This is a genomic window from Rhodohalobacter sp., assembly GCF_034521535.1.
Classification (GTDB): Bacteria; Bacteroidota; Rhodothermia; order Balneolales; family Balneolaceae; genus Rhodohalobacter.
On record NZ_JAXHMF010000010.1, the window covers coordinates 173015 to 230685 of the forward strand.

Sequence of the window (57671 nt, forward strand, 5' to 3'; positions counted from 1 at the left end):
ATACGTGCCATAAAGTCAATGTTTGGCGGATTTGTAAGCTCAATGGAAGATCCAAAGCTGATTCTTGAGCAGAACATCAGGGAATTGAATGATCAGATTCCGCAAATGAACGAGAATATTGCCACCGTAAAGGCAAATGCCGTAATGCTCAAAAAAGAGGTGGACCGGTATGAAAAGCAGATCAGCGAGGTTACTTCAAAAATCAAATCTGCGATAAATGCAGACCGCGATGATCTTGCCGAGGGTTATGCGCTTCAGCTTGAAAAGGCTCGTGAAAACCTCGAGCACTCAAGAGATCAGCTTAAATTTGCAGATCAGGCCTATGAAAAAGCCCTGAAAGTGAAGAAAGCGTTCATGCGCGAGAAAGATAAAAAAATCAAGGAAGCGCGCGAGGCGTTGCGCGCGAGTGAACGTGCAGAGTGGCAGGGACGTGTTGCCGATGCACTGGAGTCTTTCGAAACAGGCGGGCTGGATCAGACGCACAATGAAATGTTGAATCGCCTGAATGAAAATACAGCCCGGAATGAGGCGAGGATGGAAATTGCATTGGAAAGCGTTGATACGGAGACCATGGAGATTGAGGCGAATGCAGAAAAATTACGCGCTCAGGAGTTGGTTAATCAGTTTAAACAGGAGATGGGCAAATCTCCAAAAGAGGAAGAGAAGGAGAAGAAGATCGATGTTGACGAGTCAGAAAAAACTTCTACCGATTCCGGCAAAACGGTTGGCCGAGACCGGACCAAGTCGTAAACGTTTGGATTTGAGGTGAACGCTATGACATCAGACAGTGAAAAGGAACGAGAAAGGCTCAAGGAGGAGTACAAGGAGCACTATCGTAAAATTCGTGAGGCGAAAGAGAAAGTCCGGCGTTCGGGATATGTGAAAAACGTCAATGATGCGCTTCAGAAAATGAATGCGGACGAACTGCTTACTTCAGTTGACGAATTCCTGGGTAAGGTTCGCACCAAGATGGTAGGACTGGAAGCCCGGCTGGATGTAGCCATGGATCACCTGATGGACGATCAGCCTGATGAGGCCGAACTGGATGAGCAGATGAGAAAGGAGAAAGCCAGGGAAACCCTGAATCAGGTAAAGCTGGAAATGGGATTGCTCTACAGCGAAATTGAAGAGCAGGCCAACGGACTGAATGTGGATAAAACAATAGGTAAAAAATCCGATGACGAATCGGATGAGCCTTTAGATACAGACAGAGATAAAAACGATGAGTAAAGAGAAAGAAGAACATATTAATTTTTCGAAAGAGGCATTCCTATATCCCATCAACTTGGTTTGTCTGCTTGCCGGAACGGTGTCGGCGCTGGTCTTCAGCGGTGTCGGTTTTATATCGAGTACGATTTTGGCGTTCACATTTGGTGCTGAACTGATCTATTTGGGTGTGGTTCCGAATTTACCCGCCTTTCGCAAAAACATTCGTTTGAAAAAGAAAAAAGAGCGTCATGAAGTGAATGGAGACAAAACTCTTTTCCACGGTTTGGATGCACGCTCACAAAAAAGATTCCTTGTGCTGAAGCACATCACCAAAGAGGTTCGTAAAAACTTTGAAACACTGCCCTACAGCTCACAGGGAATGCTGGATCACATCCGCAACAAGATGGATGATCTGCTCTCAACCTATCTGACTCTTCTGGAGATGAACCGGAGATTTCAGGTATATATGAACTCGGAGGTGGAGGAAGAGATCCGCAGAAAAGTTGCCGAGCAGGAAGAGGAGATGGATACTACGGAGTCTGAAAAGCTGAAAAAGCCCCGTGAACGACGTCTGCAGATATTAAAGAAACGGCTCAAAAAGTTTGATGTAGCCAAAGAGAAGTACCTGATTTGCGAAACGCATCTGGAAACGATTGAAGATGCAATTCGCTATATTTATGAGCAGTCGATGACGATGCCGAATGCTGAAGATGTTGGACTGCAGCTCGATCATCTGGTTACTGAAATGGAGGAGACAACTCAAATCATCGAAGAACTTGACCAAGACCTGATGCCCGGTTTCGAAGATATCGATCACGAACTGGAGCTGGCCGAGCTTAGAAAAGAGGCGGAAGCACTTCATAAAGAGACAGAACAAAAAGTTAAAACCAAGACATGAAATCATACGAATTCGAAACCTTACTGCTTGAAACTGACGAAGACGGAATCGCGGTTTTGACGATTAATCGTCCTGATAAGTTAAACGCTCTCAACAACACGGTTCTGGAAGAGCTTGAAGAAGCTGTCAAAAGCATTGAGAAAGATGATGATATTGGTGCGGTGATTATAACCGGTGCCGGAGAAAAAGCGTTTGTTGCCGGTGCGGATATCAAAGAGTTGAATACGCTGAATAAAAAGCAGGGTGAAAAACAGTCGGCTCGCGGACAGAAAGTTTTCTTCGCCGTAGAAAATTGCTCCAAGCCGATTATAGCAGTAGTAAACGGTTATGCTTTGGGCGGTGGCTCAGAACTGGCTATGGCTTGCCATATTCGTATTGCCGAAGAAAACGCTGTTTTCGGACTACCCGAAGTAGGGCTCGGTTTGATTCCGGGATATGGAGGTACGCAGCGCTTGCCTCAATTGGTTGGAAAATCTAAAGCGATGGAGATGATTTTGACGGGCGGACAAATGAAAGCTGAAGAGGCCAAAAATACCGGTTTGGCCGGATATGTTGTGCCTCAGGGCGCTGGTGTGGAAAAAGCAAAAGATCTGGCATCAAAGATGTTGAAAAATGGCCCGGTAGCACTTTCAAAGGCTATCGAAGCAGTAAATTCAGGATTTAGAAAAAAAGGGTTTTCCGATGAAGCAGAACTTTTTGGAGAGCTGTGCGATACGGAAGACTTTAAAGAAGGAACCTCCGCTTTTCTGGAGAAAAGAAAAGCGAACTTCCAGGGTAGATAAGCAGATTTTAAAGAATGCCTGAATTTATCATTATTACGATTACAGTTCTTCTCAGCGGATTCTTCTCCGGCTCCGAAATGGCGTTTGTTTCTGCCAATCGCCTTAAGCTCGAGATTGAGTCACGCAAGAATACCCTTACCGGCCGCTCACTATCGTTTTTTAGCGAAAGACCGGAGATCTTTCTCACCACTACGCTGGTGGGTAATAACATCGTCAATGTACTCTATGCCACATTGATGGCGATCTTTTTGGTGGAACCTGTCAACCGAATCTACTATTCACTTTTCGAGGTTGATCCTTCTGTAGCTATGGTGCTGTTAATTCAAACCGTCATCGCCTCTGTGATTATACTACTGATTGGTGAAATTCTTGCTAAAGCTATATTTCGAATTCAGGCGGATTTTTTGGTCAAATTTATAGCTACGCCGCTGCGGGTCATGAATTTCATATTTCGCCCGCTGATTTCTATTTCCAATGCAAGCTCGGCACTTTTGGTCAAATGGCTCAGGGTTGGAAATGAGCGCAGCGATAAGGTTTTTCGCCGACAGGATGTAGAGATGATTTTTAAAGAGCTGCGCGATAGCGGCGGTAGCGACGATATCGATCAGGATGATTCCGAAATTCTACATAACGTACTGGAGCTCTCGAACAAAAGGGTTCGGGATACAATGGTGCCCAGAACAGAGATTATTGCGATCGACAGAAATGCACCTCTCGAGGAGCTGAAAAATCTTTTTATTACTTCCGGATACTCTAAAATCCCGGTTTACCAGGATAATATTGATGATATCATCGGAGTAGTTTTTGCGTACGACCTGTTCAGCAGTCCTGAAAATATTGGAGATATACTGCGGCCGGTGAAATTGATCCCATCCAGTAAAAAATCGAAAGATCTGTTGCAGGAGTTTCGCCAGAGTAATATCTCTGTGGCGATTGTTATTGATGAGTATGGCGGAACAGCCGGAATGGTTACCATAGAAGATTTGATCGAGGAAGTTGTCGGTGATATTCAGGATGAGTACGATAAAACGGATGAAGTAATTAAGAAAATATCGACTCATACCTATGTGATATCGGGTAATGTTGAACTTGATGAGCTGGAGGAGAAATACCCGGAAATTGAGCTTCAGGATTCCGGGGATGAGTTTGAGACTTTAGCCGGATATATTATTAGTCATATCGGCAGAATTCCTAAAGTGAATGAGGAGATTCAAATACAGGAGAATAAGTTTATTATCAGTAAGGCGACGCCAAACCGAATTGAAACCGTGAAACTTATTTACGGATCTTCCGAGTAGATGGAGTGACTCCTGAAGTCAATTCATTTCAGTACTCTTAATAAATTAAATGAATATCTATATCTATTTCTGTTAGTTTGAAGTGTTTTATAATGATTAGTCAAGGCTGTTCAAAAAGGTGTATTTGAAATATGGATGCTTTTATTATTTAAGTTTACTTCGTGAACCTTTGTGACTTTGAGTCTTCGTGGTAATAAATTGCGGTTTTAGCCACGAAGACGCGAGGACACGAAGAAGCACGAAGGATATGTTTCATAAGAATTTAAAAATAAACTGAATAATCTAAGTCGAGCTTCGATTATAAGTACTTTTTGGACAGCCTCTGAGGGGGATGACCCTTTTCAAACCGATTATGGCAAAATATTTTAACCACCTGGGTTACAATAATGATCTTAAAGAGGTCGCCGGAAAACAACGTGATGATTTCAACCCTCTGAAGGGGGAATTTAAGACCAACCGTTAAACGCGGTTCTAATTGTGAATAATTCGATTTAAAAATCAAACCTTATGCTATCCCGATATCCTCAATGGGCTCAGTTTCTGGCTAAAAAATATTTAAGCCGAACGCTCAACCAGTTTATTCTACATGGAAACGTACACGATCTTGTGTCGGTCGGAGATTCTGAGAAGAAATTCATGCGGCTGAAAACCTTTCTGGCTGAGGATTTTTTTGGTGCCCGCGACATTGTCATTTTTTATGACCGATCATCCGGGATCTATTTTCGAGACCAGGAGTCGCAAAAAGATTTTAATCTGGCTCTTTCCGGCCGTGATTCGATAGCAGGTACAGAGTACTCCAAAAAACTTCCAAAAGATCCGGTAGGGGCGTTTTCTGTATTAGAGCAGTATTTCAGAATCCGCCTGGATCAGAAAAAAAGCGTAGCCCTTATTGTTGATTACGCGGAAACAATTATTCCTGCGAATGAGGCCGGTAGCACCGGCACGGAAGATCGAAATGCGCTTGTCTATCTGATGAAGTGGGCGCACGATCCGCTCTTTCTGGCATCCGACTTTACAACAGTACTGTTGACAGAAAACGCGACTGATCTTAATCCCTCACTTGTCCAAAATCCCTATACGTCCAGCGTGCGGATAAATCTCCCGGAAGAGAATGAGAGGTTGAGCTATCTGGAAAATCAAATAGAGAAGGATGAGTACAAAAAGATTTCGAAGGTTCCAAAACCGGTAGTGGCGCAGATGACGGCCGGCCTGGGCTACTTGAAACTTAAATCCATTCTCTCCAATGCGGTAGAAAACAGTGAGGTGATTACGTTTGAATCCCTAACAGAAATCAAGAAGGAGCTGATTGAGTCGGAAGCTTACGGCCTGATTGAGTTCATCCCTTCAAAGAGTTCACTGGATGCCGTAGCCGGACACACGAACGTGAAAAAACACCTCCGAAGTGCTGTTGAGGCGCTGAAACAGGGAAGGCGGGATGTATTGCCCATGGGTTACCTGGTATGTGGCCCGGTGGGAACAGGTAAAACATTTCTCGTTACATCCTTTGCCGGTGAAATTGGGGTGCCGATGGTGAAGCTGAAAAATTTCAGAAGTCAATGGCAGGGTGTCACGGAAGGAAACCTGGAAAAAATATTAACGCTTTTAAAGGCGATGTCACCTGTTGCTGTAATGATTGACGAAGCGGATGCCTACCTTGGAGACCGATCGGCTTCGGGCGACAGTGGTGTTTCGAGCCGGGTGTTTTCTCAAATTGCAACGGCAATGAGCGACACCACTAATCGCGGACGCATCTTATGGTTTTTAATGACGGCCCGACCCGATCTGATGCCCATCGACTTGAAAAGGCAAGGCCGGGCTGAGGAGCACATCGCGCTTTTCCCGCCTGAAACTGTAGAGGAGAGAAGCGAGCTTTTTGAAGTGATGAAGAGGAAAACGAATCTGAAACTCTCGGAAGAGTATGTGCCAAAAGCGGTTAAAAAAGATAAAACCATCTACTCCGGAGCCGATATGGAGGCCGCGTTAACCCGGGCAAAATTCCGCGCGGCATCGCAGGGTAAAGATGAAGTAACACCGGATCTGCTGGAAGAGGTATTTGAAGATTTTATCCCACCCACATATCCCGAAGAGGTGGAGCTTCAGACCCTTGTTGCGGTTATAGAGTGTACATCGAAGGCGTTATTACCGGAGCGGTTCAAAAAAATGGATCGGGAAAAAATATTGGAAAGAATTGAGATCTTAAAACAAACGATTCGATAGCAAATGGCGGATAAAACACTCGAAGAGATTCGGCAGAAAATTGATCAAATTGATGAAACAATCGTCAAATCGCTTGGCGAGCGTCAGCGCATCGTGAAGAAGGTATTGTCCGACAAACTCTCGTCGGCTACGGAAGTGCGTGATCCTGAACGAGAGGAGAAGCTGATCGATAAACTAAAGCAGATTGCTGCAGAAGAGGGAGTAGACCCGTACTTTTTGGAGCAGATGTATCGGGAGATTATTCAATATTCGGTTCGATATCAGACACATGCACTGGTGGATCATCAGAATGAGAAGTCTGAGGATCAGCATATAAAAGTGGCGTATCAGGGCACTGACGGAGCCTACAGCCACCAAGCTGCAATGAGGCATTTTGAGCCGAGATACAGCAATGTGGAGTGCATTGGTTATAAAAGGTTCGACGAAGCCGCAGAAGCTGTGGAAGAGGGGCTGGCCGATGTCGCTTTTCTTCCGATTGAGAACACCACGGCAGGTTCGATCAACGACACATACGATCTTTTAGGCGAAAAAGAGCTTTATATAATTGGTGAAGAGGTATTGCAGGTAAATCACTGTTTGATGGCTCCTGAACATGTGGAGTTGTCCAACATCAGAAGAATTTTATCACACCCTCAGGCAATAGCGCAGTGCAGTAAATTCCTGGCAGGTTTATCGCGATGCCATGTAGAGTCCTATTTTGATACGGCTATGGCCGCGCGAAAAGTTCGTGATGATGCCGATCTGTCTCAGGCGGCAATAGCAGGATCATATGCGGCTGAGATCTACGGGTTGAAGATCATTCATCGTGATATGGCAAATCAGAAAGAGAACTTCACACGATTTGTGGTAGTGAGCCGCGATGAAATTACATGCGATCCACAGTTAGATTGTAAAACGTCTCTTCTTTTTGCAACAGTAGACGAAAAAGGAGCTCTGCTCAAATGCCTCAATATTCTTGGAGATTCCGGGATAAATATGACAAAGCTGGAGTCGAGGCCGCGCCTGGGACATCCCTGGCAATCACTTTTCTATCTTGATTTAGCCGGGAATAAAGAGGAGCCCCGGTTGGCTGAAGCACTTAAGAATCTGGGAAAGAAAGCCCAGTATCTGAAGGTTTTAGGAAGCTATCCCGTCCGGAAAGGGAAGTGGTAATTTTTAATGAGACAAAAATTTATTTCGATTAATAAAGTGCGAATACATCTGAATATAATCCCCCTCCTTTCCAATGAATTAGAAACATTGCCACTGAAACATGGAAATAAAACTGAAAACTCCGTGCTTTTCTGTGTTTCACTTCGCGTAAACAGATTTGCCGTGGCAACAAAGTAAAATACAATGAATCATGATTTTGTTGGCTCGACAAAATCTTACAGACTCTTTAAAGAAGGCGTGGGTGGTTGAAGAGAAGAGTAATCTTAGTATCGAGCTGAGGTGGAAAGGTTGACCATTCTTTTCCATTAATTTACTCAATATCTTGACAGCCAAGATTCATTTTGGTAAAGTGATGAAAACCGAATTACTTCGTCTATGAAATTTACCCCTCTACGTATTACGCTTATCTACTTTCTGTTTGCAGTGGTATGGATTACCACAACCGACACTTTAATAGAGTGGTTTGTAGACGATACCTCTATGATAACGGCAATGCAAACAGCCAAGGGGCTATTCTATATAACCATTACGGCTTTGGGGCTCTTTTTTATGATGAAGAGCTATGAAAAGTTTGTTACGAAAAATCAAGCTGAGCTGGAACAGAAGGATAGGAGTCTAAACCTGGCTTTGAATTCTGCCAGGATGGCTACCTGGGAATATTTTGTAGAAGAAGACCGATATAAAACTTCAACAAATCACCATTCACTTTTTGGGTACAGTGCGAGTGCTGATATAACCCTTGAGAAGATATACGATAAAATTCATCCAAATGATATTGAGCAGTTTAAGGATGAAGTAGACCTTTTATTTGAAAAAGGAACTGAATTTAATGAGAAGTACAGGGTTATTTTACCGGATGGAGAGATAAGATGGTTGTGGACCCGTGGAGAAGTGTTTCGAAAAAATGATACCGTTGATCGCGTAACAGGTGTTACTATCGATATTACCGAGAGCAAAGAACTTGAACTGGAGTTGGATAGAGAAAAAGAGAGACTTCAGAAGCTGTTTGAGCGAATTCCGGTGCTGATCAATGTCTACGATGAAGATCGAAATTTTATAACTATTAATAAATATCATGAACAGGTATTGGGTTGGACTGAGGATGATATTAAGGAAAATTCGCTTTTAGAATTGTGCTATCCCGATCCTGAATATCGCGCAGAGATACTCGACGACATCATAAATCTGAACAAAGGCTGGAAGGAGTACCGGGTTGTTACAAAAGACGGAGATGAGCGTTACCAAATGTGGACGAATATTGTACTCAGTGACAGCACCTTTGTTGGAGTAGGATATGATATTACGGAGCAGAAAATGCTGGAGGAGCAGATTAAAAAAGAGAGAAAAGAGCTGGAGGTGATTTTTGATAATATGCCCGTATTTATCAATCTCCACAAGAATGGTGCTTCTATTGGGCAGATCAATAAATATTTTGCTGAGAAGTTTGGGTACTCTAAAGAGGCTGTCAAAGAGAAAAATATTTTAAAGCTAATTACTCAGCAGAAAGATTTTGAAAAGGCTAAACAGCAAATTGCGAAGTCTGACGGCAGCTGGGTGGATTTTGATCTTGTTACAAAGAGCGGTGAAATTATCTCCACCACCTGGATTAATGTTACAATCAGCGAAAATAAATCTCTCGGGATCGGATTTGATATTACCGAAAGGAAGCAAATGGAGGAACAGCTTCGAGAAAATGAGGAGCGGCTTCAACTAACCACAACCAGTGCAAATGTCGGGCTGTGGGAGTGGCATCCGCAAAGCGGTGTTACAAAGTTTGATGAAGTGTGGGCTAATCTGGTTGGGTATACCCTTAAGGAGCTGGAACCGGTGAGTATAGAAACCTGGAATGAGCTGCTGCATCCCGATGATCACGAAGTTTTTAAAAATGCCGTCGAGGAGTATTTCAATGGTAATGCACGTAGTTATGGGTGTGAAATACGGATGAGGCATAAAGCCGGTCACTGGGTCTGGATTTTGGACCGTGGAAAAACGGTAGAGTGGGATGAAGAGGGCAACCCGACTCGTTTGGTGGGAACTCATATCGACATTACAGAAAGGGTAGAGTATGAAAAAGAGAACAAGTTGCTTGCTAATGTGTTTCGGAAATCGAATACAGCACTGGCAGTTTGCGCCCATCAGACAAATGTTGTTAAAAGAGTGAACAGGGCTTTTTCAAATCTTTTTGGCTACAATGTTACAGAAATGACCGGGATGTTGGTCGAAAAAATATATGATGAGGTAGGCTTCAAAATATTTAAAAGCAAGCAGGAGGTTCTTCAAAAGAGTAAATCGGTTTCATTTGAGGTGGACCTGCTTAAAAAGGATGGGTCTACGTTCGCGGCGTTAGTCAATATGTCTCTTGTAGAAGATGAAGGGATGTCTGAACCGTATCGTGTTACCACGGTACAGGATATCAGTGAGCTGAAGCAAATTCAGGAACAATTGGCTTCTGAGCGTCAGCGTTTTGAAATGGCTGCAAACAATGTTTCGGATGTTGTTTGGGAGTGGAATCCGGATACAGGTGCTGTTTGGTGGGGAGAGGGAATAGAAACGGTGATGGGATATCGCAAAGAGGACTATCAGGGATTGACAGATTTCTGGCAGCAGCATATGATTGAAGAGGACCGCGATCGGATATTGGGTAGTCTGCGTGAAGCTGAAAGAGATGGCTCAACTGAGTGGGAAGGCGAGTATAGATTTATCGCCGCGGATGGAAAGATTCGCGCCGTAAAAGATTCTGCCGTTCTAATCCGGGATGAAGATGGAACACTGCAGCGGATTATTGGAGCAATGGTGGATATAACTCCCGTTCAGGAGTATCAAGAGATGCTTAAAGAGGAAAGGAATCGATTTGAATTGATAGCCAGATCGTCAAATGATATTCTGTACGATCATAATTTTGATACCGGTAAAATGTGGTGGAGTGAGGGATGGGTGACTCGTTTTGGCTATCAAAAAAGCGAGATAGAGGAAAACGTAGAATGGTGGGAGTCTAAAATACACCCTGAAGATGTTGAGAGGGTATCAAAAGGCATACTACGCGCGTTGGAAAGAGGAGAAGAGTTTTGGTCTGGAACATATAGAATAATGGATGGTTCCGGTGAGTACAGAATTGTTTCTGGCAAGGGATACTTTATTCGCGGTGATGAATCGCAACCGGTGCACCTGGTAGGAACCATTTCAGATATTACAGCCGATGAAGTTGCAAAAAGAGAGCTTCAAAAATCGGAAGAGCAATACAGGCTTCTTTTTGAACGCAGTCCGATACCTATGTGGATTTATGATCCTAAAACATTGAAAATTGTCACCACAAATCAATCCGCAATTTCGAAATTTGGATACAGTGAAGAAGAATTTAAGAGCTTAAAGATTTATGAACTTCATCCTGAAGAGGATCTCAAAAAGATAATGGCTGAGATTGATCGAAGCCTACAACAAAAAAGCACAGGTTTTGATACCTGGATTCAGGAAACAAAAGCCGGACAAAAACTAATTGTTGAACTTTCAGGGTCTGAAATTTTTTATGAGAACAAAATCCATCGGCTTGTTATAGCGAATGACATCACGGAAAGAAAGGAAGCCGAACAGCAGTTAAAAGAATCTGAAGAACAGTATCGTCTTCTGTTTCAGCAAAATCCAATTCCGATGTGGATATACGATCCGGATACGTTTAATTATTCCGAGGTGAACGATGCGGCTGTTCAAAAATATGGGTACAGTCGTAAAGAGTTTAAAAAAATGACGATTCTTGATATAAGGCCTGAAGAAGATATTGAGAAAGTTCGTGAAGCTGCGGAAAGAAACAGGATGGAGGGGCCGTCATTTTTTGAAGAGTGGACACACTGCACGAAAGCCGGTGATAAGCTTAAGATTATGATTTCAGCTTCTGATATTTTTTATGAAGGAAAGCATCAGCGGCTGGTTATTGCGAATGATATTACCGAGCAGCGCAAAGCGGAGGAGCACGCTATCAGTGCTATTATTGAAGGAGAAGAGCGTGAAAGAATGAGAATTGCAAAAGAGCTACACGACGGGCTGGGTCAGTATTTATCGGCAGCTAATATGAACCTCAAATCAGTTTTTGAAGACGCGGATAAGCTTTCAGGTAAACTTTCGGATACGTTCGAAAATGGCCTGCAGCTTTTAAACCATGCGATTTCTGAAACACGCAGTATTTCTCAAAACCTGCTGCCAAAAGCGATTCAGGATTATGGGCTCGAGCTTGCTACTGAGTCTTTAGTCAGCCAATTGAAGAAATCAACAAAAATAACATTTTATCTATATCACAACGTAGACGGTGTAGAACTCCCTGAAAATGTGCAGATTAACCTGTACAGGATTACCCAGGAGGCGCTGAATAACGCCATTCGCCACGGTAAACCCAATACCATTAATGTTCAGCTGATCTACTCTATGGGGGAAATTCTGCTTACAATCGAAGATGATGGAATAGGATTTAACGTTGAGGAAAAAGAGGGGAACGGACTTGGATTGCGAAGTATGAAAACCAGAGTTGGCGCTATGTCGGCAAATTTGGATATTATTAGTAACTTAGGCAGAGGTACAATCGTATCTGTGGTAGTTCCAATAAATATGGAGTAAAAATATGGCAAATGTAAAAATACTGCTGGCTGACGATCATAAAATTGTCCGGGACGGAATAAAACTCATGCTTGAACCACAGGCCGGAATCGACGTTGTTGATGAGGCTGAAAACGGTGAGAAAGCCTTGGAAGTTCTCAAAGATCAGTTAGTAGACATCGTTGTGATGGATATTAATATGCCCATTATGGATGGAATAACTGCCACTAAAAAAATCAAAGAGGAGTATCCGGATGTAAAGGTGCTCGCTCTTACGATGAGCAATGATGATCTTCATATTCGTCAGATGATTCAGGCGGGTGCATCCGGCTACATTATGAAAAGTGCAGGTAGAAAAGAGCTGAAAGCAGCGATTGATGCCATTATGGAGGGCAAGCACTACTTCAGTGATGAAGCTACAGAGAGTATCATGATGGATCTGGTGAAAGGGAAGGGGAAATCGACCGCTCCCGATCCGATCCATATCACGGACAGGGAACTGGAGGTTCTTGAGTTGATCGTGCAAGAGCATACCAACCAGGAGATTGCTGAAAAGTTATTTATCAGTTCGAGAACTGTAGATGCTCATCGCCGAAATCTTTTGCAAAAAACCGGCGCCAGAAACACGGCGGGTTTGGTGAAGTATGCGTTTCAACACAACTTAATCTCTTCCGGTAAAGGTGATTAATCCAATTTTTCTGTAGGTGATAATACGGATGTCTCTGTCTTTATTTTAAGCTTTTGCACGAATACCGTCTTTAGATAACTCTGTATAGATTGATGTTAAATGAAGACGGGGAATAGAAATATCATCATTGTTGCAGAACACACGCCACGGGCGAGTCATTTCGAGAGTCTTATACGGGAAGAGTATAATGATTCGGTACTGGTTCATTTAGTTTCATGCAAAGAGTTGGCAAGCATGAAAAATGATGAAAACACTCTTATTGTAATAGATTTGATGGATTTTGAGCGGTCGGCGTTCAGGGTTATAGAAAATTTGAAAGAGACCCATTCATCAGCAAAAATATTAGCCCTGCACATCTATCAATCCGAAGAACTCATTTTGCCTCTGTTCAAAAAAGGAATTGACGGTTATATTTCCAGCGATCCAACTCGGCAGGAGTTTATAAAAGCAGTTAAAAAAGTAATGAACGGCGAAACATACAAACCCGACTTTTCGTCATAGGTATTCTTAACAGAATCTTGTTGTTAGTTCTACGCTTATTTACCGACTTTTAATTTAAGTGTTCGACGTCTTATTTATCTCCGAAATCGATTATATCTTGATTGAGGAAAATAAATAAGAGTGAGAAATCAATAGTTCCAAGAAATGAAGGATTTAGAAAACGCTGTTTTCAATGCGTTGCCGGGAGCGGCCGCCATTGTAGCAGAAGACGGCACAATTATCTCGACCAATTCTAACTGGGCCAATGGAAAAGAATCTTTTCATAAACTCGGTATGGCACAACCGGGGAGCAACTATTTTGATCATTGCCAAAAAGCGGTTAAAGAGGGTGACGACTACGCGCTGAAGATTGTTTTTGGAATGCGGGAAGTTTTTGATGGAGTAAAAAGCACCTTCGAACTCACCATGCCCTGTCCCGATGATAAACAATTCCCTAAAAAAAGCTGGTGTAAACTAACGGTTTCACTACTTGACAGTGAAGAAAACTGTGTGCTTGTCTTTTTTGAAGATGTGAGTAAAAATATGAGGGTTGTACGTGCCTTGAGGGAAACACAGGAAAGGTATACCCAACAGTTCAAAAACTCGCTGGCCGGAATCATTATCTCATCACCGGAAGGAGATATTTATGATGCCAATCCTGCCGCCTGCAAGATTCTTGGGTACTCCAAACGTGAACTGATTGAGGGAGGAAGGGAAATTGTGATGGATTGGAATCACCCAGTAAACCAAAAGGCGCACAAAGTAAGGGAGAAGAAATCCTTTTATGAAGGTGAAAAAATCTATAAGCATAAAGATGGAAGAGAGCTTGTCGTAGAGTCATCTTCTGTTTTATACAAAAATGAAGATGGCGAACTGCGATCGTTAAACACGTTCAGAGATATTTCTAAACAGAAAGAGACTTTAATTAATCTCAAACACGAAAAAATATTCACCGAAGCGATCATTAACAGTATTCCGGGTACCTTTTATGTATTGAACAAGGAGATGGACATTGTAAGGTACAATGATGCCTTTTTTGATGATCTTGGATATTCACCCGAAGAGATAGAGTCGAATAATGCGCTTCTCTATTTTCCGGAAGATGAACATGAAAAAATTATTAACTCTATAGAAGATGCCTTCGAAGATGGTTCTACCCACATTGTATCAAAAGTAATATCCAAGAACGACGGCATAAGAGTTTACCACTTGCTCGCCAATAGATTCACAACGGATAAAGGAGAATTTATCGTTGGCACAGGAACGGATGTGACCGATCTGGTGGATATTGAGAAAGAGAAAGATAAGAACTACGATATGCTTTCTCAGCTTTTTGAAAGCTCTCCGTTACCGATGGCAATGTTCAGCCCGGATAACAAAATTGTTAAGATCAACAACAGTTTTACCGAGCTGTATGGTTATAACAAACTGGAAGCCGTAGGAAAAGATGTCCATCGGCTATTGATTGAAGGAGACGAGCTGGGAGATGCCCAAAAGATCAGTGAACAGGTATTTTCAGGACAGTCGTATACCGACGAGGTGGAAAGGTTTACAGAAACCGGGGAGAAGCTCACTGTTTTGATGAGTGCTATTCCAATTATCCATGAAAAAGAAGTTGTGGCAGCCTACGTGATCTATGTAGACTTGACTGAACAGAAAAAAATGGAAATAGATCTTCAGAAGTCATTGGGTGAAAAAGAGATTTTACTGCAGGAAGTTCACCATAGGGTGAAGAATAATCTTGCCGTAATGGCCGGACTGATTGATTTGCAGATCATGGAGGAGGGCGATGCAAAAGTTCAAAATAAATTAAACGATATTCGCAGCCGGATTTTCTCTATTGCTAAAATCCATGAGAACCTCTACAGCAATGAAAGCATGGTTAGTATTAAGTTTGATGATTATCTCAGAACAATCATGGAGGCGTTGCCGCAAAAAGGATTAACGGAGTCTGACGAGCTGGATATCACGGTTGATGCCACACCGATTATTCTCAATTTAAATCAAGCCGTTCCGCTTGGTTTGGCTGTTAATGAATTGATGAACATCGTGTTTTCGCAGCATCCAAATGGGCGTAATCTGAAAGTTTTATTAGAAAAAGATCAGAACAACCTTGTATTGGTTTTTGAAGGCGATGCGATCAGTACAGAGTTATTTGAGCGGAACGGAGAAGTGGAATCATTCCCAAGTTTACTTATCAGCATCTTTTTATCACAAATACACGGTAAAATGAATGTTAGCAACAATGGAGTAAGCCGACTGGCCATTGAGTTTGAGCAGATGGATGTAAAAGGCTCTAGCAGCTCCCTTACAGAAGAGCAGAGTTCAATATTTAATTAAAGATTATTCATAAGCGAATAGATATGCGAGTATTAATAATAGAGGATGACATGATTCTGGCCTTGAGCCTTGAAATTATGTTAAAGAAAATTGGTTATAAGGAAGTTAAAAAAGCTCATACCGGAGAAAAGGCACTTGAAACAATTGTGGATTTTAAGCCGGATCTCATGCTTGTAGATATTTTTCTTGGTGCAGGTATTTCAGGGATAGATGTAGTGAAAAAGGTACAAGAAAACAGAGACGTGCCTGTCATTTACATTACAGGTAATTCAGACGACTACCATAGAAAGCAAGCAGACGAGACCGATTATTTAAGCTACATGGTGAAACCGATTACGTTCACGGAATTGAAAAAAGTTCTGCAGACAGAAAACGCGGAACAAACTTAATACTTAAAAATGGCTGTCAGCAAAACAGTAGACGAATCTGAGCAAAAGCGAATTGAAGCACTTCATGCCTACTCCGTTTTGGATACGGCTCCTGAAGAGAAGTTTGACGATTTGACCACACTTGCAGCAGACTTATGTGATGCACCCATTGCCAGAATTAACCTAATAGATACAAGTCGGCAGTGGGCTAAGTCTATTCACGGGATGTCTGAGGAGACACGTGAAGTTCCCAGAAATATTACCGTTTGCCAATACACTATTCAAAAAAATGAAGTTCTTGAAATTAAAAATTTGACTGAGGATTCTAGATTTAAGGATTTTTCGTATGTGAAAGAACATCCAAATCTGAGATACTATTTGGGAGCTCCACTTTTAGACCCGGATGGCTACGCTATCGGTGCTCTCTGTGTGCTGGACTATAAAGAGAGAGAAATGCCTGAAAAGCAGAAAAAACAGCTACAAATTCTGGCAGGAGAAGTGATGGCGCGCCTGGAGCTTCGTAAGCAAAACCACAAGCTTAAGGAACTGAATGAGCACAAGCTGAAATTGATGAAAATGCTTAGCCATGATATGCGCTCTCCGCTAAACGGTATTATCGGTATGAGCAATATGCTCAGTGAATTGGTTGAAGGAGATGAAGAAGCAGAGATGATCGAACTCATGGAGCAGAGCGCGATGCAGCTCAATCATATGATTGACGAAATATTGAGTTACTCCCTGATGGAGTCGAAAGGTTTTACGTTAAACTCCACTGAAGTAGATCTGAAAGCAGTCACTGAGTCAATGAAAAGGCTGTATCAACCCGTAGCAAAGTCGAAAAGTGTGGACTTGAACATAAGCTTAGATGCTGATGAAATGGTTTGTATTGACAAAGATAAATTTGAACAGATCTACGGCAACTTGCTGTCCAACGCGATTAAATTCACAAGATCAGGCGGACAGGTTCGGGGAGAAATTGAATTGAGGGATGGTGAAATAAAGCTTAAAGTTGAAGACAGCGGTGTAGGCATGGATGAAGATACGGCTTCGGATCTGTTTCAAAACGGTACTTCTGCGTCAACCGGTGGAACTTCGGGAGAGAAAAGTACAGGACTTGGTTTGGCGATCGTAAAATATTTTGTTGATCTTCATAATGGAGTAATCGATGTTAGTAGTGAGAAGGATAAGGGGACTACATTTTTGATTACTATACCATTAACCGAAGATTGTAAATAGAAATAGGACATTGACTGATAAAAACAGGGTATCAACAAAGGAAGAAGCTTTTAATAAAGCTGAGGGCATTCTCAAGAACAGTAACTTTTCGATCGTAGCATCTGATAAAAGCCGGCCTTGGGGTGGATTTTTTGTTATCGATGAGGAGCAGTCTGAAGCGTTCATCTCTGAGTTTTTCCCGGAATTAGACACGGATGATTTTTCAAAGTTTGATAAGCTGAGCCCGAAGCTCCTGATGGTGGCCCCTCAAAAGAGATTGAGCTGGCAGTATCATCACCGGCGCTCAGAAATCTGGAAAGTGATTGACGGCAAGGCAGGTGTGGTGGTCAGTAAAACCGATGAACAGACACCGGCAAAAACTTTGGAACTCGGGGATACCGTACGGCTGGCTCAAGGTGAAAGGCACCGATTGGTCGGGCTGGATAACTGGGCCATTATCGCTGAAATCTGGCAGCATACTGATCCCGAACATCCATCTGATGAGGATGATATTGTAAGGGTGGAAGATGATTTTGGCAGATAGATTCTTCTTATCGTCTGCACTTTTACAGTGAGATAATTAACGTGAGTTCGAGATATGGAAGTGACGCCAAAGTCCCCCTTCAAAAGGGGGACACTCTTTACCAAATCCAAAGTATTTACATCGAACTCAAATTAGTTAAGTGATTTTGGTATGAAGATTTGGATCTTTACTCTATCTATGGAAAAACCAAAAAACATCTTTCTAGATTTCCCCTTTTTAGATGTTGTGGGATAACGTTGCACAGACAAAATCATAGATCAATTCATTTTTCTTTACAGCCACGGAAACACGGAAAAACACGGAATAGAAGTAAGCAGAGGGATTTACACCCCTCCCTCTCCTTCGCTAAAGCTTCAGAGAGTACTCCCCTCAATGGGAGATCTTCTTTTTAAACTGAAGATCTTGCCACATACTCAGTTTATATTGGTTGGCATTCTCTCTTTATTTAATATTGTCTACTTAACTTTCCTTTAACCGGATCGCAAGATGTATCCATTCAAAATAGTTTTTTGTGCCTTTTGTTTGTCAGGGTTGAGTATCCTCTCATTACCGGAAAAAAGTTTGGCTCAGATTGGAATAGGAGGTGGACTGGATATTCGCAGTGAAGAGCCCACACACGGATACGGACTTCGCCTGGAGTACAGAATAATAAATTTACCACCGGTAGCAGATCTGAAAGTTCGTGCCCATGGAAGCTATTTTTCTGATACCCGGAAAAGGAGTTACACCGTAAACGGTTTGGTATCAGAAGTATTTGAAGAAAAATCCGCTTTCGATATTGGTGCAGCCATTATTGCCGGTATCAAGTTGGGACCGGTGGATCCCGTAGCCGGTATTGGTCTTGGTATTGACAGCTCTGAATTGGAGACAGCACGTAATGCACCCCGACCCAATCAGCTAAGAGGTATAAATGAAGAGAACTTATATTGGAATCTATTTTTTGGCGGAGAACTATCTATCATCCCCTACATAAAGCCGTTCTTTGAATATCGCTTTGTTCAGTTAATCAATCCCCAAAATATTGATATGAAAGATTCAGAAAGGTTTTCGCTGGGTATCATCTTTAGATTTTAGTTCGTTATTTATAGGTGCAGAGTCTTTTTGAAATTTCTGTATTTTACCGTTTATGAACTGTTTTCATTTACGTAATGTTTACCAATAACAAATTAATACAAGCGTAACCGTCTATGGCAAAAGTGGATACAGATATCCGCGAGCAGATCGAAATGTTCGATCTCGATAAGCAGCAAAAAACTGAGCTGACTGAACTGCTGGATCTATGCCATGCTTCTCTGGATGAAGTTGACGAAGAGCTTATTACAAGAGCTTTTAAGCTCTGTTGCCTGTCGCATCAGGATGTAAAGAGGGCGTCCGGTGAACCTTATTACCTGCACCCGGTTGAAGTTGCCAAGATTATGGCCGGCGATTTCAATATTGATGACGAATCGGTTACAGCCGCACTTCTTCATGATACGGTTGAAGATACCTCCGTTACTCTAGACCAGGCTGAAGAAGTTTTTGGTCCTGTGGTGATGAACCTCATCGATGGCGTGACGAAGATTTCAGGTGTTTTTGAAAGCCGGGACACCAAGCAGGCAGAAACCTTTATGAAACTGATCCTCTCCATGGCGGAGGACATTCGGGTGGTGTTGATTAAATTTGCCGATCGTTTGCACAATATGCGGACCATATCTGCACTTCCGCGACAAAAGCAGCTTAAGAAAGCGACTGAAACGATGGAGCTCTATGCTCCACTTGCTCACCGGTTCGGGCTTTTTAAAATCAAAAATGAATTTGAAGATTTATGCTTTAAGGTAATTGATCCGAACTCGTTCAAATTTATAGTTCGCAAACTGAAGGAGAAGAAGAATGCGCGGGAAGAATTTATCCGGCAGTTTATGGATCCTATTGAAAATGAGCTGAAGGAACAGGATTTCAACTTCGAAATTAAAGGCCGGCCAAAACATATCTACTCCATCTACAGGAAGATGCAGGCTCAGCAGAAACCTTTCGAGGAGATTTACGATCTTTTTGCGATACGCATTATCTTGGAAGATCCTCATCAAAAAGAGGATTGCTGGCGGGTTTATTCTGTTATTACGGACTGGTATACTCCTATTCCCAAAAGATTTCGTGATTTTATTTCTGTTCCCAAAGCGAACGGTTACCAATCCCTTCACACCACAGTAATTACCAAACAGGGGCGTAAAGTTGAGGTTCAGATACGAACCCGGAAAATGGATGATATTGCCGAACACGGAGTAGCGGCCCACTGGAAGTACAAGGAAGGTTCCAGCGGCGGCAGTGCAGAACTGGATAAGTTTGTTCACTGGGTGCGAGATGTTCTCGACAGCCCACGTCCGGATGCCGCCACAGATTTTGTGAAAGATTTTCAGCTTAATCTGTACCAGGACGAAATTTATGTATTTACGCCTCAGGGTGAATTGAAGACATTGCCTAAAGGCGCGTCCTGTATCGACTTTGCTTTTGAAATTCACAGTGAAATCGGTGAACGTGCAGTTGCGGCGAAGATCAACGGAAAGATGGTTCCTCTGCGTCAAAAGTTACACAGTGGAGATCAGGTTGAAATTATAACGGGCAACAAAATTAACCTGAACGCCGACTGGATCGAAGATGTGGTTACGCACAAAGCAAGAGCCCGGCTGCGCCAGTTTATCAAACAGAAAGAGTTGAAAGTTGCTGAAGAGGGCCGTGAACTCTGGGAGAAAAAGGCAGCCAAAGGAAAGATAGAGATTACCGATCAGGATTTGATGAAGGTTGCTCATCGCTTCAAATTTGAGAACACTCAGGAGATGTTTTATGAGATTGGAGCGGGTGTATTTGATGTTAAAGACCTCTACAAAGTTGTTAAAGAGCTGAAAAGCAAAGGCAGAATTGAGTCTGATGAAAAAGATGAGACAACCGTTGATGAAGATGAACTTCAGGAGAAATATATTTCCACAGCACGTTCTGTCGGAGATTCAAAAGCTCTTTTGGTAGAGGGTGAGTTAAGCGGTATTAAATATAACTATGCAAACTGTTGTAACCCGATTCCCGGAGATGAGGTGATCGGATTTATAAGCCGGAACGGTGACGTAAAAGTACATCGATCAAACTGTAAAAACGCTCACCACTTAATTCGTACCGATAGTGAAAGAATTATTGATGTGAGCTGGGCTAAAAATATTGATGATCAATTCTTAGGTGCGATTAGGGTTATTGGAGAGGACCGGGTTGGTTTAGTGAACGATATCACGGAGATCCTTTCAAAGTCGTTGAAAACCAATATGAAGAGTATCAACGTAAGCAGTGAGGGAGGAATGTTTGACGGAATTCTCACCATCTATGTCAGCGATTTAAAACATCTTGAAGAGATAATAAACCGTCTGGAGAGAATAGAGGGCATTAAAAATGTGACGCGCTACGAGTAGCGTCAGAGTAACGACTACGTGCAGTAGGCGTTTTTACGTATAGAAATATGTTTGATTCACCTATTTTTATTTTCAAATCTTTTATTAATAATTGCTTAAATATATAATACATTGTAATTGATGTATTTGGAGTGAAAACAAACAAACAAGAAAAAAGATGGTGACTTATACAAAACGTGATATCGTGCGAACAGTAGCCGACCAAATGGACGTACCGCTCAATCAGTCCGAACCGTGGGTAGATGCTGTGATAGATGCTCTAAGAAGTAAAATGCTTGCTGCAGATCCGACTTGCCGGATTGAACTTCGAGACTTCGGTGTATTTGAAGTTAAGGAGACCAAAGCCAAACCAAAGGCCAGAAATCCTAAAACCAACGAAGTGATTTATGTGCCTGCACACCGAAAAACTCATTTCAAACCAAGTAAGCGTTTGAAAAAATTCTTGAAGCAGCCGCTTGAAGAAGTAAAGAAAAAAAGTAACAAATAGGTGATTGGCTAATTTTGGCAGAATCCTCGGGATAGATGTTGGCGGAAAACGGGTTGGTATAGCCAGAACTGATCTTTTAAGAACAGTTGCGAATACCGTGGCAACATTTTCACCCGAGGACTCTTTTATCGAAATAGAAAGACAGATCAACGAAGAGGGACCTGTAATTGCTATTGTGGTGGGATGGCCGTTAACTCCGGATGGAGAGCCAACCAACGCTACACAGATGGCACAGGAGTACTACAACTATCTGATAAAACGATATAAGGATATCGAGATCCACAAGATGGACGAGCGCTACTCGACTAAACATGCAATGGAAGCGATGAAAGAGGCCGGTGTGTCCAGAAAACGTCGCGAAAAAAAAGGCAGGTTGGATCAGGCTGCTGCAGCCCTTATTTTACAAGAGTTTTTAGAAGCATATCCAGAATTATAATTTATCTATGTCTGTTTTACCCATTGTGACCTATAACGACCCGGTTTTGCGTGAAAAAACCAAGCCGGTAGAAGAAAACACCCAAGAGCTTCAAACCCTGATCGATGATATGTTTGATACGATGTACAACTCTCAGGGGGTTGGGCTTGCCGCACCTCAAATCGGTGAGAAGATTCAGCTTTTTGTGATGGACGTCGATGGCATCACGGATGAGCTTGAAGACGAGACAAGTCGCGGGCCATTGGTTATCATCAATCCAGAAATTGTGGAAACCGCCGGCGAAAAAGTGAAGATGGAAGAGGGCTGTTTGAGTATTCCCGATGTTCGGGATGATGTGGTTCGGCCCGAAAGAGTAACGATCGAGTATCTTGACCGCGACCTCAATACAAAACATATTGAAGCAGAAGGCTGGGAATCGAGGGTGATTCAGCATGAGTATGATCACCTTCAGGGAGTTCTTTTTTTGGATTACCTTAGTGCATTTAAAAAGCGTTTGCACAAGTCACTTCTTAAAAAGATTGATAAAGGCACGCTTAAAATCGAGTATCCCGTAGTTCCAAAAAAGTGAGCCGGTAAAATGAAAAAATTAAGGATCGTGTTTATGGGATCGCCCGACTTTGCGATTCCTTCTCTCGAAGCTCTTCATAAATCGGAACATGAAATTGTAGCTGTTGCCAGCAATCCGGATAAGCGGCGCGGCAGGGGTGGAAAGCCTCAGCCCACAGTAGTGAAGAAAAAAGCGATGGATCTGGATTACCCGACCATTGATGTTGAAGATCCAAAGTCGGATGAGTTTGCTGAGAAACTGATACGGCTCAAACCGGATTTACTGGTAGTGGTTGCCTTCCGCATTCTTCCGAATGATATTTTATCCATTCCCACCATTGGCTCTATCAATTTACACGCGTCTTTACTGCCCAAATATCGCGGTGCGGCGCCAATTCACTGGGCAATTATTAAGGGAGAAGAGGAGACAGGGTGCTCGGTATTTTTCCTGGATGAAAAAGTGGATACCGGTGAGATCATAGCGCAGTTCAAAACAGATATTGGGCCTATGGAAACAACCGGTGATGTTTATAATCGTTTGAAAGATAAAGGTGCAGAGCTGCTGAAAGATGCGGTGGATCAGATTGCAGAAGGAACTACAGAGGGAAAGCCTCAGAAGCACGAGGAGGCAACTCCGGCTCCAAAGTTATTTAAAGAGAATACCAAGATTGATTTTAATCAATCTGCCGAGGATGTACATAATTTGATTCGCGGGCTGAACCCTTTCCCGACTGCGTGGTGCAAGTTTGGTGATCAGAAACTCAATATTCACAGATCAAAGCCGGGCCCCAAAACATCAAACGCGAAACCGGGACAGCTTGTTGATCTTGACAACAGGCTGTATGTTCAGTGCGGTGACGGATTACTCGAACTTCTGGAGCTTCAACTGCCGGGTACAAAACGGCTGTCCGGAGTTGATTTCTTAAACGGATACGACACATCCGTTCAACTGAATTGATTTGGACACCGGGAGGTTTCATTAAAATATTTCTTTAAATGAAGTGTTCTATAATCCTGATTTTAATCCCTCTTTTCAGGGAAATCGCTGTTGCTTTAATGTGATTTATTTTAGATATACTGTTCAGAATTAACCGGGACAAAATTTTTTATTAAAACGCATTTTTTAAAACTATTAAACCATCATTATGGAGCTTTCGCCACTATTACAGGCCGCACGAAATGGGAATTTGAACGAGGTTCAAAATCATCATAAGAAAGGTGCGGATTTGAACGAGACGCACAAGAATGGCAATACTGCCCTGATCTATGCCGCCGAAAATGGTCATCTTGATATTGTAACGTATTTGATTGAACAGGGTGCAGATCCTGCGGTACAAACGAAAATGGGTGGAACGGCCCTGAATCGAGCTGCAGAGAATGGGAGCATAGATATCATGAAATACCTCCTGGAAAACGGAACACCCATTGGTGGTCTGGCACTGATTGTTGCGGCCCGGGAAGGCAATCTTTCTGTCGTAAAACTACTGGTTGAGGCCGGAGCTGATGTAAATGCTCAGCAGCGCTGGGGACAGACAGGTTTGATGCTGGCTGCACGTGAAGGGAATACCGATGTAGTAAAGTATTTGATTGAACAGGGTGCAAACGTACGTCTTAAGGATAAAAACGGCGATACGGCCTTGCACATCGCTCTGGACAATGACAATTCAGATATTGCAATGCAGCTGAAGCGTGCCGGTGCAAAAGCACAGATTAAAAAACAGGTAACTCCTGTAGTTGAGGATGATGAGGAAGACGATTCTGATGTTGATGATGTGGATGATCTGATCTCAGGTGATGATGAAGATATTCCCGATGACATCGATCTTGACTAGTTAAGCTATTTCAAATTATAGTAGTTCAGAAAAGCCTTTGAAGTAATCAAAGGCTTTTTTTGTGGGATTTACAGAACGAATCAAAATCTACGGTCTAAAATGCTGGTTCTTTAATGTAGATTTATGTGATTTTTTATATCGATTTGTAGGCTGTAAGTGTAAAACAACTCAGCGTGGGGCACAGCCCCTCGTCAATAGATTCATCAAATCAGATAGCAGGCTGAAAGCCTGCGAGAGGTGGAATGTCACAGCTTTCCGTTTCATCTTTGAAATGCCATGAAGAAGATGAATCCTTGAGAGAAGACGCCTGAGCTTCAACTTGTTACAGTATCACCAAGTCATTCACTTGACAAAAAAATCAACACAGCCAAAATTATTTTCTCACTCTAACCAAAATCTTTGCTTAGAAAGTATGATCTTGAATTTGAAAAAGCGCTCCCATCGTAAATTATTAAAAATGAGGAGCGTAACTTTGATGAAATAATGGATTGAGTGAATCTAAACCGTTATTTTATTGTTATAAATACTGCAAACAAGCAGATAATTTAAAATGAAAAGGAGTAAAATTTTATGGCTAAAGTAAAAGTTGGAATTAATGGGTTTGGACGGATCGGCCGACTGGTTATGCGATCTATCCTAAAATATCAGAGTGATGAGATTGAAGTTGTAGGAATTAACGACTTGACGGATACCAAAACACTTGCACATCTTTTTAAGTACGATTCTGTTCACGGGAAATTTGACGGCGAAGTATATGCCGATGGTGATAACATCGTAATTAACGGAAGTAAAATTGGTGTAACTGCTGAACGTGATCCCGTAAATCTGAAATGGGGCGAGCGCGGAGCTGAAGTCATTGTTGAGTCAACCGGAATATTTCGTGATGACAAAGGCGCTGCCAAGCATATTGAAGCCGGTGCAAAGAAAGTAATTATTTCTGCACCTGGTAGCGGCGATCTTCAAACCATTGTAATTGGCGTAAATGACGGTGAGATTGATAAAAGCCAAACCGTATATTCAAATGCGAGCTGTACAACAAACTGCCTCGCTCCTATGGTGAAGGTTCTGGATGATGCGTTTGGAGTAGAGCAAGGATTTATGACAACGATTCACGCCTACACCGGCGATCAACAGATCGTTGACGGTCCTCACAAAGATCTTCGCAGAGCCCGTGCCGCGGCCGCTAACATCGTGCCAACAACAACAGGCGCCGCTGCAGCTGTAGGACTTGTACTTCCTCATCTGGATGGTAAACTGGACGGAATGGCTGTTCGAGTACCTGTGCCCGACGGATCACTTACAGACTTTACCGCTGTTGTGAGTAAAGACGTAACCGAAGAGCAAGTTCAGGAAGCGTTCAAAAAAGCTGCTAAAGGTGAGATGAAAGGCGTTCTTGAATTTAGTGATGAGCCGCTTGTTTCTACCGACATCGTTGGAAATCCACATTCATGCATTTTCGATAGCTTGTCTACGAAAGTAGATGGAAAAGTTGTGAAAATTGTTGGATGGTACGATAATGAAGCCGGTTACTCAGCACGTACGGCAGAATTGGTTACAAAGATTGTTTAATCACAATCAATTTTAGATAATACGTTTATACGTAGATTATTGACCCGCATGGAAATCCGTGCGGGTTTTTTTATACATATCCTACCTTTTACTATTTTGCATGAGATGTATGAAAACTACAGGTTAAACCAACTGCTACTTAATTATACTTCTATGAGAATTTCAAAGGCTATATCATCACTTTTATTATTCATCTTTTGTGTTCCTGTACTGGTTGCTCAGTCAATTCAAATAGACCGGGTTGAGCCGGAAAACTGGTGGATTGGTTTTCAGGAGCCTGAAGTGCAGCTGCTGGTTTATGGAGACAATATACAGACCGCAATTCCATCCGTAGACTATCCGGGTGTAACCATTGAGCGCATTACTCTGGTTGAAAATCCTAATTATCAGTTTGTTACACTTCGAATTCACGATGAGGCGGAGGCGGGAACCGTGGAGCTGGAATTTAACCGGGGAGAGTACTCCTACACCCATCCATACGAAATTAGAGAGCGAAGCAGCGATCCGAACCGCAATCAGGGTTTCGATTCAACCGATTTGATCTACCTTTTGATGCCGGATCGATTTGCCAACGGTAATCCCGAAAATGATAACATTCCGGGCATGCTTGAAGGCGTGAACAGGGATAATCCGAATGCCAGACACGGAGGCGACATTCAGGGTGTGATCGACAATCTTGACTACCTGGACAATCTTGGTATGACCGCAGTTTGGTTTACACCTATCATCGAAAACGATATGCCGCCGGAGTACGGTGCGTATCACGGGTATGCCGCGACCGATATGTATCGCGTGGACCGCAGATTTGGAACCAATGAAAAATACTTGGAGCTGATCGATAAAGCCCACGATATGGGATTGAAAGTGATCATGGATATGATTCACAACCACGTGGGAACCGAGCACTGGTTCGTAAAAGATCAGCCAACATCTGACTGGGTACACGACTTAGAAGAGGTTGGAACAACCAACTATCGTGCATCAACGGTGATGGATCCTTATGCTTCTGATTTTGATCAAAGTGCCATGGTGAAAGGGTGGTTTGTGAAGGATATGCCCGACATGGATCAGCGAAATGAACTGGTGGCGAATTACCTGATTCAAAATACATTGTGGTGGATCGAGTATTCCGGAATTGACGGAATTCGTATGGATACTCATCCGTATCCTTACAAGGAGTATATGGCAGAATGGAGTCGCCGCGTGCTGGAGGAGTTTCCCGATTTTAATATGGTGGGCGAGGCATGGATGTCCAATCCTCCGGCAACAGCCTATTGGCAGACCGGTTTTCCGAGCCCGGACGGGTATGAGAGCTATCTGCCCAGCGTAACCGATTTCCCACTTTATGATGCAATTGCGTCAGGCCTGAATGAAGATGCAGCCTGGGATCGCGGGATTTACAAACTGTATGATATTTTGAGTCAGGACTTTCTGTTTCCGAATCCCAATCTGAACGTGATTTTCCCCGGCAACCACGATCTGGATCGAATTTTCTCTGTATTGGGTGAAGACTACGGGAAATTTAAAATTGCACTTAGTTTTGTGTTGACTACACGCGGCATTCCGCAGCTCTACTACGGAGATGAAATTCTGATGACCGGCGGCGGCCCCGACGGACTGAAGCGAAAAGACTTTCCCGGCGGTTGGGAGGAAGATGCGATCGATGGATTTACGGCTGAGGGCCGGCAGGAACTGGCTGAGGAGACCGGATTTCCTGTGGTGGAGTCACATGAGTTTTTGACCCGCGTTGCAAACTGGCGCCAGGACAAAGATGTGATTCATAACGGAGAACTGACACATTTTCTCCCACAGAATAATGTCTACGTCTATTTCCGACATAATGATGAGGAGACGGTGATGGTGGTTCTGAACGCGAATGAAGAGGCCCAAGAGTTGGACCTGAACCGATTCTCAGAACTGATCGATGGACACACCGAAGGGTATGATGTTGCAAACGATCAAACCGTTCAACTCGGAGAAGTGCTCGAAGTGGATGCGCTGGAAGCGATGATTATTGAGCTTGAGTAATGTAATTTGAAAAGTGAAATGTTAGAAATTCCCCCTTTGAAGGGGGATTTAGGGGGATGATTCTTTGAGTGGTAATCAGTCTCTATTACTCAAGTTTCAATCACAGTAGCTTTTGCTGAAATGATTTTTGTACAGGCAAAAATAAATTGTAAACAGTTGCCACTTTTTTAACCTCCCCTTAATCCCCTCCTTGAAAAGGAGGGGAAATTTGTTTCTCATATCAATTGAAGAATTATGAGGCCTCAAATCTCAGATCTACTTCTTTATTGGTTGTAAACATTCAATTTTGGCTTTGAATGAAAATCTTTTCATCCCCCATTGCCCCCTTCAAAGAGGGACACGTCGCGCCTCAAATCTCAGGTCTCAAGTCTCAGATCTATTTCTTAATTTCAAAACTACTTGTCACTTTTGCTGTCTTCTCCAGGGTTTTGGTAACGGAGCAGTACTTGCCGAGTGAAAGATCTATGGCTTTTTCTACCTGTTTTTGATCCAGATCGCCTTTGAAGATGTAGTGCAGGTGAATTTCTGAGAACTCTGTGTAGGTTCCTTTTTTGATTCGTTCGCCGGTTACTTCAATCTGAATGTCTTCCGGATTTTGGCGCTTCTTTTTCAGGATCCCGATGATATCGATTGTTGAACACCCGCCTGCGGCCGCCAGAAGCATCTGCATGGGCCTGAAGCCACCGTTAATGCCACCAATGTCATCCGAGCCATCCATCTGAAGGGTTGCTCCGTCCTCATTTTTAGCTTCCATGTGGACATCATCGTTCAGGCGTTGAATTGTAATTTTCATACTGTTAAAACTGATTTTTGGTTGAGTGATTTATTCTTCAGATAATAACGAAATTTCAGGAGGGATGGCAGGCGGATCGTTTGATCAAGCTGTTTAAGCTGTGTAAACCTGAATGACTGGTTAAAAAATATTTTTTTCACCCCATTATTTAACATTCGGGATTTTTATTTAACCAGATGGTATTTCTAATTGCTGAATTAGAGGCACTCAACTATTATATAACCGGTTTAAGAGCTAAGCTTAAATTGAGTAATTACATGTTATATAGCTTAATATAGGGATAGCAAAATAATATAATGTAAAAAGCATTATAGAACTTAAGAGGCCTTGCTCTTCTATTACAGACTCTTAAGTAATTTTTAAGCTTTAGCGGGTAGACATTTCATTACGATCTAAAACTATTCTATATCAAGTCATAGTCCATTTCTTAGAACTATAAACGCTTTTAGCTTTTCTAAAAGTTGATGCTATAAAGTTTTTTGTGACTTTTCGGCCCTTTCTGCGACTACAATATCTCAACGACATAATAATCTCTAATTAAACAAATTAACTTGTTATGAGTACTGACGTTAAAATTTTGCAATCATCATGCTGCGCAAGTGGTTCACCAATTAAAGAACGAATCAAAAAAATTGCTGCTGAAAACAGCATAGAAATATCGATTGAAGAGTTATCAGACATACAAGAAACAGCTAAATATGGTACTACGGCCTTTCCCTCGTTGGTAGTGGACGGAGAAGTTTATGACTATAAAAAATTGTCATCTGATAAAGAAATATTGTCAATTTTGAATCAATAATTGAGCACGCTAACAATGGAACAATTGACTAATCTCTTTTCGAGTTTTGCAGATTATATTGTCTATAGTTTGCTTGGATTGGAAAAAGCAGGGCTGTTTTCTACAGCCCTGCAATATTTTATCACTACATTTATTTTGATATCTGTACTGGTGATTTTGGTTACATACATTATGGGTATTGTGACCAGCTATTTGCCAATGGATAAAATCAGGAAATATCTGGAAAGGCATAAAAAAACGGGGGTGGGGAATATTATGGCCTCGGCATTAGGCGCTATTACCCCTTTTTGTTCCTGTTCTTCTATTCCACTATTCGTGGGCATGATGCAGGCAAAAATACCGGTGGGTATAGCTCTGTCTTTTTTAATTACTTCTCCTTTAGTTAATGAAATAGCAATTGCTCTATTTTGGGTGACTTATGGGTGGAAAATTACAGTCATCTATATTATATCAGGAATTTTATTGGGGATATTGGGCGGTATTATATTAGAAAAGCTGGGTATGGCTAAATATGTAGCCGATTGGTTGCAGGATCTAGATAAAAATAACACCCAGGTTAAAGACGATGAGCGATCATTTCTTAAGCGGATACCTGAAATAAATGCAGAAGCCTTACAGACAACAAAAAATTTAATGCCCTATATTTTTGTTGGCATCGCCATTGGAGCGTTTATTCACGGCTATGTTCCACAATCATTTTTCGAAAATTATATTTCAGAAAGCAACCCTTTTGCCGTACCCATTGCGGTTGTGCTTGCTATTCCGCTGTATATTGATGCGGTTGGGGTTCTGCCAGTTATAGAATCACTGGTTAATAAAGGAGTTCCTCTTGGTACCGCAATTGCTTTTATGATGGCTTCGATAGGCCTGTCACTTCCAGAAGCTCTTTTGTTAAAAAAAGTGATGAAGAAAAAATTGATTGTTGCATTTTTCACCACCATTGGAATAGGAATGATCTTGTCAGGTTATTTATTTAACCTTGTAATGTAAGTGAAAAAGAAGTTTATGAAGATTTATGATACTATCATAATAGGTGGTGGGCAAGCGGGGTTATCTGTTGCTTATTATTTGCGAAGGAGTGATCTAGACTATCTTGTTTTGTACGATCACAAAGAAGCTGGAGGTTCCTGGTTGGAAACCTGGGATAGTTTAAAATTAGGGTCTTATAAAGTATTCTGTTTGCTTTGCAGTTGGTATGATTCTTTCCGGCCACATTTTTAACCTGATATTTTAATTAGATAATTTCTAATCATGGATGATCAATCATTGGATATCAGTAGCACGGCAAAGGAATTTTATTCTTACTTGAATAATTATATATCGAAAAAAGTAGGCGATCCCCATATTGCTAAAGATTTGACACAGGAAGTCATGTATCGACTAGCTAAAGCAGATGATGAGAATCGGAAAATCCAGAACGTAAAGGCTTGGCTTTTCCAAACAACCCGTCATGTAGTGGCCGACTATTATCGCTATAAAAATAATAGTCCGGTTGAGGATATCCGCAGCAATTTTTCGACAAATTCAACCACGGTAGAGGCGCCTCCGTTATCTGAAGTTGATTTTCTTATTCCCATGATTAAGTTGCTGCCAGATACCTATAGCCGTCCGTTGCTGATGAGTGATATTAAAGAGCTTCCTCAAAAAGAAATTGCAGAGAAGCTAAACATTGGGCTCTCGGCTACTAAAATGCGCATCAAGAGAGGACGAGAAAAACTACATGATCTATTTACTATTTGCTGTGATATAGAGTTCAGTTCAAATGGAGATTTTGTTAGCTGTACTGTCAAAGATCATTGCGAACCATTGCAGAAGTTTCGAGAAGAATTGTGTAAGGAAAATAGATGCTAAGCAAATTCTTGTTATCGATCCTATCATATAGCGCCATATAACCCGATTTTAGTTTTTCAGCGGCCTGCCTCGAGCAGAGCTTTCATCTATGGCGATCTTGTAGGTCAAAGTCTGTTCTGCACCTCTCCGGCATGATAACACGAACATAGAGCGCTGGGCCGCAAAAACCGAGGGCGCGCCCCTCAGGATTATTTCGTCGTGTTGCACTTATTACTTGAACTCAGAGGATAAAGATTCAACATTGTTTCGAGACAACTTGACTGGAAACCAATGAACGATCGATATGAATGGAATATCCAGAAATTCGTCATATTCGAAAATATACTTACCGGCCTTGAAAGTGAACTTGAATTGAAAATAATTTTACGATTTTTAGATGGACTTCCAAAGGTGTTTATCAATACGGCGGAATAGTAATGGAAGTAATTGAATAGACAGACTAAAGAACTAGCTCTAGAACAATGGCTTAATATTATACCGGACGTGACGAGGCTTTGATTTAACGCTGTTACTTGTTTAAAAAAAATAGCCGTTTATTAATGATAAGACCTCTGTGCCCGGCCACGGCCGTAAACCGGACGTGCCTCGCCAATTCTTGCCAGCTTCCATTTTTATAGTTACTCTTTCATTTGAAAACAATTTCATCGCGCTGGTGCACGCAGCTTATGCGCAATGTCGTTATGTTTCTCAATAGGATACTCATCAATGTAAGATATCCTTTCTCCTTTCTCTCGAAATTTTCCACTTGACAATGTTCGCATATATGCTAACCTTAACTTATGCGCGTTATTAAATTCTACAGGACCGAATCCGACAATTGCCCGGTGGAAGATTTTTTAAAAGATCTTCCTGATAAGCAATCCAAAAAGATTGCCTGGACATTGCGAGTAGTTCGGGATCTTGAACAAGTGCCAACGCAGTATTTAAAAAAGCTCAAAAGCACGGACGATATTTGGGAAGTTCGGGCAACTCTTGGAAACAATACGTTTCGATTACTGGGCTTTTTTGACGGTCCAAAACTGATTGTATTGACCAGTGGGTTTGCCAAGAAAACAAATAAGGTTCCAAAACAGGAAATTGAAACGGCTGAAGAGCGGAAACGTGATTATTACCGGAGGAAAGAACAATGAGTAAAGATGATTTAGAAATTTTTATCGATAAGAAGAAAGCGGCAAGTTCCGAGTTTGCGGAGAATTTTGAGGAAGGATATCTGAATTTTAAAATCGGAGTGATTCTTCGTCAGGCTCGAGAAAATATGGGTGTAACTCAGGCTGATGTCGCTGAAAAACTAAATACAACGAAGTCTGTGATTTCCAGAATGGAAAACCATGCTGAAGATATTAAGCTTTCTACGCTTACCAAATATGCACAAGCGTTGGGTAAAAAAGTAAAGCTCGAAATCCAGTAAATTCAAAACATAACTAGCAATTCCTGTTGACGGGTTCGTGTTGATTGCACGACTTTTGAGTTGATTGCCCTGCAGCAGAATTGCCAAACCGTTATAAGGCTTAACCCACACTTTACAATCCTAAATCAAAAATTCATCCGGAATGAAGAAATTGTTATTCATCATTTTATTACTAATATCATCAATTAAAGTGAGCGCTCAAGAAACACAAAAAGTTTGGCGGACGAACTTTATAAACCCGGGTTTTGAGTATGAACATACGATTACCTCTGAGTCCACCTTCTCAATAAACATAGGAGTTGGGTATAGTGGTTCTTATCCGAACTTGAGCACAACGTCTTTCCAAACGGGTGGTTTATATGCTATTGCTCCTTTTGCCGACTTGCAGTGGAAACGATTCTATAATCTTCAAAAAAGAGCAAATAAAAATAAAGTTACTGATGATAACTCAGGAAATTTTATCTCCATAAGATTTAGAACCAGAGGAAAGTCTATTGACGATAATTTTATTCGCAAAGCGAATTACGATTTTGCGATTGGACCAACGTGGGGTATACAGCGGTCTTTCGGCAATTTTCATTTATTGGTAGATGTAGGTCCTCAATTTTACTTTGATTCAAATGGGAATAGCGGATTTTGGCCTTTAATGCCTCAAATTAATTTTGGGTTCAATCTATAAAAGGTACGCCCTAAACATGCACATTACGTAGGACTTGCATTGCAGTCGGCTGCCGGTTTCGTTTGGACGGTTTCTGAAGTACATTAAAAACAAAATCGACGTTATTTTGCATGCCCATTGTGCGCTATGTTTTTAGTGGTACTGAATAGTTATTATTCTTAAAAAATGAATATTCTTACAGCAGAAAAAGTTGTGAAGGCTTACTCTAAAAATAGGAAGAGCCGCCCATTCCGATTGGAGATCGAACAGTTTAATCTTGAGCAGGGTAATTTTTCTGCGATTTTAGGTCCCAACGGTTCAGGAAAAACAACATTTCTGAAAGCAATTCTTGATCTGAGGTTTTTGTCAGAAGGGTATATTCAGATTAATGGGATCGATCACAGAGATAAATCAGCAAGGAAGGCAGTATCATACCTGCCGGAGGTTTTTTCGTTTCCGGATGATGTGAGCGTGAAAACGATGTTGCTAGATTTTGGCAGTATAGAGATTACGGATCGTGAATATCTGGAAGATAGGATTACCAGCCTTGCTCAAAAATTAAAGGCGGACTTTCTCGATAAAAAGATTAAAGAACTGTCAAAAGGAATGCGTCAAACCACAGCGCTCCTCCATACTTTTTTAACTGAAAGAAGATTGTATATCCTTGATGAGCCTTTTAACGGTCTGGATGCCGTTCAGAAAAAAGTGGTGATGGACTTTCTCCTGGGCCTGAAAGAGAAAGAAAAAATATCGGTTTTGATAACAACTCATATATTGCCAGACATTGATAAAATTTGCGATACCATTCACCTGATCCGGGATGGTAATATTTTTAAAAGTGCATCCAATAATCATATTGCAGAAAAGTTTGGTTCGGTCGAGCAGTTTTACCTGGAACAGTTTGGAGAGGGGGCTGTGTTATGACTCGATTTATCACCATACAGCTATTACGGAATAAAATCCTGATGGCATGGCCGGCAATGACCCTTTTATGTGTGCTTTTACTTTTATGGTATGGTGATGCGATAATTTCTGATCAGCAGGAAGCCGCAATTCAAATTGGTAATCTTATGCTTCCTCAGTGGCAAATTGTCACTTCGTATATAACCTTAATTGGGTTGATTGTTTTAATTTCATTTCCAGCTTTTTTAATCGAAAATCTTCGGCCGGAGAGGGCGTCCCTATTATTTTCGAAACCAATTTCCCGCACTCAGTTTTTTGGTTCGGCGTTTGCCGGAAGTATGATTGTTACCGTACTGTATACAATCGTAACAGCCGGCTTGGTTCTTATCTTTTTCCTGGTAAAAGGAGCCGGGGTACCCGGAACACTGCTGGTGGGCATTCTTGCACTTCCTCTACTTGTATTGCCCTATTTTGTTACTGTTCTATTGCTTGCCATAGTTACTAAAAATTATCTGATTACTTTCTTTCTCGGATATGTCATTACAGCACTGTCCACTTTTTTGTTGGTAGCTGAGGAGCTGTTTATTGCTTCAGGAATAGAATCTCAGCTGCTTTTTATAGCAATTACAACAGGTAATTATGTAGTGCCCGGTGTTGGACCGGCCTATGAGTTGCTTTCGATTATTGTTAATCCGGAATCAATTACAGTGGATGAGGGCTTAAATTTCACCTCTATTTCATTGCACTATCTGGCATCCATGGTACCGTTTACCGGCCTATCCTATTATTTGATCAATAAACAGGAGTTCTAGATTTTTTCTATTTATACAGCTAATGCATAGATAGTAACTTTAATGGTATAGAGAAGATTTGTGAGACAGGTTTGGGAATCAGAACGTAGAATTGGCAATTGTTTCTTCAAAAACTTTTGCCCGAAAATCATTACGTGAGTTTTGGACCAATTATTCGGATAGCGAAGATGCTTTAAAGTCGTGGTTTTCTGAAGCGTCCCGAATAGATCGGGATCAATGGGAATCACCTGCTGACATAAAGAATAACTATCCACATGCCAGTATTCTTCTTAACAATCGAGTGGTTTTCAATATCAAGGGCAATAATTATCGGTTAGTAGTCAAAATTAATTATGACTACGGACAGGTATTCATCCGTTTTGTAGTTACTCATGCCGAATACGATCCCGCTAAGCGGGAATGCAACGACAATTTAAAGCGGATTTTAATTATGCAGATTAAACCTATACATAATGAAGACGATCATCAAAAAGCATTAGATCGTATTGAAGAAATTTTTGATGCCAAGCCCGGAAGTGAAAAAGCTGACGAACTGGAAATATTGGGAATTTTAGTAGATGAATACGAAAAAAATCACTTCCCCATTGAAGCTCCCAAACCTGTAGAAGCTATCAAGTTTAGAATGGGCCAGCTTGGACTTGAGCAAAAAGATTTAGCAAAAATATTAGGTTCGAAATCAAGGGCAAGTGAAATCCTGTCAGGTAAACGATCGCTTTCTCTTGGTCAAATTAAACTACTGTACAAAAAGCTTGGTATTCCGGCTGAAATATTGATTCAAGAACAAGAACAGGTTACATAACCAGCCTCGAACCATCGGGGCTAACGGGTTAGCGTTATCTGCTCGACTTTAATGTTGATCGCCCCGCAGCAGAAATGCCAAACCGTTAAGTTTCCTTTAATTTATACTTTTCAGAATTTTTCGACTGAATGAATTGCTTTCCACAACGTTTTTAATCAACTTAGATAGCAACTAATAAACTTCATGACGATGGATAAATCATTAATAGACGAGCTTTCTCAGCTCAAAAAAAGCGAAAAATTAATTCTGGTTGAAGCGTTGTGGGATTCTATTGCGTCAGACCCATCGGAAGTGGAAGTTCCGGAGCATCACAAAGCAATTATTACAGAACGGCTTAAAACGCTTGAAAAGGACAAAGAATCGGGATCAAGCTGGGAGAAAGTCCGCCAAAAATATTTATAAACTACTGTGCCTTTATCACTAATACTTACCGAAAAGGCAGAAGAAGATTTAGATGATGCTTACTATTGGTATGAAGAAAGAGAATCTGGGTTGGGCAAAGAGGTTATTCGATGTATTGATACCAAAATTGCGAATATAAACCGTCATCCTCTTCAACACTCAGTCGTTCAAAATAAAAATGTTCGGCGAGCGCTTGTCGACAAATTTCCCTTTTCTATCTATTTCGAAATTGAAGAAGAGTTAATTACCATCTTTGCAATTCTTCATCAAAGAAGAAGTCCCGATTACTGGAAGTCGAGAATATAAACATGGAAACTTAACAAGCGTTAAGTACTCTTAGATTCAGGCTGCTTCAATCTCACCTTCTAAAAAATTTTCCCGATCTGTTTTTTCGATGTCCCAAGGAGGAGAAGAATTTGAATAGTGGGTGATATAACCAATTTTTCAACGGGGTCCTGGACGCTGTTTGGTCTATCAAAAATTGTGATAAATAGAAATTTCTAGTCTTCATTACATTATTAGCCAACAAGGCTCAGCCGCAGAAACGCATGGGCCATAAGTCACAACTCCTAAAACCTCCACCCTGCACAATTGCGACAAAGTGTGTACTTTGATTTAAAAGTGATATTTGAAGAATATCAGAGATATAACTATCGCAAAACTTATCGCTCATCTATGAAAAACTCAGCTTCTCAATCACAGTTAGACCAAATGTACACCGCCGCATTTCAGCAAAACTGGGACAGTCCGCTTTTTACGGATTACGGCGGTGAAACATCTACTTATGGTGAAGTTGCCAATCAGATTGAAGGACTGAAAATCACCCTGAGTGAAGCGGGATTGAAGCCCGGAGATAAGGTTGCGATCTACGCCCGAAATTCGTCAAACTGGGCTACAGTATTTTTCTCAATCATGGCATTTAAAGGTGTGATAGTCCCTATTCTGCCGGATTTTACGCCTGAGAACGCGCATCATATTTTAAAGCACTCCGGCGCGAAAGCACTATTCGTGGCAGACTCTCTATTTGCGAACCTGAACTCATCGGAGCTAAAAGATTTAAATCTTATCGTTTCCACGGATGATTTTAAAATTCTGAATAAAAAATCAGATTCATCATCGCAGTCGGCAATGGATCATTCAGCGAGTGTGGAGAAGCAGGATTTTGCGTTTCCAAAACGGGATGATGAAGATCTTTTGGTCCTTTCATACACGTCAGGTTCCATGGGTTTTTCGAAAGGTGTGATGCTACCGGTGCGGAGTATTGAATCAAATATTATTTATGCGCGGGAGAATATGCCGCTTAAAGCCGGCGACCGTATTGTCTCCATTTTACCCATGGCGCACATATTCGGTCTGGCGTTTGAGAATCTTTTTCCAACCTCAATGGGGTGCCACATTACATTTCTGACCAAAGTACCGACTCCGCAGATACTTTTGAAAGCGCTTGGAGAGGTTAAGCCACATCTCATTTTGCTGGTTCCGCTGATTATTGAAAAGATCTACAAAAAGCGAATCGTGCCCTCACTTGAAAAGCCTGCGATTAAAGCGCTGTTGGCTATACCGGGAATCAGGAACCTGATCTATAAAAAAACGCGAAAAAGCCTGATTGAGAGTTTTGGCGGTAACTTCCATGAAGCGGTTGTTGGCGGAGCGGCATTAAGTCCTGAAGTGGAGTCGTTTTTCCGAAAAATTGAATTCCCTTTTACGATCGGCTACGGAATGACAGAATGCGGGCCGCTGATCAGCTACGCACCTCATGATGTGACAAAAAAAGGATCATCAGGTAAGCTGGTCGACCGGATGGAAGTACGGATAGACAGTGAAAAACCATATGAGGAAGCCGGTGAAATTCAGGTAAAAGGCCGGAATTTGATGCTGGGTTACTATAACAATAAAAAAGCCAACGAGCAGGCCTTTACAAAAGATGGCTGGTTCAAGACGGGAGACCTGGGGATTACCGATGACCGAGAATTTTATCTTCATTAAAGGCCGCAAAAAAAATATGCTATTGGGGCCGAGCGGTCAAAATGTATATCCAGAAGAGCTGGAGTCGCGGCTTATGAACTTTCCGTTTATTCAGGAGTGTGTAATCATACAGCGCAATAACCGGTTGGTGGCTAAAGTTTATCCGGATGCTGAAATGATGAATTCAACCGGGACAAAAGAGGAGGACCTTGATGATATCATGGAGAAAACGCGCCGATCCTATAATAAAGCTGTAGCGTCTTACGAACAGCTGACGGGCATTGAACTTGTAGATCAGGAGTTCGAAAAAACACCGAAGAAAAATATCAAACGCTTTTTATATACCTGATATCATATCTGCGTGAAGCGTTCAGGATTTCATTTAAACTGTTTATTGATCATCGGAATAGAATGATGCAGATTAAAACTGATTTCCTTATTTCTCTCGCAGAGCTACGCAGATGAATCCGCTGAGTTTCGCAGAAATTCCCAGGTGAAACCGATGACAATCTATAAACTAGAGTGGCATAGGTGAATAGACTTCTCTAAATTTTAGATGGAAAGGTCGGATATAAACGGCCAGTGAAAATCAAAAAAGAAATTCATCATGGATAGAAAAGAGTGGCTGCTTAAAACTTCACTTTATACGGCGGGAAGTTTAGTTTTGGTGCAAAATCCGTTATCGCGCCTGTTGGGCCGGACAAAACGAGTAAACGAACCCATACCTGTAGAGATAAAGGAGGAGAATGGTTCATTTCAAATGTACAGGGGCGGTGAACCTTATTACATAAACGGAGCCGGAGGTGGCGGGCATCTCGAACTTCTTGCTTCAGTCGGCGGTAATTCGATTCGAAGGTGGAGTACAGGTCCGGATACGATGAACCTTCTGGACAGGGCACACCGCAACGGAATATCCGTTTGCCTGGGATTAAATATGGGAAGTGAGCGGCATGGTTTTGATTATGATGATGAGGAAGCCGTTGCATCGCAGCTGGAAAGAATGCGCGGTGAGGTTCTGAAATACAAGGATCATCCGGCTGTTCTGGTGTGGGGAATCGGTAATGAACTGAACCTCAACTATACAAATACCAATATGTGGCACGCGGTTAATGATGTTTCAAAAATGATTCATGAGGAAGACCCTTATCATTTAACCACAACCATGATGGCAGGTATCAATCAAGAGAGAATAGACCATATCAAAGAGAAGTGCAGCGATCTGGATTTGTTGTCCATCAACACCTACGGGAGCCTTCCACTTCTTCCCGAAAACATACGGAAATTTGGCTGGAATAAAGCCTATATAGTCACAGAATGGGGTCCTACGGGTCACTGGGAATCACCTCGCACGGAATGGGATGTTGCCATCGAAGAAACATCAACCGTGAAAGCGGAGCTCTACAAGGATCGCTATCAGGCTTCGATGGGATCGGATAGTGCAAAATGCCTGGGGTCTTATGTGTTTTTGTGGGGGCAAAAGCAGGAGAGGACACATACCTGGTACGGAATGTTTTTGGAAAACGGTGATCCCATAGAGGTGGTCGATTCGATGCAGTATAATTGGACCGGTAAATGGCCGGAAAAACGCTCACCCGGAATTGATGACTACCGGCTTGACGGGAAGACAGCGCTCGAAAGTGTCTACTTGAAAGCGGGTCAGCAGGTTGAAGCGGAGGTCTTTCCAATTAACCGGTCTTCAGGAAATATAGCGGTTGAATGGGAAGTTTTTCACGAGAGCACCGATCTGCAGCTTGGCGGTGACCGGGAAGAGAAACCTCCAAAGGTGGAAGGAGTTCTTAGCCGGGGTGGAGGAACTACGGTACGACTAAATGCACCGGAAAAGGAGGGAGCTTATCGCATCTTTGTCTATTTGGAAGATGAGGATATTAATCGTGTGGCAACAGCAAATATTCCGTTTTACGTGCGTGATTAATCTTGATGCTGTATAAGAGTATTGACCTGTAAAATATAAAGGATGTGAGATTGGGATAAGGGTTTCCCCTGCGTATAAGATTTTGTCTCAAAGTATTATCTGGGAGGGGTCTGAGGCCTGATATTACCCATATGAATTTGGAATAATTTAAAATGTTTTCTGTAATACTTTTGGGCCGCCAAAAGTATTCAAAAGCTCCCGGTCGGTGATTGCTTCCGGGCCTGGTTTGCCCGCGCGGTTACACAACATCGATTGCTCCCAAAAGGGAGCCGATATTGTGATGTCTCCCGCGCTTTGGTGCAAACCATGCTAATCCTCCACCAATCAAGGCCGGAGGATTTTTTCGTTCCTTTTAAAAAATGTTTGTGTTAAAAATTGAATCAAGATTTTATTAATTATAAAAACGAACACTTAATTAATTGACTTCAAAACAGGAAATTAAGGGACTTATTATGTTGCTAAATTGATTTATATATATGAACTCACGTTAAATTTGAATAGGGAATTCTTTTTGTGATTTCTCTATTGTTAGTGGTGGGTAACGGCATGGCAAGATCGTTCACCTTATTGTCATTTTTAAATCAGACTTCTAATGGAATCTATTCTTATATCCTTGCAGGAAACGCAGGTCATTGTAATGATCGTCATCTTACTGCTTCTTTTTATGTGGGAATCCCTGCATCCTTTTTACGCATATTTTAGCGGATCATTTAAAACCCGGGGAAAACATGCTTTTCGCAATTTGATAGTCGGCTCTATAAACGGGCTGATGGTAAGCCTGGTTTTTGTCGGGCTTTGGCTAACGGCTTCACTTTGGGCTGAGGAGGCCCGGTTTGGAATCATGCACTGGCTTGAAGAGGGGCTGGGAATTCCTCTTTGGGCGCACGCCGTGGGAGCGGTATTTCTTCTCGACTTCTGGACCTACACATGGCATCGATTAAATCACGAAGTGCCCTTTTTCTGGCGGTTCCACAGTGTTCATCATTCCGATAACAAAATGGATGTAACCACCGCCAGTCGCTTTCACCTGGGAGAAATTTTCTTGTCCTCACTATTTCGTATTCCTCTCATTGCCTTATTTGGCGTGTATCTCTGGGAGCTGGTTCTGTACGAAATCGTGATGTTTGCCGTGGTACAGTTCCATCATGCCAATGTTGGCCTGCCTGAAAAGTACGACCGGATACTTCGCACTGTAATCGTTACCCCGAACATGCACCGGGTTCACCATTCACGATGGCAGCCGGAAACGGATTCAAACTATAGCTCCCTGTTTTCATTCTGGGACCGCATAGCCCGAACGTTTCGGATCAACCCAAAGCCTGAAACCATTCAATTAGGCCTTGATCAGCTCGATCGTGATGAAGATCAAACGGTGAAGGGAATGTTTAAAACTCCTCTGAAAAAGCAGGATTAAATCCGAAATGTGCTGAAGGTTCGAACAAGACGAATCTGACTTCCGTCAGTAAAGTTGACGGCTCATAAATCAAATCAAGAAGTCGTGGTATTATTTAATCTGTTCACATTTAATTACTTACCTCGTTAATCAATCACTGTGGCGCTAATTTTTGTTATTAGGATGAGGTCAGCAAATATGATGCATAGTAAGTTCAGGCAGACAAGAAATGATCAAATCTTTATTTATTGTGCTTAAAAAATTGTTCCATTTAGATATTTTTATAACTGGTTAAATGATATAGAGTTAAGCCGATATAAAAGTTAAGGACAGAAACGGATCATATATAATACTAACGAAACATAAGATGCTTTCTCCAATCTAAATAACCGGAGCAGTGTTAAATTATGATGAATAGCGCAATAACTCAGGAAAAGATGAACAGCACCATTCTGGATAGTATTGGGGAGGCTGTGGTGATTGTGGATCCATCCGGACGAATCATTCGAAATTGTAATTCAGTAACTGAAGTTCTGTTTGGTTACAGTAAAAGTGAGTTGATAGGCCAAAAAACATCCATTCTTCATGTGAACCGTGAACATTTCAAGAAATTCGGCGAAGAGAGTGAAAAAATTCTCAACCGCGGTGATGTTTATAAGGGTGAATTTCAGATGAAAAGAAAAGACGGAAGTATCATTGATACCTACAATACGGTAAGTTCTCTTAATAAAGAGCAAGGCTGGGAAGAAGGTGTTGTTAGTGTGATCCGGGATGTTACGGATCAAAAAGAGACGGAGAAACAGCTTCAAAGTCATGTAAAAGAGAGATCCATTCTGCTTGCAGAAATGCATCACCGGGTGAAGAATAATCTGGCCGTTATAGCCGGCCTGCTCTACATACAGATTGAATCTTCGGTTAACGAAGCTGTGGTGGAAAGCCTCAAAACGTCTTATTGCCGCTTGCAGTCAATCGCGCAGGTTCATGAACAGCTCTATAAAGATGCCGAAATGGACGCAAATATATCTCTGAATTCCTACCTGCATCAGATGGCTGAGAATGTGGATGAGATTATCATCCTGCCGGGTATAATTATCTCTGTTGATATTCAATGCCAAGATATTACCATTCCGCTACTGCAGGCAGTTCCCCTTGGATTGCTGCTATCGGAACTATTGGTAAATGCTTATAAACACGCATTTGAAGGAAGAGAGAAGGGACGCATACAAATTTCATGTAATATCAAAGATCATCATCTGAACATCGATGTTTCAGATAACGGCATCGGATTGCCGGAGGGCTTCTCTCTAGATTCGGGATCAATCGGGATGGAGATTGTTCAGACGCTTACAGAACAATTGAACGGGCGTTTTTCATACACATCACAAGAAGGAAAAGGGACCGCTTTTACGGTTTCATTTATCGTTGCAGAGTAAAAATTAAACACCTTAAGATTTGTTATCAGGTGTTTAATTTAATTGAACAATATTGCACTTCATTTCAGGATTAGAAAAAGGCGTTAAATAAAAGTCAGACCGGGAATTGAACTATACAGACCTCACCTAAGTTAAATAGGCGTAAATGAATCGTAATCTTAAAGAAGCTGTATGGACAACCGAAAAATATCGGTGCTCTCCGGAATTGTAATTTTTATAGCAACACTGTTTTTCTCCTGGTATATCATTTCAGGTGATGATGAAGATGAAGGTGTTTCTCAAGAAACTGAGGGCGCTCCTGTTTTAATGATGGAATATGTCCCAGATACCATCCAATCCACTATTCAATTTACGGGTCGTGTCATCCCATTTGATCAGTATGACATCACAGCCGAGGTATCAGGCATTTTTGAAGGAAGTGAGCGGGTTTTTAAAACAGGAACGGCTTTCAATCGCGGAGAGGTGATTATTCAAATCAAAGATGATGAGGAACGACAGAATCTGGAAGCTTCCCGATATGAATTTGCGGCGCTTATTTCCCAGATTTTACCGGACATCAGTATTGACTACTCCGAGCATTACGATAAATGGCAGGCCTATCTGGATGAACTGGACGCAACAAATTCACTAAAACCACTACCTGAAGTTTCGGATCGTCAATTCCGGATGTTTCTGAATCGTCAGAATATTTTCAGCCGATTTTCTTCGATCCGAAGTCAGGAAGTCAGGCTTCAGAAATACACCATTCTTGCACCGTATAATGGAGTTGTTACAAGCCATTCCATCAATCCAGGTACTTTGGTTCAAACCGGTCAGCAGCTGGGGCAGTTCACCGGGACAGATAACCTGGAAATTGAGGCTTCAATACCGGCATCTGAAGCGAGATTTATTTCTGTAGGGGATGAGGTAACGGTACGGTCAGAAGATATTACATCTGAAAGTTTTAGCGCCGTAATCAGCCGGAAAAATGCGGTAATCGACCCGGGTACGCAAAGCCTGAAAGTTTATATGGAGATTACAAACTCGGAACTTGAGCCGGGCAGTTACCTGGAGGGCGAAGTTCGGGGCCAAAGCTTTGAGAATGCCTTCAAAGTTCACAAAGATATTCTGGTTCGGGATAATGAGCTCTTTGTTGTTGAAGATGATAGGGCCAAACTTCAAACCGTGCGGCTATTGGCCAGTGCGGGCGACAGCATGATTGTTTCAGGCCTCGAGCCCGGAACACAAATTATTGATGAGTTTAGAAATGCTGTGTTTGAAGACGCGAAGGTAACGGAACGGGAGGAAGAGTAGATGCGCAGTGTGATCAATTTTTTCGTAAAGCACGTTGTTCTTGTAAACCTCTCGATTTTAGTGATTCTATTTTTCGGGGTGCTTGCCGCTTTCAATTTGTCTTCAACATTTTTTCCGGAGCAACAACCCCGGTTTATCAATGTTCAAGCCGTTTATCCCGGCGCCTCACCCATTGAAATGGAGGAGAGTATTGTTTTAAAGATCGAGGATAATGTAAAGGCGGTCGACGGAGTAAAGGAGATTACATCGCGTACCGAAGAAGACCGGACCACGGTAACGATTGAAATTGAAACAGGTATTGATCCGAATGTCGCCCTTCAGGAGATTAAGAATGAGGTAGACCGAATCAGTACATTTCCTACCGGACTTGAGGAGCTGACGGTTTCAAAAGAAGATCAGCTCAACCCGGGAGGGCGGATGGTACTTCGCGGCGATGTTTCCATTACAGCACTTCAGGAACTTGCAGATCAGGTTGAGGATGAACTTCGCAAATATGACAATATATCACGCGTCAGTATATTTGGATACAATAGTCCGGAGGTTGAGATCAGCGTCAGGGAGTCGGCACTCAGAAATTATGGCCTCACCATCGATGACATTGCCAATGCAGTATCAGCGGAAAACATCAGGTCTACGGGCGGAATTCTGCGTGGAAGCGAACTTGAATACCGGATTAGGGTAGAACAGAGAGACTATTACGCAACGGGATTTAAAGACATTCCTGTTCTAACGCAGGCAGACGGCACTATTATACGTCTGAGTGATGTGGCTTATGTTGAGGATGATATTGAGGAAGGGGCCCAGCGCGTATTCCTTGATGGTGAGCGTTCCATAAGCATCTCTGTAAACACGACCAACAATGAAGATATCCTTCAGGCTTCGGAAAGTATAAAGGAGTACATCGAAAAATTTAATGAAGGGCGATCGGGAGTTGAGTTGGTTCTGGTGGATGATGCCACTCAAAATTTGAGAGAGCGGATTGGACTGTTGCAGGCCAACGGCCTTTTGGGAGCTGCACTGGTGCTTCTGCTTTTGGGAATGTTTTTAAGAGTACGCCTTGCGTTTTGGGTGGCCTTAAGCATACCGATTTCGCTATGCGGGATGTTTATTCTGGCAATATGGTATGGGCTGACCATTAATGTGATCTCCCTTTTCGGGATGATTATTGTAATAGGTATTCTGGTGGATGACGGTATTGTGGTGGGAGAAAACATCTTTCAGAAATACGAGGATGGTCTACCGCCAATAAAAGCTGCGGTGGAAGGAACCTTGGAAGTAGCGTCAGCTGTGGCATCCGCAATTATTACAACAGTGCTGGCATTCTCCTTTTTCTTTTTTATTCCGGGACAACTAGGAGAGTTTTTCTCTGATGTTGCTTTTGTGGTTTCCGCCACGCTGATCGTCTCACTTATCGAAGTTTTTATCTTCCTGCCTGCACACCTTGCCCACTCCAAATCGCTAAGAAAAAACGGTTCAAACGGACGATTTCAGGAGAAAGTTGCAAACTCCATCAAGTCTTTTCGGGATCGATACTATATTCCGGTTTATCAATTTTCACTCCGGAACAAGGCATTTGTATTTTTATGCACGCTTTCTGTTCTGGTATTCAGTATCGCAGCAATCAACGGATCGATCATTCGCACCACCTTTTTCCCCGAAATTGAAGAGAACAGCATTTCGGTAGAGGTGTTTCTCACCCGTGCAATTAATGTAGAGTATACGGAGCGGCAGGGTGAACGAATGGTGGCTGCCGGGGAGAGGCTTAATGAAAAGTATAGAGATCAGTTCAACATCGACGAAGATATTATCCGGAATATCGAGATGAGAGTCGGGTACGAAACCAATGAGCTCAATATGAACTACTATCTGATGTCGTCGGAGGAGCGCCCCATTCGGACGTCAGAAATCATTGCTGATTTACGCAAAGAAGTGGGGGATATTCCGCGTGCAGAACGGGTTTCGTACGGAGGTGCATCACCTTTTGGAAAACCGGTAGCGATTTCCCTTTTTTCATCGAATTTTGACGAGTTGAATCTCGCAGCCGACAGGCTGATGGAGGAGATGAGAGATAACCCAAATCTGGCTGATGTATTGGACAACCGCGATGATGAGGAGCCTGAAATTCATATTGAGCTGAAGGACCAGGCATATGCACTTGGACTGACAACAGCAGAAGTGAGCCGGCAGGTAAGAGACGGATTTTTTGGAAATGAAGTTCAAAGACTTCAGCGGGGAAAAAATGAGGTACGTGTTTGGGTGAGGTATGATGAAGAAGAGCGAAGAAGTCAGGCCGACATTCTCAACATGGAGATCACGGACGCCGGTGGAGGCCGCCATCCGTTAAGTGAGTTGGCAGATTTAAGTTATCAGCAGGGACTGGTGGCCATCTATCACAGGGACGGCGTAAGAGAAGTATTGGTGGAGGCGGACGTGTCGGATCCAACCGTATCCGCACCTGACGAACTCAGCAATCTTGAAAATAGTGTGCTGCCTGAAATCATATCATCCTACCCATCAATCAGCTATGCACTGCAGGGTGAAGCTCAGGAAACAGGGGAAGTATTTGATGCAGCAAAAACAGTACTACCGGTCATTTTACTTCTGATATTCACAGTTATTGTATTCACCTTTAAATCTGTTTCCCAGGCGCTGGTGATTATTGCCATAATTCCGTTCGGGATCATTGGTGCGGTGTGGGGACACTATATTCATGGAATTCCGCTTGGTATACTCTCTCTGCTCGGGATTATTGCTCTTATCGGAATTTTGGTTAATGACGGACTTGTGCTTGTAACGGCCTATAATGATAACCTTCGAAGAGGGATGGACGTTTATGAAGCGATGATTGAAGCGGGCAGATCCCGTTTTCGTCCAATTATTCTGACTACGGGAACCACAGCTGTCGGCCTGGCACCACTCATTCTGGATCAGAGTTTCCAGGCGCAGTTCCTGATTCCCATGGCGGTAAGCGTAGCTTACGGACTGTTGGGAGCCACATTTATTTTATTAATTTTATTGCCAATTTTGCTCATTACATCAAGCAATCTGATTCGTGCGATACATTGGATATGGGAAGGAGAGTGGATTTCCATCGAGTCGGTACAGCCTGTTGTTAAAGATTTAAACTGGGAGCGTGAAAATGATGAATAAAACTGTTTATCTGCTTGTTATACTATTTTTGATGCCTTTCCTGGCGGTAGGACAGAACTCCGCTGAACTGTCGCTGAGTGAGGCAATTAATAAAGCCCTTGATGAGAATCATTCAATTATTATCTCCAGAAATCTGACAGAGATTGATGAAAACAGTGCCACACTTGGAAATGCCGGGTATCTGCCAAATCTGTCGCTGAACAGCTCATATCAGGAATCGATTGAAGATTCAAGGTTGGAGTTTGCTAACCAGCAAGGGCAGGATGTAGAAGGAAGTCGATCAAATCAGTTTAATGCGAGCCTGGATCTGGAATGGGTTTTGTTTGATGGATTCGGCAACAGATACCGGCTTCAGTCACTTGAACGAAGCCGTGATTTGAGTGAGGTACAAAGCAGAGCGGAGATTGAGGCAACGCTCCTTGAAGTGATTGAAAGATATCTTGAAGTAAGCACGCAGGCTCAGCTTCTGGATGTTACCCGGGAAGCTGTTGAGATCTCCAATGAACGATATCTTCGGGCAAAGGAAAATTTTGAAGCGGGTGGCGGATCACGGGTGGATGTGCTGAATGCGGAGGTGAGTTTGAATCAGGACAGTGTTCGGGTGGTTGAAACCGAAGTGAACCTGAATCGGGCTAAACGTAATTTACAGGTTTTGTTGGGCGACAATCCTTCCGGTGAAGTGACGGTTCAGCAGGAGTTTGAACTGGATCAGCAGCTTTCTCTGGATGATTTACTCCTCAAGTCAGCTTCCAATAATGCCAGTCTGCGGTCTGCAGCTATTGAGCTTGAGCAGGCAAAACTACAGCTTCAGGAGACACAATCCGGTCGCTACCCTCAAATATCGACCAATGCAAGCTATAATTACAACAGGCTGGAGAGCGATGCAGGTCAGTTTTTATTTCGGGAGACGGATGGGTTTAATGCCGGTATTACATTTAGTTTCCCAATTTTTGATGGATTCAGAAGAAATATCTCCGTTCAAAATGACAAGATCCGGGTGAAAAACAGTGAGGAGCAGCGAAGGCTTACAGAGAAGGAGATTGAAAGTGCACTTTTAAACGCGTACGAAACCTATAATTCCAATCTCTACCTGTTGGAAAAGCAGCAGTTAAATGTTGAAACGGCCGAGCTGAATTTTGAGAGAACGGAACTGGCTTTTGAGCAGGGTCAGGTTTCAAATACGGATTTCAGAGAAGCCCAGCTCAATCTTCTTGAAACACGTCAGAATTTGATTTCACAGCGCGTTGAGGCAAAACTCTCTGAGATTGAGCTTCTTCAGATTTCGGGACAGATCTTGAATAGAGTGTCAGAAAATAACTGAGAACCAGGTTTTGATTTATAGAATGCCAATTTGGGTAATTGATTCCCGCTTAAATAATTTAATTTTTTTTGGACTCACCCTATTTCCCTCTCTAACTAATAGAGAGGGATTTAACGTCTAAATTATTTAAGCTCATTTACGTGAATATTTACTTTTTGGACAGCCTTAAACGCAATAGTAAGTATTTAAGAATTTTATTCAGATCAGGAGTGAGATCAGAAAAATCGGATTGCGGAGTAATATATCAGGTCACCGCCCCGCCGCAGCTGCTTCCGGCGCCGGCCGTGCATCCATAGCAGTGCTGATCTGTCACAATCTCCCGGTTGTTTAGTTTTTCCAGGTCCCAGTCTTTGATGTGATCCGGTGCACCGTGGTTGGTTTTCATCTGCAACATCTGGTTGAAGTCACAGTCATAAAGTGAGCCGTCCCAGCCGATAGAAATGGTATTGCGGCACATTACGCCCATAGCTGCTGAGGGATTAAAAGAGGTGACCAGTTTCTCCATGTACTCCTCCAGATTTCCGCTCTCCACCAGAAAATTGAGATAGCGGCTGATTGGAAGATTGGTAATCGTAAACAGATCGTTGAATACAATCTCATGATCTTTCCACAGGCGCTCTTTGTACTGCTGTTTCAGACTCTCCTGATCGCCCGGTAAAAATGCTCCGACCGGATTGTAGACAAGGTTCAGCAACAGTCCGGTATCCTCTTTGCCGTAGCCGATAGAGTTAAGCAGTTTTAGCACTTTCATCGATTTGTCGTAGGTGCCTTCACCCCGCTGGATATCGGTTCGGCGCTTGCTGTAAAAAGGCAGCGAACAGGTGATCTCAACTCCGCGATCGGCCATAAACTGCGGGAGGTCCTCAAACTTGCGGGTGTCCAGTATGGTAAGGTTGGACCGAACGATAATATGTTTTCCAAGTTTGGAAGCTTCATCCACAAACCATCGAAAATGCGGGTTCATCTCCGGCGCGCCTCCTGTTAGATCTACAGTTTCAATATCAGAATCCTTCAATGCATCCAGACAATATTGAAGTGTCTCCTTCGTCATGATCTCCTTTCGATCCGGTCCGGCATCCACGTGACAGTGCTTGCAGGTCATATTGCACATGTAGCCCACGTTGATTTGGAAAATCTCTATTCCGGTCGGCTTGAGTGGGAAAAGCCCGATACCTTCCAGCTTCTCCTCAAACTTATCGAGGGTTTTAATTTTTTCGGTGTGATTGTTGATGACATCCAGTTGAACGGTAGGATTGGACAGCGAATGACTTTGTGCAATTAGGGACTTCATGATTCTTTAGTGAAAATGTGAAAAAGCAAAAGTGAAAAGTAAAAAAGGTTTCTCCCCTGGAGGGGAGTGCGGCTTTAGCCGTGAGGGGTTTTATACAATACATCGATATAAATAGAACTACACCCCTCCCCGCCTTATGGCGGTACTCCCCTCAAGGGGAGATTATCTACTTGTATCTAAAACGACTACATACTCAGCTTATCCACTTTATTCATCATTTGAACGCTGTGAACAAGCGAGGCTCCTCCGCGAATGGCGGTTGCCACATGAACAGCCTCCATCATCTGTTCTTCAGAGCAACCTTTTTCCAAGGTGTCTTCAGTATAGGCGTCTATGCAATAGGGACACTGAATGGTATGAGCGACAGCCAGGGCGATGAGTGATTTTTCGCGGGCGGTCAGTGCTCCCTCTTCAAAGACGGAACCGTAGTAATCGAAAAATTTCTTACCCAGCTTCTCCTGGAAATCGGTTACGTTTTCAAACTTTTTGAGGTCTTCAGGATTGTAATAGGTTTTATCCATATTGTAGAGTTAGTTTTTGAATGAATATAAATGAAGGCCGAAATTGGAGACTTGTCAGCAAGACAGAAATAATCGCTCTACCATTCAATCAGACGTTCCGAGTAGATGAAAAATTACTTATGTGAAAAGATGTCCGGATTTTTATTTGATCAGGAATCTGTTTCGAGCATGCGTCTTAGGTAATTGATCTGTCCCAAATGATACATCAGGTGGCCTGAGAGATGTATCAGAAAGAAACCTAACGTCATGAGGTGACCGAACAGTGCTTCAGGAAATTCTTCGTTCAGGCGGGAGTCGTCCAGATTCTTCAGCACAGATGAGACCATATCCTGGGTCTCTTCAATTTGCATCAGTATTTGATCACGAGGTACGTTCTGCATGCTAAACTCGGCAGGACGGTCGCGTTCGTAGCCTGTATCTCCAATCTTTGAGCCAACGTAATAGTTGAGGTTACCGATTAGATGAAGGGTGAGATTACCGGCACTATTGGTGATTTCTCCGGTCGTTTTCCAAAGATTTTCTTCCTTCTCAAAAGCTGAAATCTCGGTGAAAAGCCGTCTAAGATCTCGATTTAAGATTTTTTCAAAATCGTTAATCATAGTTTTACCGGTAAATAAATGTTGTTCTTTTTAACTACTCCCAAAGATGAGAATCTTTGAGTAATTAAAAAATATGGCAGAAGGGATTATCATTAATTAACAAGCAATTTCCAATCTCTTTTAAATGAGAAGCTATACGAAGTTCAGCCATGAAACTACACGACTTATTCCCGTGTAGAAGACTCGGTTTTAAATCATAGTTTTGTATAAATGCACTGACCGTGCGTTGATTATAAAGAGTATACTTAAACGGTTGCTTCAGTTGATTTGATTTTCTGCCGGAGAGCCCTGAGCAGCTGTTCGCCCATCATCTCTGTACCAATCTTTTTTGTACCCGGTTCATCCCTGAAAAGATCAGCAGTTCTGTAACCGTCTTTCAAAACCGTTTCTATCGATGATTCGATTTTTTTTGCGGCTTCTTCCATACCCAACGAGTACCGGCATAAAAGTGCAGCTGATGCCACGGCAGCCAGGGGATTGGCCGTATCCATTCCGGCAATGTCAGGTGCTGACCCATGTACGGGTTCATAAAGTCCATTGGTTTCACCCAGGCTGGCCGAAGGAAGCATTCCGATCGACCCGGTTAGCATAGCGGCTTCATCGCTGAGGATATCGCCGAATAGATTTCCGGTTACCATCACATCGAACTGCCTTGGATCACGTACCAGCTGCATGGCGCAGTTGTCAACAAGCATGTGGGACAATTCTACATCGGGATACTCTTCGGATACTTCAATGACCGATTTTCTCCACATTCTGGAACTTTCCAGTACGTTGGCTTTATCCACGGACAAGACTCGTTTATCGCGTAAACGCGCCGCTTCAAATGCTTTTCTGGCAATTCGATGAACCTCCGACCGGCTGTACTTCATGGTATCAACTGAAAATGGATCACCGTTCTCTTCTGACGTAAGCCTCGGCTCACCGAAATAGATTCCTCCGGTGAGCTCACGCATAATCAGGATATCCGTTCCTGAAATGATCTCATTTTTCAGGGTGGAGGCACCGGCAAGAGCCGGATAAACCTGTATTGGTCTGAGGTTTGCGTAGACTCCCAATTCCTTGCGGAGTTTTAATAAAGCAGCTTCCGGGCGCTTATCGGCGGCGAGGTCATCCCATCTTGGGCCACCGACGGCGCCCAGAAGCACGAATTTGTGTTTTTTACAGAGCTCAAGTGTCTCTTCAGTCACCGGTTCACCGTCACGGTCATATCCGATACCGCCAAAGTTTCTTTCGATGGTGTTTATTTCCACGTTGTAAGCGCGACAGGCTTCTTTCAATACGGTTACAGCAACTTCAGTTACTTCCGGCCCGATGCCGTCGCCCGGGAGGGTGATGATGGTTTGTTGTGTCATTTTTTTGTGTTTATAAAAATTGGTTTAAAATAATCCCCTCTCGAGAGGGGATAAGTGAAGACAAATCGGCGAAGCCGGGTTTGTCAAGCGAGGGGTGTGTTCCCTTTTAGGGCTCGTACACACCCCTGCTCCGTTCGCAGAACGCTCGCGGACCTGTCCCCTCTCAAGAGGGGAGGTTTATGATCATCCGGCAGCAGGCATCATCCCGGTCTGACGTGCATAGGCAAAGATTCCGCCGGCGTGTACGATATCCGCGACACTTCCCAGTGAATTCAATTCGTAAGTTTTACCCTGAGTGTGATTGATCAGGGCCGGAGCTTCAGGATCAATCTCGAGTTGATCGCCTGTGTGAATCTCTTTGCTGAGATCCTCAACACTTTCATAAGGCGTTAGAAACCCTCCATCGACCGAATTACGATAAAAAATCCGTGCATATGAAGGAGAGACAATCGCCTTAATTCCCGCAATTTCAAGACAAGCCGGAGCGTGTTCGCGTGAGGAGCCGCATCCGAAATTGTCACTTGCCACAATAATACTGAATTCACTTTCGGTTGCCCCATCTTTGGTAAGTGGGATGTTGCCATTCGGTAATCCCGACTCAGGTGCGGGCACTCCCGAAAGGGCATATTTCCCATAGAGCTTGCGCTCTTCCGGATCGCTCAGGCTGTAGACTAAATGAGCGGCCGGGATGATCTGATCGGTGTCGATATTTTTTCCAAGCACAAAGGCTTTCCCTTTAATGGATTTTGGTTTGTTAGTCATGGTGTTGTTTTAATTGATTTATAAAATTTGGTTCTCTGGAATCCCCTCTTGAGAGGGGAAAAGTGCAGACAAACAGGCGAAGCCGGGTTTGTCAAGCGAGGGGTGTGTTCCCTTTTAGGGCTCCGAACCCTACTCGACACACCCCTGCTCCGATCGCTGAACGCTCACGGATCTGTCCCCTCTCAAGAGGGGATGTATCCTGCGGCCTGAACCTTGAGCCTCGTCATATCACCGTCTGCTGAATAAACACTCTCGGATCGGTAATGACCCCGGTTACAGCCGATGCCGCAACGGTGTAGGGAGAAGCAAGGTAGACCTGGGCTGCCTTTGATCCCATCCGTCCCGGGTAGTTACGGTTAGTGGATGAAATACAGACCTCCTCTTTATTCAGGCGACCAAAGGTGTCAGACGGTCCACCCAGGCAGGCAGCACAGGAAGCATTTCCGATCTTGCATCCTGCCTCCTTAAAGATCTCGATAAGCGGAGTACCAAGCAGGGTTTCGGTTTCCAGACCCTTGGCGATTTCAGTTGTAGCCGGCACGATATAGGTGTCAATTTTCAATTTATGGCCGCGGATAATTTCAGCAGCCGCTACGAAGTCGGAAAGCTTGCCTCCGGTACACGATCCGATATATGCACGATCCAGCTTTACGCCTTCAAGTTCTTCTGCAGTTGCTTTGTTATCGGGACTGTGAGGTTTCGCAACCATCGGCACCAGTTCTTCCAGGTTGTAGAAATGCTCGCTGAAATAGTTGGCATCGGGATCACTGTAGAATGTGTTGAAAGGTTTGTCAGTGCGGGCTTTTACATACTCCTCGGTAACTGCATCGGGTTCTACCACACCGTTCTTTCCACCCGCTTCGATCGCCATATTGGTCAGGGTCATGCGGTCTTCCATAGAAAGTAATTCAATGCCTTGTCCCGCAAACTCCATGGTTCTATAGGTTGCTCCATCAACACCGATATCTCCAATAATTTTAAGGATGATATCTTTAGCCATCAGGTAGGGTGGCATAGAGGTGCCTTCAAAAACGAAGCGCATCGTTTCGGGTACCTTCACCCAGAGTTTGCCGGTACCCATGATGAATGCGGCATCTGTATTTCCGATTCCGGTTGCAAACTGGCCAAAAGCTCCGGCCGTACAGGTATGAGAATCGGTTCCGAACAGTACTTCGCCCGGACGGGTAAAGCCCTCTTCGGGAAGTGCTACGTGGCAAACTCCTTTGTAGCGGTCGGTGCCTACATCATAAAAATGCGGCAAATCCTGCTCTGCAGAAAAAGCCCGAAGTACGTCTACATTACGGTTGGCGTATTTATCGTTGGTAAAGATATAGTGGTCGGGTATGATAACAAGTTTATCTTTGTCCCAAACTTTGGCATCATCCCCAAATTCTCTGTGGAAAATTGAGATAGCGGGTGGGCCACAAACGTCGTGCGTCATTAATACATCTACATCTACCCAAACACTTTCGCCGGGTACTACCCGGTCTCGTCCGCTGTGATTGGCAAGAATTTTTTCAGTAAGTGTCATTCCCATGGTTATGGTGTTTTTTTGACTCACCCCCTGTCCCCCTCTCTACTCGTATAGAGGGGGAACTTTGAAATAAGTTCGGGAGTAATATTTATGTTTTAGTGTTAGTTTTTAAAATTGTCAGGTATCAAAAGACCCCTCACGAAAGGGGATTTCCCGGTTATCCACCGGAAGCCATTGATTGTGGTTGTCGAGCAGGCATGTCATTCATCATAGACATAATGGATATAAGGTCGTGCTCCTCCACTACTTTCTTTTCATCGGCAACTTTTGTCACCTTCAGATACACCTGGTTCAAATCTTCCTTGTTGAGGTGGTAGCCGAGCTCTTCAAGTTTTTTGCAGAGAGCAAATCGACCGGAATGTTTTCCAATTACAATTTTATTGCATGTAAGCCCGACAGATTCCGGGGTCATAATTTCATATGTAAGTGGATTTTTCAGAACACCGTGCTGGTGGATTCCCGCCTCGTGAGCAAATGCATTTTCGCCGACAACGGCCTTGTTGGGCTGAACCCCCTTGCCTGTAATCTGGGCAAGAAGCTGGCTTGAGGGGAAAATCTCTTTGGTGTTCACTGAGGTGGTATAGTCCATGATATTTTTTCGGGTTACGAGCGCCATTACCAGCTCTTCGAGAGATGCATTTCCCGCCCGTTCACCAATTCCATTTACCGTACACTCAACCTGGCGGGCCCCATTTCGAATAGCCATCAATGAGTTTGCAACTCCCACACCAAGATCGTTGTGGCAGTGCACGCTAATGGTAGCTTTGTCAATATTCGGAATGCCTTCGTTCAGTGTTTTAATCAGCTGACCGTATTCCCACGGCATGGCATACCCAACCGTATCGGGTACGTTAATGGTTGTGGCACCGGCTTCAATTACAGCTGTGAATATATCAATCAAAAATTCAGGATCGCTCCGTGAGGCATCCTCAGCTGAGAATTCCACGTCGTCTACATGTTTTTTTGCATATTCTACGGCTTGCACGGCAGATTCGAGCACCTCTTCGCGCGACTTTTGAAGTTTGTACTTCATGTGTATATCACTGGTTGCGATAAAGGTGTGAACACGCGGCTTCTTGGCAAATTCAAGTGAGGCAACTGCCCGTTCAAGGTCGATTTTACGGGTGCGGCAAAGAGCTGCCACGCTGCTATTCTTAATCACTTTTCCAATTTCGCGTACCGTTTCAAAATCGCCGTCCGATGCAATTGGGAATCCGGCCTCAATCACATCAACACCCAGCTTTTCGAGCTGTAGAGCCAGACGGAGTTTTTCCTGCTGATTCATACTGTATCCCGGCGACTGCTCGCCGTCTCGAAGTGTGGTGTCAAAGATTGTGATGTGATTGTCCATTGGTTTGTCCTTGTTTGTTGTGTGTTGAAGTCCCCTCTCGAGAGGGGAAAAGTGAAGACAAATTGGCGAAGCCAGATTTGTCAAGCGAGGGGTGTGTTTGATACAAAGCTTGATTGCTGAATACGACACCCCTCACGGCTTACGCCGTACTCCCCTCAAGGGGAGAGTTTTGTTTCGGTTGTGTAATTGTAGTTTCAGTTGATTGCGGTTTACTGTTCTGGTTCATTAAAAAGTAGGTCATGCCTTCTGAGAGAGCCTGCCAGCTTGCGTCGATAATATTTTCTGAAACGCCCACTGTGCCCCATGTGGCTGTATCTTTTGAGGAATCGATGAGAACGCGAACACGTGCACCGGTTCCGTCTTTCTCATTTAGCACGCGTACTTTGTAGTCTTGCAGTTTCATGGAGGCAATTTCCGGATAGAACTCTCTCAGAGCTTTTCGCAGAGCGGCATCAAGAGCGTGAACGGGACCGTTTCCTTCCGCTGCGCTGTGTTCAATCCGCTCGTTTACTTTTACACGGATGGTTGCTTCAGACCGGGATTTCCCGCTGGCATCGCGCTCCATGATAATTCTGAATCCTTCAAGCGAGAAGAAGTCCGGAGCTTTGTTGGTCATCTGTTTTACAAGCAGTTCGAAAGATGCTTCTGCCGCTTCAAACTGATATCCTTTGTTTTCAAGCTCTTTGAGCTTCTGTACGATTTCGGAACTTTCTTTGGAGTACTTATCCACATCAAGGCCGAGCTCGTCCGATTTGTAGCAAACATTACTTTTACCCGAAAGATCAGATACCAATACCCGGCGTTCATTGCCTACAAGTTCAGGACGTATATGTTCGTACGTCTGCTCATTTTTGATGACCGCACTCACGTGTATTCCTCCTTTGTGTGCAAATGCACTTCGTCCAACAAATGGCTGCTTATGGTCGGGGCTTAAATTTCCAAGTTCACTCACAAATTTTGAGAGAGTGGAGAGGTGCTGAAGTTTATCATAAGAAACACACTCGTACCCCATCTTCAACTGAAGGTTGGGGATTATTGAGCAGAGGTTGGCATTTCCGCATCGCTCTCCATATCCGTTCACCGTACCCTGTACATGTACAGCTCCTGCTTTAACAGCCGCCAATGCATTGGCTACAGCCAGCTCACAATCGTTGTGGGTATGAATTCCGAGCGGTGTGTTTACTTTCTGAGCCACATCAGCCACAATTTCCGATACCTCGTGTGTGAGGGTGCCGCCGTTTGTA

At 42.9% G+C, this 57671-nt stretch carries 52 protein-coding genes (2 of these 52 running past the window's edge); 43 read left to right on the forward strand and 9 right to left on the reverse strand.

Features of this window, described 5'->3' with window-relative positions:
- The 23 genes from U5K35_RS19065 to U5K35_RS19175 form a co-directional block, all read left to right on the forward strand.
- A protein-coding gene (locus U5K35_RS19065) for a PspA/IM30 family protein (protein WP_322573113.1) crosses the window boundary here: on the forward strand, positions 1 to 750 show its 3' portion. The gene continues 15 nt to the left of window position 1, outside the view; 750 of the gene's 765 nt are visible here — the last part of the coding sequence; its start codon lies off the left edge, out of view; it ends in the stop codon at positions 748 to 750.
- A 24-nt stretch (positions 751 to 774) separates the two neighbouring features.
- Positions 775 to 1230, forward strand: coding sequence for a hypothetical protein (locus U5K35_RS19070; protein WP_322573114.1), 456 nt, complete (start codon positions 775 to 777; stop codon positions 1228 to 1230).
- Entirely contained in the window at positions 1223 to 2107 is an 885-nt protein-coding gene (locus U5K35_RS19075) for a hypothetical protein (protein ID WP_322573115.1), read from the forward strand. Before U5K35_RS19070 ends, U5K35_RS19075 begins: the two co-directional genes overlap by 8 nt.
- Positions 2104 to 2889, forward strand: coding sequence for an enoyl-CoA hydratase/isomerase family protein (locus U5K35_RS19080; protein WP_322573116.1), 786 nt, complete (start codon positions 2104 to 2106; stop codon positions 2887 to 2889). Before U5K35_RS19075 ends, U5K35_RS19080 begins: the two co-directional genes overlap by 4 nt.
- Before the next feature lie 14 nt (positions 2890 to 2903).
- Positions 2904 to 4187 carry a hemolysin family protein gene (locus U5K35_RS19085; RefSeq protein ID WP_322573117.1) on the forward strand — a complete coding sequence of 428 codons (1284 nt, stop codon included), beginning with the start codon at positions 2904 to 2906 and terminating at the stop codon, positions 4185 to 4187.
- A 507-nt stretch (positions 4188 to 4694) separates the two neighbouring features.
- Positions 4695 to 6404 carry an ATP-binding protein gene (locus U5K35_RS19090; protein WP_322573118.1) on the forward strand — a complete coding sequence of 570 codons (1710 nt, stop codon included), beginning with the start codon at positions 4695 to 4697 and terminating at the stop codon, positions 6402 to 6404.
- 3 nt (positions 6405 to 6407) lie between these two features.
- Complete coding sequence (locus U5K35_RS19095) at positions 6408 to 7556, forward strand: bifunctional chorismate mutase/prephenate dehydratase (RefSeq protein WP_322573119.1); 1149 nt, start codon at positions 6408 to 6410, stop codon at positions 7554 to 7556.
- Positions 7557 to 7931: 375 nt separating this feature from the next.
- Positions 7932 to 12158 carry a PAS domain S-box protein gene (locus U5K35_RS19100; protein ID WP_322573120.1) on the forward strand — a complete coding sequence of 1409 codons (4227 nt, stop codon included), beginning with the start codon at positions 7932 to 7934 and terminating at the stop codon, positions 12156 to 12158.
- Between the two features lie 4 nt (positions 12159 to 12162).
- A complete protein-coding gene (locus U5K35_RS19105) occupies positions 12163 to 12825 on the forward strand; it encodes a response regulator transcription factor (RefSeq protein ID WP_322573121.1) in 663 nt (220 codons plus the stop codon).
- Between the two features lie 99 nt (positions 12826 to 12924).
- On the forward strand, positions 12925 to 13326 hold the full coding sequence (locus U5K35_RS19110; RefSeq protein WP_322573122.1) for a hypothetical protein: 402 nt from the start codon (positions 12925 to 12927) through the stop codon (positions 13324 to 13326).
- Between the two features lie 144 nt (positions 13327 to 13470).
- Entirely contained in the window at positions 13471 to 15645 is a 2175-nt protein-coding gene (locus tag U5K35_RS19115) for a PAS domain S-box protein (protein WP_322573123.1), read from the forward strand.
- Positions 15646 to 15668: 23 nt separating this feature from the next.
- The gene (locus U5K35_RS19120) at positions 15669 to 16034 is read left to right on the forward strand and encodes a response regulator (RefSeq protein WP_322573124.1); all 366 of its coding nucleotides are present in this window, start codon (positions 15669 to 15671) and stop codon (positions 16032 to 16034) included.
- A gap of 9 nt (positions 16035 to 16043) precedes the next feature.
- The gene (locus U5K35_RS19125) at positions 16044 to 17249 is read left to right on the forward strand and encodes a GAF domain-containing sensor histidine kinase (protein WP_322573125.1); all 1206 of its coding nucleotides are present in this window, start codon (positions 16044 to 16046) and stop codon (positions 17247 to 17249) included.
- A gap of 10 nt (positions 17250 to 17259) precedes the next feature.
- Positions 17260 to 17772: a phosphoheptose isomerase gene (locus U5K35_RS19130; protein WP_322573126.1), complete on the forward strand. Its 513-nt coding sequence runs from the start codon at positions 17260 to 17262 to the stop codon at positions 17770 to 17772.
- 561 nt (positions 17773 to 18333) lie between these two features.
- Positions 18334 to 18846, forward strand: coding sequence for a hypothetical protein (locus tag U5K35_RS19135; protein ID WP_322573127.1), 513 nt, complete (start codon positions 18334 to 18336; stop codon positions 18844 to 18846).
- A 113-nt stretch (positions 18847 to 18959) separates the two neighbouring features.
- Positions 18960 to 21203, forward strand: coding sequence for a bifunctional (p)ppGpp synthetase/guanosine-3',5'-bis(diphosphate) 3'-pyrophosphohydrolase (locus U5K35_RS19140; RefSeq protein ID WP_322573128.1), 2244 nt, complete (start codon positions 18960 to 18962; stop codon positions 21201 to 21203).
- Positions 21204 to 21360: 157 nt separating this feature from the next.
- Positions 21361 to 21690 carry an HU family DNA-binding protein gene (locus U5K35_RS19145; protein WP_101073114.1) on the forward strand — a complete coding sequence of 110 codons (330 nt, stop codon included), beginning with the start codon at positions 21361 to 21363 and terminating at the stop codon, positions 21688 to 21690.
- A 4-nt stretch (positions 21691 to 21694) separates the two neighbouring features.
- Positions 21695 to 22126: a Holliday junction resolvase RuvX gene (gene ruvX, locus U5K35_RS19150; protein WP_322573129.1), complete on the forward strand. Its 432-nt coding sequence runs from the start codon at positions 21695 to 21697 to the stop codon at positions 22124 to 22126.
- Between the two features lie 7 nt (positions 22127 to 22133).
- On the forward strand, positions 22134 to 22694 hold the full coding sequence (def, locus tag U5K35_RS19155) for a peptide deformylase (RefSeq protein WP_322573130.1): 561 nt from the start codon (positions 22134 to 22136) through the stop codon (positions 22692 to 22694).
- A 9-nt stretch (positions 22695 to 22703) separates the two neighbouring features.
- Positions 22704 to 23630, forward strand: a complete 927-nt coding sequence (gene fmt, locus U5K35_RS19160; RefSeq protein ID WP_322573131.1) for a methionyl-tRNA formyltransferase — start codon at positions 22704 to 22706, stop codon at positions 23628 to 23630.
- Between the two features lie 187 nt (positions 23631 to 23817).
- Complete coding sequence (locus U5K35_RS19165; RefSeq protein ID WP_322573132.1) at positions 23818 to 24504, forward strand: ankyrin repeat domain-containing protein; 687 nt, start codon at positions 23818 to 23820, stop codon at positions 24502 to 24504.
- Between the two features lie 570 nt (positions 24505 to 25074).
- Positions 25075 to 26073, forward strand: a complete 999-nt coding sequence (gene gap, locus U5K35_RS19170) for a type I glyceraldehyde-3-phosphate dehydrogenase (protein ID WP_322573133.1) — start codon at positions 25075 to 25077, stop codon at positions 26071 to 26073.
- 153 nt (positions 26074 to 26226) lie between these two features.
- Positions 26227 to 28101 (forward strand): glycoside hydrolase family 13 protein, encoded by a 1875-nt coding sequence (locus tag U5K35_RS19175; protein WP_322573134.1) that lies wholly within the window; start codon positions 26227 to 26229, stop codon positions 28099 to 28101.
- 376 nt (positions 28102 to 28477) lie between these two features.
- On the opposite strand, the gene U5K35_RS19180 is transcribed toward U5K35_RS19175, so the two are convergent.
- Positions 28478 to 28894, reverse strand: a complete 417-nt coding sequence (locus tag U5K35_RS19180) for an OsmC family protein (RefSeq protein ID WP_322573135.1) — start codon at positions 28892 to 28894, stop codon at positions 28478 to 28480.
- 556 nt (positions 28895 to 29450) lie between these two features.
- Between U5K35_RS19180 and U5K35_RS19185 the strand changes: the two genes are divergently transcribed.
- The 20 genes from U5K35_RS19185 to U5K35_RS19275 all read left to right on the forward strand — a co-directional run bounded on the left by U5K35_RS19185 (position 29451) and on the right by U5K35_RS19275 (position 49014).
- Positions 29451 to 29693: a thioredoxin family protein gene (locus U5K35_RS19185; protein ID WP_322573136.1), complete on the forward strand. Its 243-nt coding sequence runs from the start codon at positions 29451 to 29453 to the stop codon at positions 29691 to 29693.
- Positions 29694 to 29708: 15 nt separating this feature from the next.
- Positions 29709 to 30683: a permease gene (locus tag U5K35_RS19190; protein WP_322573137.1), complete on the forward strand. Its 975-nt coding sequence runs from the start codon at positions 29709 to 29711 to the stop codon at positions 30681 to 30683.
- Between the two features lie 15 nt (positions 30684 to 30698).
- On the forward strand, positions 30699 to 30914 hold the full coding sequence (locus U5K35_RS19885; protein ID WP_416221678.1) for an NAD(P)-binding protein: 216 nt from the start codon (positions 30699 to 30701) through the stop codon (positions 30912 to 30914).
- A gap of 30 nt (positions 30915 to 30944) precedes the next feature.
- Entirely contained in the window at positions 30945 to 31544 is a 600-nt protein-coding gene (locus tag U5K35_RS19195) for a sigma-70 family RNA polymerase sigma factor (RefSeq protein ID WP_322573138.1), read from the forward strand.
- 779 nt (positions 31545 to 32323) lie between these two features.
- On the forward strand, positions 32324 to 32674 hold the full coding sequence (locus tag U5K35_RS19200) for a type II toxin-antitoxin system RelE/ParE family toxin (RefSeq protein WP_322573139.1): 351 nt from the start codon (positions 32324 to 32326) through the stop codon (positions 32672 to 32674).
- Complete coding sequence (locus U5K35_RS19205; protein ID WP_322573140.1) at positions 32671 to 32952, forward strand: helix-turn-helix transcriptional regulator; 282 nt, start codon at positions 32671 to 32673, stop codon at positions 32950 to 32952. The genes U5K35_RS19200 and U5K35_RS19205 overlap by 4 nt, the downstream gene beginning before the upstream one ends.
- 142 nt (positions 32953 to 33094) lie before the next feature.
- Positions 33095 to 33631, forward strand: coding sequence for a hypothetical protein (locus U5K35_RS19210; RefSeq protein WP_322573141.1), 537 nt, complete (start codon positions 33095 to 33097; stop codon positions 33629 to 33631).
- A gap of 165 nt (positions 33632 to 33796) precedes the next feature.
- Entirely contained in the window at positions 33797 to 34534 is a 738-nt protein-coding gene (locus U5K35_RS19215) for an ABC transporter ATP-binding protein (RefSeq protein ID WP_322573142.1), read from the forward strand.
- Positions 34531 to 35325, forward strand: coding sequence for a hypothetical protein (locus tag U5K35_RS19220; protein ID WP_322573143.1), 795 nt, complete (start codon positions 34531 to 34533; stop codon positions 35323 to 35325). The genes U5K35_RS19215 and U5K35_RS19220 overlap by 4 nt, the downstream gene beginning before the upstream one ends.
- 91 nt (positions 35326 to 35416) lie before the next feature.
- On the forward strand, positions 35417 to 36124 hold the full coding sequence (locus U5K35_RS19225; protein WP_322573144.1) for a type II toxin-antitoxin system HigB family toxin: 708 nt from the start codon (positions 35417 to 35419) through the stop codon (positions 36122 to 36124).
- Positions 36125 to 36313: 189 nt separating this feature from the next.
- Positions 36314 to 36526 (forward strand): addiction module protein, encoded by a 213-nt coding sequence (locus U5K35_RS19230; RefSeq protein ID WP_322573145.1) that lies wholly within the window; start codon positions 36314 to 36316, stop codon positions 36524 to 36526.
- 6 nt (positions 36527 to 36532) lie between these two features.
- Positions 36533 to 36832, forward strand: coding sequence for a type II toxin-antitoxin system RelE/ParE family toxin (locus U5K35_RS19235; protein ID WP_322573146.1), 300 nt, complete (start codon positions 36533 to 36535; stop codon positions 36830 to 36832).
- A 369-nt stretch (positions 36833 to 37201) separates the two neighbouring features.
- Complete coding sequence (locus tag U5K35_RS19240) at positions 37202 to 38512, forward strand: AMP-binding protein (RefSeq protein ID WP_322573147.1); 1311 nt, start codon at positions 37202 to 37204, stop codon at positions 38510 to 38512.
- Between the two features lie 22 nt (positions 38513 to 38534).
- Entirely contained in the window at positions 38535 to 38840 is a 306-nt protein-coding gene (locus U5K35_RS19245) for a hypothetical protein (RefSeq protein ID WP_322573148.1), read from the forward strand.
- Between the two features lie 258 nt (positions 38841 to 39098).
- A complete protein-coding gene (locus U5K35_RS19250; RefSeq protein ID WP_322573149.1) occupies positions 39099 to 40424 on the forward strand; it encodes a glycoside hydrolase family 2 TIM barrel-domain containing protein in 1326 nt (441 codons plus the stop codon).
- Positions 40425 to 41016: 592 nt separating this feature from the next.
- Positions 41017 to 41838, forward strand: coding sequence for a sterol desaturase family protein (locus tag U5K35_RS19255; protein ID WP_322573150.1), 822 nt, complete (start codon positions 41017 to 41019; stop codon positions 41836 to 41838).
- A gap of 386 nt (positions 41839 to 42224) precedes the next feature.
- Positions 42225 to 43250 (forward strand): PAS domain S-box protein, encoded by a 1026-nt coding sequence (locus tag U5K35_RS19260; RefSeq protein WP_322573151.1) that lies wholly within the window; start codon positions 42225 to 42227, stop codon positions 43248 to 43250.
- A gap of 171 nt (positions 43251 to 43421) precedes the next feature.
- Positions 43422 to 44543: an efflux RND transporter periplasmic adaptor subunit gene (locus U5K35_RS19265; RefSeq protein WP_322573152.1), complete on the forward strand. Its 1122-nt coding sequence runs from the start codon at positions 43422 to 43424 to the stop codon at positions 44541 to 44543.
- Complete coding sequence (locus tag U5K35_RS19270) at positions 44544 to 47693, forward strand: efflux RND transporter permease subunit (protein WP_322573153.1); 3150 nt, start codon at positions 44544 to 44546, stop codon at positions 47691 to 47693.
- Positions 47683 to 49014, forward strand: coding sequence for a TolC family protein (locus tag U5K35_RS19275; protein ID WP_322573154.1), 1332 nt, complete (start codon positions 47683 to 47685; stop codon positions 49012 to 49014). Before U5K35_RS19270 ends, U5K35_RS19275 begins: the two co-directional genes overlap by 11 nt.
- Before the next feature lie 244 nt (positions 49015 to 49258).
- Here the strand turns inward: U5K35_RS19275 and arsS are convergent, their stop codons facing one another.
- The 8 genes from arsS to cimA form a co-directional block, all read right to left on the reverse strand.
- The gene (gene arsS / locus U5K35_RS19280) at positions 49259 to 50305 is read right to left on the reverse strand and encodes an arsenosugar biosynthesis radical SAM (seleno)protein ArsS (protein ID WP_322573155.1); all 1047 of its coding nucleotides are present in this window, start codon (positions 50303 to 50305) and stop codon (positions 49259 to 49261) included.
- 185 nt (positions 50306 to 50490) lie between these two features.
- Positions 50491 to 50826 (reverse strand): arsenosugar biosynthesis-associated peroxidase-like protein, encoded by a 336-nt coding sequence (locus tag U5K35_RS19285; RefSeq protein ID WP_322573156.1) that lies wholly within the window; start codon positions 50824 to 50826, stop codon positions 50491 to 50493.
- 149 nt (positions 50827 to 50975) lie between these two features.
- On the reverse strand, positions 50976 to 51425 hold the full coding sequence (locus U5K35_RS19290) for a DinB family protein (RefSeq protein ID WP_322573157.1): 450 nt from the start codon (positions 51423 to 51425) through the stop codon (positions 50976 to 50978).
- 245 nt (positions 51426 to 51670) lie between these two features.
- Positions 51671 to 52780, reverse strand: coding sequence for a 3-isopropylmalate dehydrogenase (leuB, locus tag U5K35_RS19295; protein ID WP_322573158.1), 1110 nt, complete (start codon positions 52778 to 52780; stop codon positions 51671 to 51673).
- Between the two features lie 183 nt (positions 52781 to 52963).
- Positions 52964 to 53542, reverse strand: a complete 579-nt coding sequence (locus U5K35_RS19300) for a hypothetical protein (protein ID WP_322573159.1) — start codon at positions 53540 to 53542, stop codon at positions 52964 to 52966.
- 223 nt (positions 53543 to 53765) lie between these two features.
- Positions 53766 to 55079, reverse strand: a complete 1314-nt coding sequence (locus U5K35_RS19305) for a 3-isopropylmalate dehydratase large subunit (protein WP_416221675.1) — start codon at positions 55077 to 55079, stop codon at positions 53766 to 53768.
- Positions 55080 to 55233: 154 nt separating this feature from the next.
- The gene (locus U5K35_RS19310) at positions 55234 to 56427 is read right to left on the reverse strand and encodes a 2-isopropylmalate synthase (protein WP_322573161.1); all 1194 of its coding nucleotides are present in this window, start codon (positions 56425 to 56427) and stop codon (positions 55234 to 55236) included.
- A 139-nt stretch (positions 56428 to 56566) separates the two neighbouring features.
- Positions 56567 to 57671, reverse strand: partial view of a citramalate synthase gene (gene cimA, locus U5K35_RS19315; protein WP_322573162.1) — the 3' portion only. Its footprint extends 533 nt past the window's final position; 1105 of the gene's 1638 nt are visible here — the last part of the coding sequence; its start codon lies beyond the right edge, outside the window; its stop codon occupies positions 56567 to 56569.

Coding starts and splice junctions, on each gene's coding strand:
- U5K35_RS19290 (WP_322573157.1), bottom strand. CDS start 51,425: ATGATTAACGATTTTGAAAAAATCTTAAATCGAGATCTTAGACGGCTT.
- U5K35_RS19145 (WP_101073114.1), top strand. CDS start 21,361: ATGGTGACTTATACAAAACGTGATATCGTGCGAACAGTAGCCGACCAA.
- U5K35_RS19095 (WP_322573119.1), top strand. CDS start 6,408: ATGGCGGATAAAACACTCGAAGAGATTCGGCAGAAAATTGATCAAATT.
- U5K35_RS19300 (WP_322573159.1), bottom strand. CDS start 53,542: ATGACTAACAAACCAAAATCCATTAAAGGGAAAGCCTTTGTGCTTGGA.
- U5K35_RS19220 (WP_322573143.1), top strand. CDS start 34,531: ATGACTCGATTTATCACCATACAGCTATTACGGAATAAAATCCTGATG.
- U5K35_RS19115 (WP_322573123.1), top strand. CDS start 13,471: ATGAAGGATTTAGAAAACGCTGTTTTCAATGCGTTGCCGGGAGCGGCC.
- U5K35_RS19190 (WP_322573137.1), top strand. CDS start 29,709: ATGGAACAATTGACTAATCTCTTTTCGAGTTTTGCAGATTATATTGTC.
- U5K35_RS19205 (WP_322573140.1), top strand. CDS start 32,671: ATGAGTAAAGATGATTTAGAAATTTTTATCGATAAGAAGAAAGCGGCA.
- U5K35_RS19250 (WP_322573149.1), top strand. CDS start 39,099: ATGGATAGAAAAGAGTGGCTGCTTAAAACTTCACTTTATACGGCGGGA.
- U5K35_RS19230 (WP_322573145.1), top strand. CDS start 36,314: ATGGATAAATCATTAATAGACGAGCTTTCTCAGCTCAAAAAAAGCGAA.
- U5K35_RS19265 (WP_322573152.1), top strand. CDS start 43,422: ATGGACAACCGAAAAATATCGGTGCTCTCCGGAATTGTAATTTTTATA.
- U5K35_RS19185 (WP_322573136.1), top strand. CDS start 29,451: ATGAGTACTGACGTTAAAATTTTGCAATCATCATGCTGCGCAAGTGGT.
- U5K35_RS19275 (WP_322573154.1), top strand. CDS start 47,683: ATGATGAATAAAACTGTTTATCTGCTTGTTATACTATTTTTGATGCCT.
- U5K35_RS19165 (WP_322573132.1), top strand. CDS start 23,818: ATGGAGCTTTCGCCACTATTACAGGCCGCACGAAATGGGAATTTGAAC.
- U5K35_RS19125 (WP_322573125.1), top strand. CDS start 16,044: ATGGCTGTCAGCAAAACAGTAGACGAATCTGAGCAAAAGCGAATTGAA.
- fmt (WP_322573131.1), top strand. CDS start 22,704: ATGAAAAAATTAAGGATCGTGTTTATGGGATCGCCCGACTTTGCGATT.
- def (WP_322573130.1), top strand. CDS start 22,134: ATGTCTGTTTTACCCATTGTGACCTATAACGACCCGGTTTTGCGTGAA.
- U5K35_RS19140 (WP_322573128.1), top strand. CDS start 18,960: ATGGCAAAAGTGGATACAGATATCCGCGAGCAGATCGAAATGTTCGAT.
- U5K35_RS19070 (WP_322573114.1), top strand. CDS start 775: ATGACATCAGACAGTGAAAAGGAACGAGAAAGGCTCAAGGAGGAGTAC.
- U5K35_RS19090 (WP_322573118.1), top strand. CDS start 4,695: ATGCTATCCCGATATCCTCAATGGGCTCAGTTTCTGGCTAAAAAATAT.
- U5K35_RS19195 (WP_322573138.1), top strand. CDS start 30,945: ATGGATGATCAATCATTGGATATCAGTAGCACGGCAAAGGAATTTTAT.
- U5K35_RS19085 (WP_322573117.1), top strand. CDS start 2,904: ATGCCTGAATTTATCATTATTACGATTACAGTTCTTCTCAGCGGATTC.
- U5K35_RS19285 (WP_322573156.1), bottom strand. CDS start 50,826: ATGGATAAAACCTATTACAATCCTGAAGACCTCAAAAAGTTTGAAAAC.
- U5K35_RS19110 (WP_322573122.1), top strand. CDS start 12,925: ATGAAGACGGGGAATAGAAATATCATCATTGTTGCAGAACACACGCCA.
- arsS (WP_322573155.1), bottom strand. CDS start 50,305: ATGAAGTCCCTAATTGCACAAAGTCATTCGCTGTCCAATCCTACCGTT.
- U5K35_RS19105 (WP_322573121.1), top strand. CDS start 12,163: ATGGCAAATGTAAAAATACTGCTGGCTGACGATCATAAAATTGTCCGG.
- U5K35_RS19885 (WP_416221678.1), top strand. CDS start 30,699: ATGAAGATTTATGATACTATCATAATAGGTGGTGGGCAAGCGGGGTTA.
- U5K35_RS19100 (WP_322573120.1), top strand. CDS start 7,932: ATGAAATTTACCCCTCTACGTATTACGCTTATCTACTTTCTGTTTGCA.
- U5K35_RS19260 (WP_322573151.1), top strand. CDS start 42,225: ATGATGAATAGCGCAATAACTCAGGAAAAGATGAACAGCACCATTCTG.
- U5K35_RS19310 (WP_322573161.1), bottom strand. CDS start 56,427: ATGGACAATCACATCACAATCTTTGACACCACACTTCGAGACGGCGAG.
- U5K35_RS19120 (WP_322573124.1), top strand. CDS start 15,669: ATGCGAGTATTAATAATAGAGGATGACATGATTCTGGCCTTGAGCCTT.
- U5K35_RS19240 (WP_322573147.1), top strand. CDS start 37,202: ATGAAAAACTCAGCTTCTCAATCACAGTTAGACCAAATGTACACCGCC.
- U5K35_RS19255 (WP_322573150.1), top strand. CDS start 41,017: ATGGAATCTATTCTTATATCCTTGCAGGAAACGCAGGTCATTGTAATG.
- U5K35_RS19075 (WP_322573115.1), top strand. CDS start 1,223: ATGAGTAAAGAGAAAGAAGAACATATTAATTTTTCGAAAGAGGCATTC.
- gap (WP_322573133.1), top strand. CDS start 25,075: ATGGCTAAAGTAAAAGTTGGAATTAATGGGTTTGGACGGATCGGCCGA.
- U5K35_RS19305 (WP_416221675.1), bottom strand. CDS start 55,079: ATGGGAATGACACTTACTGAAAAAATTCTTGCCAATCACAGCGGACGA.
- U5K35_RS19080 (WP_322573116.1), top strand. CDS start 2,104: ATGAAATCATACGAATTCGAAACCTTACTGCTTGAAACTGACGAAGAC.
- U5K35_RS19175 (WP_322573134.1), top strand. CDS start 26,227: ATGAGAATTTCAAAGGCTATATCATCACTTTTATTATTCATCTTTTGT.
- U5K35_RS19270 (WP_322573153.1), top strand. CDS start 44,544: ATGCGCAGTGTGATCAATTTTTTCGTAAAGCACGTTGTTCTTGTAAAC.
- U5K35_RS19200 (WP_322573139.1), top strand. CDS start 32,324: ATGCGCGTTATTAAATTCTACAGGACCGAATCCGACAATTGCCCGGTG.
- U5K35_RS19210 (WP_322573141.1), top strand. CDS start 33,095: ATGAAGAAATTGTTATTCATCATTTTATTACTAATATCATCAATTAAA.
- U5K35_RS19180 (WP_322573135.1), bottom strand. CDS start 28,894: ATGAAAATTACAATTCAACGCCTGAACGATGATGTCCACATGGAAGCT.
- U5K35_RS19215 (WP_322573142.1), top strand. CDS start 33,797: ATGAATATTCTTACAGCAGAAAAAGTTGTGAAGGCTTACTCTAAAAAT.
- leuB (WP_322573158.1), bottom strand. CDS start 52,780: ATGACACAACAAACCATCATCACCCTCCCGGGCGACGGCATCGGGCCG.